This window comes from Mannheimia varigena (assembly GCF_013377235.1).
Taxonomy (GTDB): Bacteria; Pseudomonadota; Gammaproteobacteria; order Enterobacterales; family Pasteurellaceae; genus Mannheimia; species Mannheimia varigena.
In genome coordinates this window covers 2,075,401-2,133,071 of the sequence record NZ_CP016226.1, presented here as the reverse complement: position 1 = coordinate 2,133,071, position 57,671 = coordinate 2,075,401, and the positions used below count along the sequence as shown (strand labels likewise).

Genomic DNA, 57,671 nt, shown 5'->3' with positions numbered 1-57,671 from the left:
ACTGATTTTGCCATTTGCTCTTGTAAATAAAGCAACATCTTCCTGATGTTCAAATTCATTGATCATCATACTTAAAGCGGGCTGAGAAATATAAAGATTTTGTGACGTCCGACTTAAATTAAAGCCGTTTTCTACAATTCCAATAAAATAGCGCAAATGCTTGATATCCATTATTTCTCCTAGCCTATCTCTTATCTACTCACTTTGACAATATATGTCTCATTCATTTAATAGACACTAAAGTTTAACCAAAACCATAAAATTAATTTATAGATAAGTAAAAAAACTGTATTTTAAATTAACAAAACAAGCCACTACACTCTCTATCTAAAAGATAAGGTGAAAGCATTTCAATTTAGGCTTTATGAGCATAATCTGTCAATTTACTGAAGGTTATTGAGCAACTTGCTCTTTTATCTGCAATCAACTTTTAACCTTATATATAAATTTATTTTATCTTATAGGAGAGTGTTATGTCTAAATGTATTTCAATAGATAAGATCCGAAACCATTTCTTTGATGGTATGACCATAATGTCAGGTGGATTTATGGGGTGTGGAGCTCCCGAAATCATCATTAAAGAAATTTTAAATTTAGGAATTAAGGACATTACTCTGATTAGTAGCGATACAGCAATGATCGATACTGGAGTAGGTCCTTTAATTGTTAATGGGAGAGTGAAAAAACTCTACGCTTCACATATCGGTACAAATCCTGAAACAGGTAAACGTATGATTGCAGGTGAGATCGATGTTGAGCTTTGCCCACAAGGTACTCTTGCAGAACGTATTCGTGCAGGTGGTGCAGGCTTAGGTGGTTTCTTAACGCCAACCGGTGTTGGCACAGTGGTGGAAGAAGGCAAACAAAAAATCACTATAGATGGTGTTGAATACTTACTTGAACTGCCACTAAAGGCTGATGTAGCCATTATTAAAGCAGATATAGCCGATGAAAGTGGTAACTTAGTTTTTGCAGGTGCAGCTCGAAACTTCAATCCAATGATGGCGTTAGCTGCAAAAACTGTGATCGTGCAAGCTACAAACATCGTGAGAGTAGGTGAAATTGATCCAAATTTAGTAATGACCCCTGCTGCGGTTGTAGATTACATCGTACAAGGATAATGAAAGGAGAATAACAATGAATGCTAAAGAAATTATTGCCCGCCGTATTGCCCTAGAATTTAAAGACGGAGATATCGTTAATCTTGGTATTGGTTTACCCACTATGGTAGCGAACTATGTTCCAAGTGATATTTCTATCACTCTACAATCTGAAAATGGTTTTTTAGGCTTGGCTGCCTTTGATCCTGAAAATCCTGATGAAAACATCGTCAATGCCGGTGGTCAACCTTGTTCAATCCAAACCGGTGGTATGTTCTTTGATAGTAGTTACTCATTCGCTCTTATCCGTGGTGGTCATGTCGATGCTTGCGTACTTGGTGGTTTAGAAGTCGATCAAGAGGCAAACCTAGCTAATTGGATGGTACCAGGGAAAATGGTTCCTGGAATGGGTGGAGCAATGGATTTAGTGACTGGTTCCCGTCGAGTCATTATTGGAATGGAACATTGTGCTAAAACCGGTACTTCAAAAATCTTGAAAAAATGCACGCTACCTTTAACCGCACGTAATAAAGTCCATCTAGTGGTTACCGAGCTTGCGGTATTTGAATTTATCGACGGTAAATTAACCCTAACTGAAATTGCCGAAGGCTATGATTTAGAGACTGTTAAAGCTAAAACCGAAGCAGAATTTATCGTTTCTCCAAACTTAAAAATAATGCCACTAGCAGGTATGTAATGGGGCTATTATGATCAGTCGTATCTCCCGATTCATGACGACTATCGTCAGTAAATATATGCCAGAACCATTGGTTTTGGCAGTATTACTCAGCATTGTTATTTTCTTCTGGGCATTTAGTGTAACAGAACATAGCGCCAGTTCACTAGTTGAGATGTGGGGTAATGGTTTCTGGAATCTACTCGCATTCTCTATGCAAATGGCAATGGTAGTGGTAACGGGTAATGCTCTTGCTTCCGCACCGCAAATTCGCCGTTTCTTAGGTACAGCAGCTTCTGTAGCAAAAACACCAACTCAAGGGGTAATGCTTGTTACATTTATGAGCTGTGTTGCTTGTACTATCAACTGGGGCTTTGGCTTAGTTGTAGGTGCTATGTTTGCGAAAGAAGTTGCCCGTCGTATTAAAGGTGTAGATTATGCTCTTTTAATCGCTTGTGCTTATATTGGCTTTATGACTTGGGGTGGAGGTTTCTCTGGTTCTATGCCATTACAAGCAGCAACACCAAATAATCCAATCGCACGTTTCATCACAGATAGCAACTATACTGACGGTATCATTCCTGTCACACAGACTCTTCTGACAGGTTATAACATCTTTATCGTTGTAATGTTGATTATCTGCTTACCATTCATCACTCGTATGATGCATCCGAAAGCAGATGAAATCAAAACCATTGATCCTCGTTTATTACAAGAAGATCCGGATTTCAGCAAAAAATTAGATGCTGATGCAACCGTTGCTGAGAAAATTGAAGAAAGTCGTATTCTGGCTTACATCATATCTGGTACAGGTTTTGCCTATTTAGCAATGTATTTTGTAGACAAAGGTTTTAACCTCACTATCAATATTGTGAACTTCATCTTCTTGATAGTTGGTTTAGCATTACATAGTTCACCAGCAGCTTATGTTCGTGCAGTAACCAATGCAGCTCGTAGTACTGCTGGTATTCTGATTCAGTTCCCATTCTATGCAGGTATGCAATTAATGATGGAACATTCAGGCTTAGGTGGCATGATCACTCAGTTCTTCGTGGATATCTCAAATAAAGATACTTTCCCAATCTTAACTTTCTTTAGCTCTGCATTAGTGAACTTTGCGGTTCCATCAGGTGGTGGTCACTGGGTAGTACAAGGTCCATTCGTAATTCCCGCAGCACAAGAATTAGGTGCTGATTTAGGCAAAGCAGTAATGGGGATTGCATACGGCGATATGTGGGCAAATATGGCTCAACCATTCTGGGCATTACCAGCCCTCGGTATTGCAGGGTTAGGTGTACGTGACATTATGGGTTACTGCATGACAGTACTCATCTTTACTACACCAATCTTTGTCATAGGACTCTATTTTCTTTAACTAGTAAAACAAGCGGTTATTTTTAGCAAAAAAATTGCAATATTTAATCGCTTGTTATTGTAAGAGAAGCGAGAGCTTTTCTAATTAACAGAAGGAAAACATTATGAAAAATGTCGTTATTGCAAGTGCGGTACGTACCGCAATCGGTAGTTTTGGCGGTTCTTTATCCGGTGTATCAGCGGTTGAGCTTGGTACAACTGTAATTAAGTCAGCGATTGAAAAATCAGGCATAGATATTGCTGCCGTCGATGAAGTGATTATGGGTAATGTTTTGCAAGCAGGTCTTGGACAAAACCCTGCTCGCCAAGCGTTATTACGTGCGGAAATTGCTCAAGAAGTTCCAGCTTATACTGTCAATAAGGTATGTGGCTCAGGCTTAAAAGCAGTGGCGTTAGCTACACAGGCAATTAAAGCGGGTGATGCCAATATCATTGTCGCAGGTGGTATGGAAAATATGAGCCAGGCTCCATACTTATTAGATTCTAAATCTCGCTGGGGATATCGTTTAGGTGATGCGAAAGTTCAAGATGTGATCTTATCTGATGGCTTAATGTGTGCAGAAAATCACTACCATATGGGTATTACAGCCGAAAATGTAGCGAAAAAATATGGTATCACCCGTGAAATGCAAGATGAATTAGCACTTGCTTCTCAGCAAAAAGCGACAGCGGCAATTCAATCCGGTGCATTTAAAAATGAGATCGTGCCATTAAACATCAAAATCAAACGTAAAGATGTTGTTTTTGATACTGATGAGTTTGTAAAACAAGATTCTACTCTTGATGCGTTAGCAGGTCTTCGCACTGCTTTTGATAAAGAAGGGACAGTGACTGCAGGTAATGCATCAGGTATTAACGATGGTGCGGCAGCATTAGTTATCGTAGAGGAAGAAACTGCAAAATCATTAGGTTTAAATATTCTTGCTCGTATAAGAGGCTACGCAAGTGGTGGAGTTGCTCCGGATATTATGGGTATGGGACCAGTTCCAGCAACTTTAAATGCATTGAAAAAAGCAGGCTTACAATTAAACGATATTGATTTAATTGAAGCAAACGAAGCATTTGCAGCACAATTCTTAGCAGTGGGCAAAGAATTAAACTTTGCTCCTGAAAAAGTAAACGTAAACGGTGGTGCGATTGCACTTGGTCACCCAATAGGTGCAAGTGGCGCTCGTATTTTAGTTACCTTGTTACATGCAATGCATACTCGTGATAAACAATTTGGTTTAGCAACATTATGTATTGGTGGTGGTCAAGGTATCGCATTGATCGTTGAACGTGTTTAATCCATAAATTTTGATGTGAGTTGGTGGGTTTACGCTCACCAACAAATTTAATAAAACAGAAGGAAAATTCTATGTCTAAAAAAACAGCATTAGTAACAGGTGCAGCAAGTGGTATTGGCTTAGCAGTTTGTGAAAGCCTTGCAACTGAAGATTTAAATATTGTCATGGTGGATGTAAACGAAGAAGCGTTAAAAGAGCATTCCGCAAGACTTGGTGCCGCTTTCATTAAAGCAGATCTTTCAAAACGTGAAGGTTGCCAAGCTGCAGTTAAATTTGCTGCTGAGAAATTTGGCGGCGTAGATATCTTAGTAAACGTTGCCGGCATTCAAAATGTTTGCTCAATCGAAGAATTCCCTGAAGATAAATGGGACTTTATGATCAACTTAATGCTTACTGCCCCGTTCTTATTAACCAAATACAGTTGGAAGTATATGAAAGCAAAAAATTGGGGGCGTATCATTAATTTAAATTCAATCCACGGTTTAGTCGCTTCTGATTATAAATCAGCTTATGTTTCAGCCAAACACGGTTTATCAGGTTTAACCAAAACGGCTGCATTAGAAGGTGGCCAGTTTGGTATTACCGTGAACTCTATCTGCCCTGCTTATGTTCGCACCCCATTAGTAGATAAACAAATTGCTGACCAAGCGAAAAACCACGGTATTTCAGAAGAAGAAGTGATTAGCAAGATTATGCTAGCGAACGCTGCAGTGAAACGTCTAATTGAGCCAAAAGAGTTAGGTGAATTTGTGAAATTCTTATGCTCTGATGCTGCAGCATCTATCTCAGGTGCAACCTTGACTATGGACGGCGGTTGGACTGCTCGTTAATCGACAAAATTGAGGAATAATCCTTAAATTTCATGGGTGCATGCTAATGGTAAAGGCACCATTATTAATCAGGGTGCTTTTATACGCACCCTTATATTTCTAGGAGATTTATATGTTAAGTTTAATTGGCATTTTTGTCGGCTTAGTACTATTGATGTATCTTGCATTCCGAGGTTATTCAATCGTTTGGATTGCACCGTTATGTGCTGCTGTGGTTGCCTTTACAGGGGATCTAGACGTACTGGATGCCTATTTAGATAGCTATATGACAGGTTTGGTCGGCTTTGTGAAAGCCTGGTTTCCTGCTTTCTTACTAAGCGCGATTTTTGGTAACTTAATGGACGTGAGCGGAGGAGCTAAATCTATCGCCTCTTGGCTAACTAAAGCATTAGGCACCAAAAGTGCGATTGCATCAATCGTATTAGGCTGTGCATTATTAACTTATGGCGGTGTGAGTTTATTCGTAGTCGTATTTGCAGTATATCCTCTAGCATTAGCAGTATTTAAAGAAGCGAATATTACTCGTCGCCTAATTCCTGGCACTATCGCATTAGGCGCATTTACTTTCACTATGACAGCTTTACCGGGTTCACCACAGATTCAAAACTTAATTCCAACACGCTATTTCCATACCGATGCAATGGCTGCACCATTCATGGGGCTTGTTGCAACCGCATTTTTATTCTTTGGCGGTATTGCCTACCTTGAAATGCGTCGTAAAAAATACGTAGCAAATGGTGAATTTTTTGTAGAACCTACGGAAGGAATAGAAAAAGTAACCGATGAAAAATTACCGAATCCACTTTTAGCCATTTTGCCATTAATTACTGTTATTGTCGTATTAAACTTTGTACCAGAATTAATCGGTTTAAAAAATAGCGACCCTAAAAATATCGTAATTGCCTTACTAGCGGGTATTGCACTAGTTATATTGCTCAGCTTAAACAAACGAGATAAGTTTATTCCTGCAATAGGTAAAGGTGCAAATGGTGCAGTAGGGGCAATTATCAATACGGCAGCGGCAGTAGGTTTTGGTAGCGTAGTTCGTATGGCACCGGGATTTGAACATTTAACTATAATGATCTTAAATATCCCGGGTAGTCCATTAATTTCACTTTCTATTGCGGTTAATATCTTAGCAGGAGCAACGGGCTCTGCTTCAGGCGGTATGGGTATTGCGTTAGAAGCTCTTGGTGAGAAATACCTACAAATTGCCCAACAATTCGGAATTTCACCGGATGCGATGCACCGTGTTTCATCACTTTCATCTGGCGGTTTAGATACTATGCCACATAACGGTGCGGTATTAACCTTATTGAGTAATACTGGAATGACTCATAAAGATTCCTACCTGGAAATCGCGGTAACATCTTTCCTTATGCCAATTCTTGCAACCATATTAGTGATTACATTATATAGTTTATTTGGTATAGCATAATTTAAAAAAATTGGATAATGCTCTACTCCCAAAAGTTAGACTGATTTAATTTAAGGACTGAGTTCTGTATTCCACAGGGCTGAGTCCTTTTAGCTTCACTTGAATACGATCATTGTTGTAGTAATGAATGTAATCGTGAATTATTTATTCACAAGCGGTTTATTTTTATGACTTTTTACACAGATAGCACCTATAAAAAAACCATTTAGTTTTTTATAACTAAATGGTTTTAGTGCTCAAGCATTACAAAAATTATGCCGCAAACGGATCTCTTAGAATCATTGTTTCTACACGGTCTGGACCAGTTGAAAGAATATCTACTGGTACACCGACTAGTTCTTCAATGCGTTTGATGTAATCTAACGCAGCTTGCGGTAGTTCTTCACGTTTAGTTACACGGAAGGTATTTTCAGACCAGCCAGGCATTGTTTCGTAAATTGGTTCAACGCCTTCCCAGTCTTTAGCAGCAAGTGGTGCATATTCCACAATTTTGCCGTTTGGCATTTTATATGCTGTACAGATTTTTAACTCTTTGAAACCGTCTAACACATCAAGTTTGGTCATACAGAAACCTGAAATTGAGTTAATTTGCACGGCACGGCGAACCGCCACAGCATCAAACCAACCACAACGGCGAGGTCGACCAGTTACTGCACCAAATTCGTTACCTTTACGAGCGATTTCCGCACCTACGTCATCGAATAATTCAGTAGTGAATGGGCCACTTCCTACACGAGTACAGTAGGCTTTGATGATACCAAGCACATAATCCAAGTGACGAGGACCATAACCAGAACCTGTCGCTACGCCACCAGCCGTGGTATTTGAGCTAGTTACGAACGGATAAGTACCATGGTCAATGTCTAACATTGTGCCTTGAGCCCCTTCAAAGAGGATATTGTCACCATTTTCACGAGCTTCGTGTAACAATGTTGTTACGTCTGCCACCATTCCGGTGATGACATCGGCAATCGCAAAAACATCATCTAAAGTTTTTTGATAATCTACCGCTTCTACTTTGTAGTAGTTCACTAATTGGAAATTGTAGTAGTCTAAAATATCTTTTAATTTAGCCGCAAAATGTTCTTTATCAAACAAATCGCTTACACGCAAACCACGACGAGCAACTTTATCTTCATAAGCTGGACCGATACCACGCCCGGTTGTACCGATTTTGTTTTTACCAAGTGCCGATTCACGAGCGTGATCCATCGCAACGTGGTAAGGTAAAATTAACGGGCAAGCCTCTGAGATTTTTAAACGCTCACGCACATTAATGCCACGCTCTTCTAATTCGCCCATCTCTTTCATTAACGCTTCCGGCGAAAGCACCACACCGTTACCGATTAAGCAAGTTACGTTATCGCGTAAAATACCAGATGGAATAAGACGAAGGACAGTTTTCTCACCATTAATGATTAGCGTATGCCCTGCGTTATGACCGCCTTGGTAACGCACTACATACTTTACACGATCTGTTAATAAATCAACAATTTTGCCTTTGCCCTCATCGCCCCACTGGGCCCCGAGAATCGCAACACTTTTACCCATAGAAAATGCCTCTTTAAATTAGAATGAACAGTGATAACCTATTATAATGGTATATTGCAAGCGGTCAATTTATCACAAAAAATTACAAAATTTTTATTAAAATTAACCGCTTGTAATCACCTAAATAGGTAAAAAAATCAAAACCCGATACTAGATCGGGTTTTATAGATACAACTATTTTGTAGGAGCTTGCATAAAGCGTAAAAACTCACTATTTGGCTTCAATAACATCATATTATTCTGCCCTTCAGCAAAGCTATCTTCATACGCTTTTAAACTTCGAATAAAGCTATAAAATTCCGGCTCATTACCAAACGCCTCTGAATAGAGTTTTGCTGCTTGAGCATCACCTTCGCCTCGTAATGTTTGAGCCGTTTTATTAGCATTCGCTAAAATTAAAGTAACTTTTTTATCTACCTCAGCACGAATAATTTCTGCCTTTTCATTACCTTGTGAACGGTGTTCGCGAGCAACCGCATCACGCTCTGCACGCATACGTTGATAAATAGAAGCAGAGACCTCGTTCGGTAAGTTGATCTGTTTAACACGTACATCAACGACTTTCATACCTAAACGTTCTGTGCCATCTTCGCCAGTATTCAATGCTTTTTGAGCCCCGGCCATTAATTCACCACGAGATCCTGAAACAATATCTTTAATCGTGCGAGAACCAATTTCAGAACGCAGACGGTCGCTAACTTTACGACGTAATAAATCAGCTGCTTTTTGATAATCGCCACCTGTTGAGGTGTAGAATTGACCAAAATCACTAATTCGCCATTTCACATAGGAATCTACCAAGAGGTCTTTTTTCTCTACCGTTACAAAGCGGTCTTCTTGACCATCTAGCGTTTGAATACGGGCATCTAACACTTTCAAGCTATCAATAAATGGCATTTTGAAATGAATACCCGGTTGGTAAACCACCACTTTTTGATCGCTATCACGATGAACTTTATTAAAACGTAACATAATGCCACGTTCGCCTTCGTTCACAATAGTTACTGATTGCAGTACAACAAATGCTACCACAGCCAGCACAGGTAATAATAATTTACGCATTATTAAAATCTCCCTTTACGAGTTTGGTCTATTTGCTGCTCTGTTGGTTGTGACTGAACCTGAGTTCTTGGTTGAACAACCGGTGGCGATGTAACTTGTGTTTGTGCTGGTGCAACTTTTTGTTGATCAACTTTAGGAGCTGATGAATTATTCATTAACTTATCAAAAGGTAATACGTTTAAATTATTGCCTGATGAATCCATCACGACTTTAGGTGTGTTTTTCATCACTTTTTCCATCGTTTGGATATATAAACGCTCACGAGTCAGCTCTGGCGAAGCCTTGTATTCGGGTAATAATTGGCTTAAACGTTCCACTTCCCCTTTTGCATTTAACACAACAGCTTCTTTATAAGCTTCTGCTTGTTCAATAGTACGCTGTGCTTGACCGCGTGCAATTGGCTCTTCCCCTCTTGCATAAGCTTCAGCTTCACGAATTAAACGTTGCTCATCTTCTTGTGCTTTAATCGCATCATCAAATGCCGCCTTTACATCTTCAGGTGGACGAGCGTATTGGAAGTTCACATCCGTTACCAACAGGCCCATATCATAAGTTTTGATAATATCACGCAACGTACTCCAGGTTCTTTCACGCACCGTTGCACGACCTGTAGTTAGAATTTCGTCCATAGTCATATGACCGATCACATAACGTAACGCACTGTCTGTAGCTTGTTTTAAGCTCTCATCAGGGTTGCTCACGCTAAATAGATATTTGGCAGGATCTTCTACACGATACTGAACCGTCATCTCAACTTGAACCATATTTTCATCTTGAGTAAGCATTGAACCACTCGTATTTAACTCAGAAACACGTTCTATGTTTACTCTAGTTACAGAATCAATAAAGGTTGGTTTCCAGTTCAAACCCGGCATAACGATATTATCAAGTTTACCTAAACGGGTAACTACACCTCGTTCTGCCTCTTGTACAGTATAAAATCCTGAACCAGCCCAAACCACAGCAGTAAGGCCTAAAATAACAGGTAAAAGTTTGCTAAAGCCAGCACTATTTGGATTACGAGAGCCATTATTAGGTGATTTCCCCCCACCCATTTTTTTCATTAAATTGCTGAAAACTTCTTCTAAATCAGGTGGTTGCTGTTCGTTTCGTTGATTATTAGTTGGTCCTTGTTGTGAATCTTGAGCAGGACCTTGCTCTTGATCTTGTTGTTCAGGCTTCGGTTCAGATCTTCTCTGTCCCGGCTTCCCCCAAGGGTCTTGCTGATTACCTGATTCATTCCACGACATAAATATCTCCAAAAATAAAATCCAATCGCACTTTAAAATTTAAAACGCAAGTTAAGAATTGTACCTATTTAGTTATCATTTGACTAGGCTTATCTTATAAAACAAGCGGTCTTTTTTTACTATTTTTTTGCAGATTTACCCTTGTGCAAGCAATATTCAAATCACAAAAAAAGAGGGCGATAAATTCGCCCTATTTCTACTTTAATTTAATTATAACGCTTGTTTAATAAATTCAGCCATTTGTGCGTGTGGCAAAGCACCAACTTGCTGTGCAACAACCTCACCGTTTTTAAATAAAAGTAAAAATGGAATGCTACGTACGCCGAATTGTGCCGCCACATTTGGATTCTCATCTACGTTCATTTTTGCAATTTTTACTTTGCCTTCAAATTGTGGATCAACTGATAACTCGTCAAGCACAGGTCCGATCATGCGGCAAGGACCACACCACGGTGCCCAGAAATCTAATAATACAGGCACATCTGACTTTAAAACGTCTTGTTCAAATGTTGCGTCTGTTGTGTGAATAACATTACTCATAAATTTGTCCTTAATATCTAACTAAAAAAGAAACGCCCTAACTGATTACGAGTTAAGGCGTACAGCTTTCACTAAGATAGTGATTAATCAATAAAATTTCAAGTAAGATTTACCGATTACATCAATCACTATTCATTTTCTAATTCTTTATTTTCATCTTTTGGTAGAATTAAATTCAAAATGAGAGCAAATAGTGAGCCAACAGTAATACCCGAGCCAAATACTTCTTTTACAAAAGAAGGGAGTTTATCTAATAACTCTGGGCGAGTAGTCACCGCTAAGCCACAACCAATTGAAATCGCAATAATTAGCCCGTTACGTTTTGAACGTTCTACCTTGTCTAACATCTGGATACCTGCTGCAATAATCATCGCAAACATCATCAAGCCTGCCCCACCTAAAACCGGGGTTGGAATAGACACAATCAATGCCCCAAACCAAGGGAAAATACCGGCTAATACCAATAAACCGCCCATCACAGTAACAACATAGCGGCTTGCCACACCAGTTAAAGAAATCACACCGATATTTTGGGCGAATGATGAAAACGGTGTGGTAGACATAATTGCCGCAAAGGCTGAGCCTAAACCATCACACAACACGCCACCACGTAAATGTTTACCTGTAATTTCTGTTTGCGTCGCATTTCCTAACGCTAAAAAGTTACCACTTGATTCCACAATTGTGACTAAATAAGCAATACTCATCCCAATAATGCCTGAAATTGGGAAAGCGAGACCAAAATGCAATGGCTGTGGAATTGCTACTACATCGGCTGATTTCACATTATCAAAGTTGATCCAACCTAAGGCCAAAGCCACTACATAGCCTATCATCATACCAATCACAATTGCAGCTGCTGAAAAAATGCCTTTGCCCCATTGTACTAAAATCACAACTAACACCAGTACAAAAGTCGCCATTGCAAGATTTGCAGGATCAGCATAATGGGCATCACCTCTTTGACCGCCTGCAAACCAATCCACTGCCACAGGAATTAAACTCAAACCGATCATCATTACTACTACACCTGTTACTACAGGTGGGAAAAGTTTACGCACATAAGGCATAAAAAAGCTGCCGACAATCATCACAAGAGAACCAACTAATGACGCTCCCATAATCCCTGCGACACCATGTTCACTAAAGCCAATAGCAAGTGCTGCCGCTACAAAGGTAAAACTTGTTCCCATTACACTCGGTAAACGCAAGCCGATAGGGCCAATACCTTGACATTGAATAATCGTTACAATACCCGAAACTAATAACGCTGCATTAACTAAAACAATAATATCTGCGGCAGGTAAATTTAGCACATTACCAATTACTAGCGGCACGGCAATAATGCCACCAAGTGCCGCTAACAAATGTTGTGCTGCAAGAAGGAGCGTTAAACCGAACGGAGGTTTAGAATCAACAGGGTAAAGAATTTTTTGCATAAATGCCTCAAACAAATTAAAAAAATTGGGGCGAATTATACAGTTTAAAAACCACTTAAGCAATCGATTGCGCAATCGATTTATCAAACAAGAGTAATAGCTCTAACAATTATTAATAATATCTAAGATAGTAAATAAAAAATGCACCTTAAAATGACAATTCTAAGGTGCAATTAAATTGAAATTACTGCAATTATACTTACTTTAATAAAGACTTATCACGCACCGCACCTTTATCGGCTGAGGTGGCGAAATGTCCGAACACTTTTAACGCAAAAGAGACTTCACGCTCACGGCTAACCGGTTTCCACGCTTTGTCGCCACGAGCTTCCATTTCTGCACGGCGAGCAGCAAGCTCTTCGTCTGAAATCATCAGATTGATTGAACGGTTTGGAATGTCGATGGAAACCGTATCACCATCGTTAATTAACGCAATCGCACCGCCTGAAGCCGCTTCCGGTGAAGCATGTCCGATGGATAAACCCGATGTACCGCCCGAGAAGCGTCCGTCAGTTAATAAGGCACATTTTTTACCTAATCCCATTGATTTTAAGTAGCTGGTTGGGTAAAGCATCTCTTGCATTCCTGGGCCACCCTTCGGGCCTTCGTAGCGAATGATTACGATATGCCCTTCTTTTACTTTGCCGCCCAAAATGCCTGCAACCGCATCTTCTTGGCTTTCAAATACGATGGCTTCACCGGTGAATTTCCAAATAGATTCATCTACGCCAGCAGTTTTAACGATACAGCCGTCTTCAGCGATATTACCGAACAACACCGCTAAACCGCCCTCTTTGGTGACAGCATTTTCTACGTTGCGAATACAGCCATTTTCACGGTCATCATCAACCGTATCCCAACGGCAATCTTGCGAGAAGGCTTTGGTGGTACGAATACCTGCCGGACCAGCACGGAAGAATTTGTGTAACTCTTCGTCGTTGTTGCGGATAATGTCGTATTGGTTCAGCTGCTCTTCAATCGTCAATCCTAATACGGTTTTAACGTGGCGGTGAATTAAGCCTGCACGATCTAATTCGCCCAATAAGCCCATAATACCACCGGCACGGTGAACGTCTTCCATATGGTATTTGTTGGTGTTTGGAGCAATTTTACTTAAGCACGGCACCACACGAGAAAGACGGTCGATGTCTGCCATTTTGAAATCTACACCCGCTTCTTGAGCTGCCGCCAATAAGTGAAGTACCGTGTTACTTGAACCGCCCATTGCAATGTCTAAGCTCATTGCGTTTTCAAAGGCATCAAAGGTAGCGATAGAACGTGGCAACACGCTGGCATCATCTTCTTGGTAATATTTACGGCAAAGTTCGACAATTTCACGCCCTGCTTTTAAGAATAATTCTTTGCGGTCTGCGTGGGTAGCAAGCATTGAACCGTTGCCCGGCAAACTTAACCCTAAGGCTTCGGTTAAACAGTTCATTGAGTTTGCAGTAAACATTCCTGAACAAGAACCGCAGGTTGGGCAAGCATGTTTTTCAATCGCATCAATACGCTCATCAGACACATTTGGGTCGGCACTTTCGATCATCGCATCAACCAAGTCTAAACGAATTAATTGATCGGAAAGTTTGGTTTTACCGGCTTCCATTGGTCCGCCTGAAACGAAAATAGTCGGAATATTCAAACGCATTGCCGCCATTAACATTCCCGGGGTGATTTTGTCGCAGTTGGAAATACAAACCATCGCATCGGCACAGTGAGCATTCACCATATATTCCACGCTGTCGGCAATCAAATCACGGCTTGGTAAGGAATAAAGCATTCCACCGTGCCCCATTGCGATACCGTCATCCACCGCAATGGTGTTAAATTCTTTCGCCACACCACCGGCTTTTTCGATTTCCGCCGCTACTAATTGCCCCATATCTTTGAGATGAACGTGCCCCGGCACGAACTGGGTAAACGAGTTCACCACCGCAATAATCGGCTTGCCGAAATCCCCTTCTTTCATTCCGGTGGCACGCCATAAAGCACGAGCCCCCGCCATATTACGACCTTGAGTAGAAGTCGCTGAACGTAAAATAGGCATAATCTTCTCCAATTTTTATTAATGTTGTGTTTAAAAAATGCTTCATTCTACTTGAATTTTCAAGCAAGCGGTAATTTTTTTCTGATGTTTTGCAAATACGATTTTGCAAGCAAAATGGGATTATAACGAGAGGAAAAATAGAGAAAATTTGCCGTGACGTTTGCCACGGCAAAAATAGATTTATAGGGAAATATCTAACTTATCATAAGCTCGGCGAGCTTTTTCTAACGCTTTTTCCGTGCTTTCATCTCGGGCTAAAATCACACCCAAACGGCGATGCCCGTTCACTTCGCCTTTACCGAATAAGCGGATATTCGTGCCGATTTCTTCCAACACTTTGTCTAAGCCGCCAAAACGCACGTTATCCGATTTGCCTTCCACCACAATCGCTTTAGAAGCAGCTGGGCTGATACGGTAAATTTCTGGAATTGGCAAGCCGAGAATAGCTCGGGCGTGTAAGGCGAATTGCGACAGTTCTTGCGATGCCATTGTCACCATGCCAGTGTCGTGTGGACGAGGTGAAACTTCGTTGAAAATAATTTCATCACCGCAGACAAAAAGCTCCACGCCGAAAATACCACGACCGCCCAATGCCCCTGTGATTTTCTCCGCCGTTTCTTGAGCTCTTTTCAGGGCAATCTCAGACATCTGTTGTGGCTGCCAAGATTCACGATAATCGCCGTCAATTTGGATATGCCCGATTGGAGCTAAAAATGAAGTGCCGAGAATATGGCGAACCGTGAGCTGGGTGATTTCATAATCAAATTTGATAAAGCCTTCCACAATCACACGCCCGCCGCCGGCACGTCCACCTTGTTGTGAATAATCCCAGGCTGGTTGAATGTCAGCTTCCGATTTGATCACCGACTGACCGTGCCCTGAAGAAGACATAATCGGCTTCACCACACAAGGAATGCCGATTTCGCTAATCGCTTGCTGGAATTGCTCGAAATTATCCACAAAGCGGTATGGCGAGGTTTTTAAACCAAGTTCTTCCGCTGCTAAACGGCGAATGCCCTCACGGTTCATTGTAAGCTGTGCTGCTTTCGCCGTTGGCACAACGTTGTAGCCCTCTTTTTCCAATTCTACCAAAGTTGCAGTGGCAATCGCTTCCACTTCCGGCACGATAAAATCCGGTTTCTCTTTCTCCACCAAAGCTCGTAACGCTTCGCCATCAAGCATTGAAATGGTGTAAGCACGATGAGCAACTTGTTGAGCCGGAGCGTTTTCATAGCGATCCACAGCGATCACTTCCACGCCCAAGCGTTGTAATTCGATCACCACTTCTTTGCCAAGCTCGCCCGAACCGAGCATCATCACTTTAGTTGCATTTGGTCTTAACGGTGTGCCGAGTGTTGTCATTTTCTTTCTCCTTTACATTTAAAGCAAACGATTGCGTATTAATATTATACCTGAAATCCCTCAGTAAGAGCTAGGTTTACAAGCGGTGATATTTTTGAAATTTTTTACAAATAGCTTTTACGTTCAAACAAAAATGCCGAGCTATTGCTCGGCATTTAATTCAAGAAGGGGCTATTTCACACCTTGTTTAATTAATTCATTATAGCCACCGTGATTGACCACGTTGCTATAGCCTAATTTTTTCAGCTCATTAAGAGCCACTTCTGCACACTGACCGGAACGGCAATAAAGATGGATAGGCTGAGTTTTATCAACGGTAACTTGCGAAATCTGTTTAGCAATTTCAGTCTGGCTGATATTTAATGCCCCACTTAAATGACCTTGCTGAAATTCTTCTGCCGAACGCACATCAATCCAAATACCCTCGGCTTTAGCTGCTTGTATTTGGGGTGCAGAAGTTTGTTCTGCACTCAAATTCAGCGGAAAAGCACAAGCTAATCCTAGCATCCAGATCCATTTTTTCATTTCAATCACCTATTTTTGCTGTTCAACCGCCTCTAAAGCTCGTAGCGCATAAGTGTAAGCAGCACCTGCATTTAATGCAATAGCGGTTGCCAATGCACCGGCAATTTCGCTTTCCGTTGCACCGGCTTTTGCCGCTTCTTCTGCGTGTACGCTAATGCAACTCTCGCAACGGGTAGTTACCGCTACCGCCAAGGCAATCAGCTCTCTAGTTTTGTGATCTAAGGCTTCTGCTGCCGCTGCTGTTCCTAATGCTTTATAAGCCTCTAACATTTTAGGGTGTTTCTGCCCTAATTTGCCGAAAGATTGTTTAACGTGAGCAGTATGCTCTGACCAATTTTGAAAAGATGACATAATAATTTCTCCATAATGAACTGTAAAATTCAAAGCTATTTTTGCATTTATTTGATAGAATTTATTATCAAAAAATCTCATCTTATAGTGAAATCATCGCAAGTTTAGGATTGGAAAAATGGACGTTTTAGATAAACTCTTGGCTTTTTCCCAAATTTCAGCAGGGCTCAACGTTAAATGCCAACTACAAGGTAAATGGCAGTTAGATAACCCGTATCAAGATAGACAAGCAGTAGCACATATTGTCAGCCAAGGCTCAGCTTATCTTTACCATAACGGAGAAACCATCCAGCTGAATCAAGGTGATATTGTCTTTTTTCCGAAATCCGCTGATCACGCCTTACGCAGCCAAATTGAGCCAGTTAGTGTAAAAACCGTGATTAACCAAGCCGAACTTGGTGGTTTCACCTTGGTGCAAAGCGGTAATACTCAATCAGAGTGCGATCTGTTTTGTCTCCATTTTCACTATGATAGCCAAGCGGATTTAATGGATAACTTACCTGAAATGCTAATTTTTAAAGCGACCGAAACGCCATTAAACGCGATTCTAAGCCTACTCCGACAAGAAGGCGATGATCCTGGTTTTGCCAGCAAATCAGTGGTAAATTCATTGGCACTCGTGATTTTAACCATGATTTTTCGCCAATATTTAACCCATCACGAGCGGGAAACAGTCGGCGTATTAAAAGCGTGGCAAGATACCCGCTTACGTCCGTTAATGCGTGAAATCTTACTTAATCCCGAGCTTTCGTGGCAAATTGAGGAAATGGCAGCGGTAATTCACATATCCCGTTCGCAGCTTATTCGTTTGTTTAACAAAAATTTGGGCGTTAGCCCCCACGCTTTTGTGCATAAAATGCGGTTACAAAAAGCCGCAATGTTGCTAAAAAGCCAGCCCGATTCGGTATTAAGTATTGCTCTAGCCTGTGGTTTTCAGTCTGAACCGCATTTTATTACCGCCTTTAAAAAAGCTTATGGCGAAACGCCAAGCCAATATCGGCAAAGTAAAATGGGGTAAGGAACTATATTAATCTTTGTTTTAATCACTCCACTAATCATCAAAGTAAAAGAACCATAACAGACTAATAATGTCTATTATGGCATCTTTTGGTAAGATTCTCAAAATTCAAGACAATTACCCGAAATATATGGTTACGATGAATTGACTTCATTAAGTATTACGTTTAAAGGTACGGAGTGTTTGAGCTAGTATTTTTTAAAAATTATCTTAAAAACAGGAAATGCTGCCTGAAAGTTTCAAACAGCATTAGAAACGCGAGGATTTAACATTCTAGATAATAATCTAATAATTCCTTATCAGTATACTCATTTAAGTGATACCTTTGATAAATATCCGATAATGTATTCTTACTATTAACTATTTTACTAAGAATTTCTTTTGATAATTCTAGCCTTAACAACCTATTAAATATTGACAACACCCACACATTTACTTTAAATGCATTACTATATAAAGAATAATCCAATGTTCTTGCTAAAGGTTTTCTTATAATTCTTGTTACTAAATGAATTATATTATCAAATCTAGATAATATCGAAATTTGCTCATCTTTAGGTAACTTAGAAAACAGATAGACAAATTCATCAGAAAATTTTCCCTCTGTTGTAGATTTGAAATAAACATGCCCGTGAATATTTTTAATTTCCATACTCCATACATTCTCTAAATCTTTAAACCAAAAATTCATTATTTGATTATAAGAAATAAGTTTTTGGCTTACCATCTCCTCAAGTACATATTCTAAAATCCAGCAATATCTATGGTATAACTTCCCTACTCTTCCTCTTAAAATACTTAAAAGATCTCCAAGCCGATCATCGCTCATGGTTCCACAAAACTCTATAGCCTTCAATAAAAATATGGTTTTGAATTCTTTGTTTCTAAATACAGATTCTTTTATAATCCATAAAAATATTTTAGCCTTATCTAGAACTGTATTATCGCTAATAATCTGACAAATTTTATATTCATCTATTTTATCTTCGAAAAATAATGAAATTATTTTAGAAACACCTATCCATTGAAGTAAATGATGATTGCTATTTAAAAGCATAACCCATTTATCTAGACATTCAAAATCACCACAAATATATCTTAATGCATCTGTAATTAATGCTCTCTGCCTTACATTTTTATTATCAAAATTAGATAAATGCTGTTCTAGCCAGTCTATAATAGATTTAGGGGAATAACACCACAAAAACTTAATTGCATAAAAATCACCAAATGAAATTTCATTTATTTCATATTGAAATACTCGTTCTGGGTATTCATTACACATTAGCCTATCAAAACTCATTGCTATATAGCTGCTTAGATCTAGCACTGTATTTCGATGCCTGAGTGGTAATGAATTCTTCCTTGTAGGCTCTAGATAAGATAATAATTTATCTGCTAATGTATTTGATATATTGGGATTTACTATTTCGTAATAATATCTATCAACAGGGATATGAGCAAGCAAACACCCAAATGCATCCCATTCTTCTAAAAAATTCTCTGATGAAAATGAATCTCTGAAGAATTCTAATGGAATATCTGTATATTTTTCTCGGTGGGTTTCAAAATCTAACCCTAGAGCATTTAAATGTTCCTTTAATGTATCATTCGATAAATTTGCCAACTCTGGACTTTTCCACCATTTTGATAAGATCAATCCTAATTTAGGGTATTGATAAGGAGATTTTGTATCAAATGATTTTTTTCTTTTTTGGGTTTTAGATTGATAGGCTGTAGAATCAAAAATAGCTGGTTTATTACTTATATTTTGAGCTTGAATTAAGTCATCCATATAATAAAATATAGGGTATAGTATATTTAATGGAATTTCTGTAACTAATAATGGATTATTTTCATTAGCTTTTTGGATAGAGTTAGATAAATGATATCCCGCTAATGGTTTACCATTTTGCTCACGAATTAATATCATTCTATCATGTAACTTATCAAGTCCAATGACTTTTAGTTTCACACTACCGATTGCTTTAGCCCAATTCTCACATTGTCTAATTAAATTCTGAATTCTATTTTTCTTTTGTTCTGTTTCTGATGTAAAAATGATATAATTCCCAGAATAAGATCCTAATCGATTTAATAAGTTTACCCCTACGTTTTCCATGAAAGGATCAAACCAAGCAATTTGAGCATTAGGATGTTTATGTATAATTTTGCTCAACCATTTAACCAATTCTAGCCGACTTTCACCATTTAATGCTAATTTAGGGAAAAAGTGTGAATCAGCTGGATTTGGTAAAACTGTTTTTAGGTATCTGGTAATGTCAATATTAGAATCGAACCATGGATCTTTATTATCTTTACCAATTGAAAATTCAGAACGATGATTATTTAATCTTTCTATAGATGTAAAATTTTTGGCTTTATCTAAAGATGACTTTGGTAAGCCAGTTTCTAACCAAGGATCATTTTCTGTACTTGAGATATTTGATATTATATTACTTTGAAAACTGATTGTACGTACTAGTGTATGTCCTTCTTGGGCTAGTATAGTAACAGTAGAGCCATTTTTCTCAAATAATTCGAATGTGTAAGAGTTAAATAGTTCATTGTAATAATCATCTATATTAAATTCTAATTCAAATGGATATTTACTTACTTGAAACTCTTGTATTGACGTAAATAGCAAACTATCGCTATTAAAAATCTTTAATATGGCAACTAAAGAATATTCAGAGATTTCTTCAAAAATTTCCAATCTATTTTGCTTTTTTAGTTCTAAGTGAAATTTTCTTTTTTCTTGGTTGGTAAGACTCGGAGAGGAAAGAAATTCTATATCTCCAAACCTCCAAGCATCAATACCGTCTATATCTATATTTTCACCCTTTAACTTCTCATTAACCAACTCTAATATTTTTTTGCTTCTTAATACACCTAATATATTCCAATAATTTGTTTTATCTAATAAAGTAATTGCCGCACTATCATAGCTAGCTTCAGAGTTAGGACTAACTTTAGATGTATCCCAAACATAGTTATCTCTCGGAGGTAAATGCATAACAGGTCTAATGGAATATGGAGGTAAAAGCTTTAATGAATCAAAAACCTTTTGTTGTTTTTCACCTATATCAATTAAGATTTTATGGGATGCTTCTAAAAATGAATTTCCTTGAAGCAAGCTGGTAATGAATATGTTTAAATTTTCTGCAGACGTAGTAAGCTGTAAAGAAATAATTCTAGCTTTTAACTCCTCATCAATAGAAACCATTTTATTATGTTTAGATAAATCTGATGCCCACTGATTATTTTGGTAATCATATGCTAGCCCCCTTCCATACAGTAGTTGGTAATCTACTTGCGATTTCTCTTGTAACTCTAATATCCAAAATTGTAAACAAATGGCTTCATTACCATAAAATAAATTATGCATTCTTCTGTCACTAAGAATATGTTCATTAAATTCATTTAACATAATAATTTCCTTCTAATAATCTAATAGAATATCCAACATCATGATGCACAGTTACAGCAAATTTTTCCTTTCAGATATCGTATATTGTAGCAGCATATTTCAGATATTAACCTGTTGATAAATAAAAAGAGCAATGATGCATTTTATCAAGAAATAACAATCGAATGGGATAATATACAAAAACGCCGTTAGATCCCCTCAACGGCGTTTTGCAAATTTCCAGTCAATTTTGACCGCTTGTTAGCATTATTTAACCGCCTAACGCTTTCAAACCCACCGTCATATGCGTGCCATAAAACAAGGTTCTGGCAATCAATTCTCCTGCTACGATAAGCACAAAGCCTAATCCACTTAACAATACGCTCTGTTTTTTCAGGCTGATGAATACGGCTACCACGCCCACGGCAATCAAACCAAAACGAATAATACTATACGTCATATAGCCCGGCACGAGATCAAGGGCTTGGAATATCGCATTTTTGGTTTGGGCAAGGTGTTGGTAGTGGAAGAAAGTAACGACCAACGCAATCACTGCAAAGAGTGCTGCCAGTTTAGCAAATAGGACTTGCCCTGTTTCCACTTTTGCCAGTTGTAACAACACCACTGTTAAGGCTGAACCTGCAAGCAAGGCGGTTAAGCCGAAAGAGAGTGGGGTGAAAATGCTGTTCCACGTTGGCACGGTAGGGATCAGATAGAGTTTAGCCATTGCCCCAACGAACACCACGCCGCTCATTGCTACCACAATTCTACCCAATGTCGCCCAACCTTTCAGGAGCTTGCTTGAAATTAGGGCGATAAGGTTGGCTAAACTACTTACAAGCGGTAGTTTTACGCCATCTTTTTGCAAAAAGGCTGCTGTGGCTAATGCCCAATAACCTGCACCGAGCGCAAAGAAAATTGAGCCAGTGAAAATTTCGTTACTCAAATCAGAACTGCCCACGCGGTTTAAAGCGTTGAAAGCACGCTCAGGCGAACCTAAGTGAGTGGTGGAAGCGATAAAGCCTAATGCCATAAGCACCCATAAAATCACCATCACATAGTGTAAGCGGTTTTCTGCGATTTTGCCGTTTTGGGTGGCAAGCACAAAGCTTAATGCGATAAAACAGCCGATCACCGCCTGAGCAAAAACGGTGAAGAAAACCAGCGGTAATTCGTGTAATCCTGCACCCATTTTAGACCTCCTTCGGATTAGCTAAGAAACCGCCTTCAAAATCGGTCGGTTTGGCGTTGGTATTTAAGCGTAATGCCATATTCGGGTTGGTGTAGTGCGATGGTGGTAATGATGCAACATCTTTGATTTCGCCATACTTCTCACGCAGTTCATCCACCGGCAACAGATCTAACGCACGCAGTGGGCAAGATTCTACACATATGGGTTTTAAGCCCTGCTCTACACGCTCGAAACAGCCGTCACATTTGGTCATACGCCCTGTGCGTTGGTTGAATTGCGGCGCACCGTACGGGCAAGCCATTGAGCAGTATTGGCAGCCAATACAAACGTCTTGATTGACCACTACAAAGCCGTCTTCACGTTTGTGCATTGCTCCACTCGGGCAAACGCTGGCACAAGCCGGGTTGTCGCAGTGGTTGCAAGAGATGGAGAGATAGTAAGAGAACACATCTTGCGTCCACGCCTCACCTTCTTGTTTCCAGCCACCACCGCAGTATTCGTAAATACGGCGGAAACTGACATCAGGGGTTAAATCTTTGTAATCTTTACAGGCTAATTCGCAGGTTTTACACCCTGTGCAACGCTGTGAATCAATATAAAAGCCGTACTGTTTTTTACTCATTTTCTACCCCCTTACCCTTGTACTCGTTCAATTTGCACCAAGTTGGTGTGCTGCGGATTACCTTTTGACAGCGGTGATGGTCGTTGGGTGGTCAGCACATTAAAGCTACCGTTGTGATCGACCTTGTTGCCGTCCGGCATATACCACGCCCCTTCGCCCATTGCGGTGACACCCGGCATAATGCGTGGAGTCACGTTTGCCATCACACGGGTTTCGCCACGATCGTTGAAAATCCGTACCATATCGCCGTTTTTAATGCCACGTTTTTCAGCATCTAGTGGGTTGATCCACACCGACTGGCGAGAAGCCTGCTCTAACACATCCACGTTGGCATAAGTGGAATGCACACGAGATTTATAGTGGAAACCGACTAATTGCAGCGGGAACTGTTCACGTTTCGGGTCGTCCCAACCTTCAAATTGGCGAGCGTAAATCGGCAGTGGGCTAATCACATCACCTTCCGGTAATTCCCACGTTTCGGCAATTTTTGCCAAGCGTTCAGAGTAGATCTCAATTTTGCCTGACGGCGTTTCAAGCGGATTTGCCACCGGGTCTTGGCGGAATTTTTTGAACGCCACCATATGACCGGCAGGATCTTTCTGCTTGATAATGCCCCGTTCACGGAACTGTTCAAAGGTAATTTCTTTGAAAAATGGATTTTTCTCTTGGGTTTGCGCATAGAGATGGCGTAACCACTCTTCTTGGGTTCTACCTTCGGTGAAAATGTCTTTCACCCCCATTTTCTCCGCAATGCCCGACAGAATTTCATACACCGGTTTGCATTCAAACTGCGGTTCAATCGCTTTATCGGCAAAAATCACATAGCCCATATTACCTGCCGAGCCGTCCATACAGAAGTCTGCTTGCTCAGACGTGGTGCAGTCCGGCAGTAAAATATCCGCATATTTGGCGGTTGAAGTCATATGGTTATCAATCACCACCAACATTTCGAGTTTGCTTTCATCTTGCAGAATCTCGTGAGTGCGGTTGATGTCCGAGTGTTGGTTGATGATACAGTTGCCTGCGTAGTTCAAAATGAATTTAACGTTTTGATTGAGCTTTTCCGCTCCTTTCAAGCCGTCTTTGAGAGCCGTCATTTCTGCACCACGGGTAACTGCGTCTGTCCACATAAAGATTGGAATTTTCGCCGCAATCGGGTTTTTACCCACCGGCAAACGCACGAACGGCATTGTGTAGAACCCCTCACGGGAGCCGCTGTTCCCGCCGTTAATCCCCACATTCCCCGTCAAGCAAGCCAACATAGCAATCGCACGAGAGGCTTGTTCACCATTGGCGTGGCGTTGTGGACCCCAACCTTGGCAGATGTAAGCCGGTTTGGTCGTCCCAATTTCACGAGCTAATTCAATGATTTTATTTTTCGGAATGCCAGTAATTTTCTCCGCCCACTCAGGGGTTTTGGCTGTTTTATCATCGCCTTCACCTAAAATATAGGCTTTGTAGTGTCCGTTTGGTTTGGCTGATGCCGGCAAGGTTTTCTCGTCATAGCCGACACAATAGGTATCAAGGAAGGCTTGATCGACTAAGTTTTCGGTAATCATCACATATGCCATACCTTCGACTAACGCCGCATCTGTACCCGGACGAATCGGCACCCACTCGCCACGCCCTGCGATAGTGTCGTTATAACGTGGGTCGATCATAATAGTTTTGGCTTGTGAGCGTTCTTGGGCCTGTTGGTAGAGATAAGTTACCCCACCGCCGCTCATACGGGTTTCCGCCGGGTTGTTACCGAAATAGACCACCAATTTAGAGTTCTCAATATCGGTCGGGCTGTTAGCGGCGTTGCTGCCGTACATATACGGAATGGCTTCAAAAATTTGCGAATAGCTGTAAGTGCCGTGATGCCCGAGGCAACCGCCGATGCTGTTCATAAAACGGCTGGAAATGCTGCGTGGCGGCGGATAACTGGCGGCAACAGTTGCCCCAAGCGTGCCGGTCGCAAATGGAAGATACAAGGCTTCATTGCCGTATTGGGCAATAATGCGTTTTAAGTTTGCCGCAATCTCTTCAAACGCCTCGTCCCACGAAATGCGTTTAAATTTACCCTCGCCCCGTTTGCCGACCCGCTTCATCGGGTATTTCAAACGGTCAGGGTTATACACACGGCGACGCATTGACCGCCCCCTTGCACAGGCACGCACTTGGTGAAAATCGCCATAGACATCATCGCCCAAGTTGTCGGTTTCCACATATTTGATCACGCCGTCTTGAACGTGCATTCTGAGCGGACAACGGCTATGGCAATTGACTGTACACGCACTCCACACCAACTTCTCTTCACTCGGCTTGGCGGCTGGTTTGGTTTCGGCTTTGGCAATCGGAATTTGCACGCTGCTTGCCGCCAGTGCCATACCACCCACTGCCGCAGAGCCTTTGAGAAACTCCCGTCTGTTCACAGAAAGTGGTTGTTCTAATTTTTTCTGCATAGTTTCCCCCACAAAGAAAAAAGAATAAAAAATTATCAATACTATGCAGGTTTTGCTTTGGGTGGGCTTTGACAATGGTCAAATTTAGAGGGTAATGGAACTTTAAGGAAATAAGTTGAGACTTTTTGGTAGGAGTTAATATAGCAAGCGGTTAATTTCTTGCAAAATTTTGCAAAAAACAACCGCTTAATCGCTTATCTTCCATATAAATTAGAGTGTTAAGCTGATGTAATTATGCGGGCAAGCCGTTTTACATTCACCACAGCCATTACATTTTTCATTATCTAGCTGCATTTTTCGTGTTGTGGAATTAAACGAAAGAGCATTCGGTTTACAGGCAGTTTCGCAAAATAGGCATGATTGGTTGTGTTGTCGCACGCAAGAAAAATCAATGCTTGGGTGTAATGCAGTATCCGGCGGTACATTCAATGCTAATGCCTCCGTGGAACAGACATCAGCACATTTACCGCACAAATCACAGGCAGAAAAATTAATTTCAAGGCTAGCTTTACCTTCTTTAAGCCAAATTAAACCGTAGGGACAAGATGAAACGCAATCGCCACAGCCGTTGCACCGTTTTAAAAACAGTGGTTCGGCGACAGCAAAAGGTGGGCGAGCCGCGGCTCGTTTTAGCAACTCCGCCGTACTTTCTGCTTGTGCTTTTTTTCCTCCGCTGAATAATGAGCGAAATAAACCGCGGCGTGAAATGCGGTTATGCTCAAGATAGGCAGCATAATAGCGTTCGTCTTTCATTCAGTTTCTAGCTAATTTAACGATAAAGTTGCAATACAAGCGGTTGAATTTCCAAATTTTTTTGCCATTCTCTTAATAAACTCTCGGTTAATTTGCCTAAACCTTGATAGAACGGGTAGCTTTCAGCATTAAATAACTCAAAAAAGCGATACGCCCAAGGCAACAGATGCTCGGCAAAAAACGGTTTCAACAAATTCGGGTTGGCTTCAGCAAGGTAAGCAGCAAGCATTAACATTAATCCAATATGATCTTCCGGCTCATTTTGGTTGAGTGAAAAGGCAATTTGATTGTCACTCAAAAAGGTGCGTAAATGTAATAAACTGTCACCAAAAAGTACCGATTCTTTATCCAAATATACCGAGCCCCAAGGCGCAGCAGGCAACGCATTTGGCCCAATAAACAGGGCTAGATAAGCCTCATTCAACTGTTTTGAGGTAGCATTTTGCAAATTTTTCTGAATTTCTGACCGCTTGTTTTCACTTAAAAACAGGCATTCTGCCTGCCATTCGCCATTTTGCAATAATGCTACTAACAGCTGGTTTTGTTCAGTATTCGGCTCCGCATAAAATAACGAGCCTAAAATCCGTCCGAATTGGGCAATTTGCGTATATGAACTTTGCATTTATCTTCCCTACTTTAATTCTAAGATATTGGATTATTTTAATGCTTATTTAAACTTATTTTCTAGTTAAAGCTTACAACCAAGATCTTATTGTGTTGAAAATATTCCAAATACATCTTAGCGAGATTAAGGAGCCATTCTTACTGTTTTTCTTAAAAAATCATAATAAAATCGGAAATATCTAGTCAATTTGCTGCAAAAAAGCTATACTTTGCCGCCCTAAATTTTAGGTAACACGGCGTTTAGCCACATCAAACAGCTGCAATTTGGCAGCATCAACAACAAAATAGAGGTTTTCAATGTCAGCTCCAAATTCCGGAACTAACCCGGCACCGCTTGGCTTATGCGGTTTTGCCTTAACTACATTTTTATTAAGCTTAATCAACAACGGCACATTCAGTGGCGAGAACGTAGGCTTAGTGCTTGCAATGGGCTTCGCTTTCGGCGGTACGGCTCAGATGATCGCAGGTATGTTCGAGTTTGCTAAAGGCAACACTTTCGGCTTCACTGCATTCACCAGCTACGGTGCGTTCTGGTGGTCATTTGCATTATTCAAAGTATTCTTCGCAGAAACCGTTTCAGCAGATTTCATCGGCTGGTACTTAGTGGCGTGGGGAACATTCACTTTAATGATGTTCATCGGCACTTTAACCAAACCACGTGCGTTACAAGCAATTTTCTTAAGCTTAACCATTACGTTCTACTTATTAGCTGCAGGCGATTTCACTCACAACAGTGCAATCACTCACATTGGTGGTAACTTCGGTTTATTAACTGCATTCTTAGCGTTCTACTTAGCGGCGGCAGACATCATCAACGAAAGCTTCGGCAGAACCGTATTACCAATCGGCGAACCGAAATAATTTTACATTTTTACCAATAGAAAAGGCTGAATGTTTATCGCATTCAGCCTTTTATTTTGCAAAAAACCAGAGAAAATCAACCGCTTGTTAGCTTTCTTTCTTTACTTTTTCACTTTCAATTTTTTCTACATCAACTTTTGCCATCGCTCCTTGAATGGTTTGTTGTATTTCAATAGAAATCAAGCTTCTTAGTAGTGCTTCGGTTTCTTGCACTTTTCTGATAACCAAGTTATCTTCAGTATCAAAGTAGCCTTGCTCTTTCAAACTGTTAGTGAATGTTGAAAAAATCGCTTTATCAAAGAACTCTGGTGCATTAATACCATGTAATACCGATAAACGTTGTGCAACAGAACTACTCTCTTTTTCTAAAGCTCCACGGCTAATGCTAGGCTGTTCTAGTAATACGCTCAAACTGATGTAGTAGCGTTGCAGAATTTCACGAATGCCCGCCGAATGTAATTGTAATGTACGGATGTGTGGTCGATTGATCATTAGCATATCACTTTCATTTTTGATCACACTTTGGCGAGTAAATTCAGAGATGATCTCCTCAACCTGCCTTACAACCTCTTCTGGTTTAAAATGTAAAAAGAGTTCTGCTTGTAAGAATGGGTAAATACGATTAACGGCTTGAATAACCAAATCTTTTGAAATTGCTTCATGATGTAACACAACACTTGCCACCAATGAAGGCAATACAAATAAGTGCTGTACATTATTACGATAATAAGTCATTAATACTGCCGATTCACGTTCTAGGCGAATTAACTCCCCAAAATTATCTTTCTCTACCACAACGCCGGAACGAGGTAATTGGATCACATGGTTGAGCATTTCTTCCGCACATTCAGTTGGCAAAGTCATATCTTTAGAATAAGGCACATTACTAAATAATTGTACATAACTTTCAATTTGCTCAATAAGTTGCTCACGACTTAATGCACGCTGACGAGAAGCCAATAACGCCGAACCGACTAAGTTTTTCGCATTCACCGCTGCCGCTTTGTTAATGTTCACCATTACTTGATTAGCAATATTATCCACCGCCTCATTTAACCATTTAGGACGATTATCTTCGACTGGTTCTTTCCATTCCGGGAAATGCTGATTTAGGTAGTTATTGACTTGAATCGGCTCACCAAAGTTAACATAGCCTTGACCTAAATTTTTCAGTTTTTTCAGCACACGCAAGACCAAACCAGCGTTTTCTTTCTCTTTCGCTGCTCCACGCAGCTCTTTGGCATAGGTGTCCACTTCCAAAACGTGCTCATAGCCGATATAAACCGGCACAATGCTTAATGGGCGGTTTAAACCACGTTGTAGAGCTTGCAAGGTCATCGACATCATTCCCGTTTTCGGCTCAAGTAAGCGACCGGTACGAGAACGTCCGCCCTCAATGAAATATTCCACTGAATAGCCACGGTAGAACAGCTCCGCTAAATATTCACGGAAAATGGTGGAATATAAGCGATTGCCTTTGAAAGTACGGCGAATAAAAAACGCTCCCCAGCTGCGGAAAATCGGGCCAGCCGGCCAGAAGTTGAGGTTGATCCCTGCGGCAATATGTGGCGGTACTAAGCCTTGGTGATAAAGCAAATAAGAAAGCAATAAATAGTCCATATGACTACGGTGGCACGGTACATAGACAATTTCGTGTCCTTCTAAAGCGAGTTTTCTCACACGATCTGCATTTTGTACATTAATGCCTTGATACAGCTTATTCCAAAGCCAGCTTAGTACACGATCAGCAACACGCAAACTATCGTGTTTTACATCAGCCGCAATCTCATGAATGATTTTCTCTGCTTCTTTGCGTGCTTTTTCAGGAGAAGATTTTTTCGCTTCTTCTGCAATTGCGGCTTGGATTACCTCTGAATTGAGAATTTTATTAAACATTGCTTCGCGATTAGGTAAACGAGGTCCCATTGCAGAATAACGTAATTTAGCAAAGTGCATTTTTGCCACACGGGCAATTTTTTGTGCAATTTTTTCATCTGCACCGTACTCAGTTACCATATAACGTAACGATACAGCTGGAGAGAAGCGGACAAAATTATCACGCCCAAACCAAACCATTGACATAAAACGCTGAAACGAGGTTAAAACTTGCAAATGGCGAGCATCTTCTTTGCCTGGTGCCCGTCCCCACAATACAGAAACAGGTAATAATTGCACATCTAAATCGGCATTCTCACGATGTAAATCTAAATAATGGTAGAAAAGTGATTCAGTTTCTATTTTCGCCCCTTTTGATTTGAAAAAACGTCTCCCTTCATCTAAAAACACATAACGAGGCAATGATTGTCCAGCAATCACATTTTCTTGAAGCGGATCAGGTAAATTCAAGGCTAAACAGTTCTTTTGTAAAATCAATAAGTCAGTTTGGGATGTATAAGGTAGGACATAAACAATAGGTTGTTCAAGGTTAAGTTCTAACTCACTGACTGGATGGGTGGGAATTGCTCTTGACTTCACTAAAAGTGAAAGCGGCAAATTTAAAAAAGAACGATAAAAATTTAATAAGCCAGACATATTAATATCCTTATAATGATTATTTTTGGAGGTCTAATCTCTAACCCATCGCATTCTACCACAATTTTTTACAGATTTTAGTGAAATTATTAGTTACAAAATGAAAAATACTGTATACAATATCAATATTTTATGTATATAAAGACAGTGAGGATAGATTAAATGCGTAAACACTTAACCGCCCGCCAACAAGAAATTTTTGATTTTGTTAAAAACCATATTGAAACAACTGGTATGCCACCAACCCGTGTAGAAATTGCACGAGAAATTGGGTTTAAATCCCCCAATGCAGCTGAAGAACATTTAAAAGCCTTAGCCCGTAAAGGTTATATTGAAATGCTTTCTGGTACTTCTCGTGGTATTCGTATTTTAGTTGAGGATGAAAACAAAGCTGCTAATGATGATGAAGGATTACCATTAATCGGCAAAGTAGCTGCGGGAACCCCAATCTTAGCGGTTGAACACGTTGAGAATCACTACCCTGTGAATGGTGGAATGTTTAACCCATCAGCGGATTATTTACTCAAAGTAAACGGCAATTCTATGGAAAAAATCGGCATTTTAGATGGTGATTTATTAGCAGTACATAAAACCAATACCGCTCGCAATGGTCAAGTAGTTGTAGCTCGTGTGAATGATGAAGTAACCGTAAAACGTTTAGAGAAAAAAGGTGACTTAATTTACTTACACCCTGAAAATGATGAGTTAAAGCCAATTGTGGTTAATCCAAGCCAAGAATATATTGAGATTGAAGGCATTGCTGTTGGCGTTATTCGTAGCAATGCGTGGATGTAACGTTGCAAAGTAGATTCTTCAGACTACCCAATAATACTAATTGCAAAAAGTCATTAAAAAACGACCGCTTGTCTATTAAATTCTCTATGAGCGATTATTCTCTTACCTGCATTCCTCAAACTGAACAGGAACTGTTAACCAAAGCACAATGGTTAGCAGGTTTTACCTTAGGCGAGATTGCAGAAATGCTGAATATTCCTGTTCCACCCGATCTCAAACGAGACAAAGGCTGGGTAGGAACACTAATTGAAACTGCACTTGGAGCAAAGGCGGGAAGCAAACCCGAGCAAGATTTTTCACATTTCGGTATTGAGCTTAAAACTATCCCCATTAATCAAAAAGGCTTACCGCTAGAAACCACTTTCGTAAGCCTTGCACCACTCACCCAAAATAATGGCATTACTTGGGAAAGCTCACACGTTAAACATAAACTTTCTCGTGTATTATGGATTCCTATTGAAGGCGAACGGACTATTCCACTTTATCAACGCCATATCGGGCAAGCGATTTTATGGTCGCCTACATTTGAACAAGAATTCCAATTAAAACGTGATTGGGAAGAGTTGATGGAAATGATTGTGTTAGGCAAACTTCACACAATTAATGCTAAACACGGCGAAGTCTTACAACTTAGACCCAAAGGTAGAAATAATCGCTCTGTAACCTCTGCCATCAATGCAGATGGCGAACGAGTTCAATCACTGCCTTTAGGCTTTTATTTACGCAAACAATTCACAGCGGAAATTTTACAAAACTTTTTACATTCCCCTCTTTAATTTCGCTTCCATTCTCTATAAGATGTCACCTTTCTTTGTATAGAAAAAAAGCAATTCCCTATTTTTAAAAGGACATTTTATGTTTGATTGGATTACAAATCCTGAAGCTTGGATAGCACTCGTTACGCTAACTGGGCTTGAAATTGTGCTCGGTATCGATAATATTATTGTTATCAGTATTTTAGTTTCTCGCCTGCCGATTGAACAACGTCAATCTGCACGAATTATCGGCTTAGTTTTAGCAATGGGAACACGTATTTTATTGCTTCTTTCACTTGCGTGGATGATGAAATTAGTCACCCCACTTTTATATATTGCGAATAATGCAATCTCAGGCAGAGATTTAATTTTACTTATCGGTGGGCTTTTCCTGATTGTAAAAAGTTTGATGGAATTAAAAGAATCTATTTCAGCTCACTCGCATGAAGCAGAAACAACCTCACTCAAAAAAGCCAGCTTTTTGATAGTACTAACACAAATTGCTATTTTTGATGTAATTTTCTCACTTGATTCAGTCATTACTGCTGTTGCAATGGCTGATGATATTCCTGTGATGGTGATTGCCATTATGATTGCCGTTGGGGTAATGATGTTAGCAGCAAAAGTCATTGGCGACTTTGTAGATAACAACCCAACGATTAAAAATCTTGCCTTAGCATTCTTGATTTTAATTGGTGTGGTACTCGTTGGCGAAGCCTTTGATATTCATATTCCAAAAGCAGCAGTTTACACCGCAATGGGCTTCTCGGTTGTGGTTGAAATGCTCAATATCAAAATGCGTCGTAACCAAATAAAAGTGCAACAAATATAATTACTGAGCAATTCGTTAGCCCTTGATGAAAATCAAGGGCTTTTTAATGTACAATACAAGCGGTTTTATTTATCCGAATCTATCCGATTTTTTACAAATTATGCTACTTATTGATATTAAAGACAAAGAACTCCCTCAAGAAGAAGTAGAAATGCTAGAGCACCCATTGGTTTCTGGCTTAATTCTCTTCACTCGTAATTTTTATGATAAAGAACAAATTCAAGCTCTCGTAAAAGATATTCGCCAACGTGTGAAAAAGCCTTTATTGATCACCGTCGATCAAGAAGGCGGGCGTGTGCAACGTTTCCGTGAAGGTTTTACCAAGCTGCCTGCGATGCAATCTTTCAGCCAACTGGCAACTACTCAAGAAGAAGCAATGCAGCTTGCCAAAGAGAGTGGCTGGCTAATGGCAGCGGAAATGTTTGCACTAGACATTGATTTAAGTTTTGCCCCTGTTTTAGATTTAGGTCACGACTGCAAAGCAATTGGTGACCGTTCATTCGGACAAGAGCCGCAACACATTTTGCCGGTAGCCGAAGCCTTTATTGACGGAATGTTGGAGATGGGAATGGCAACTACGGGCAAGCATTTTCCTGGTCACGGGCACGTTTTAGCCGATTCACATTTAGAAACGCCATTTGATGATCGTCCGAAAGCCGAGATTTTCAGCCACGATATTCTGCCGTTTAAACAGCTTATTGCCAAAGGTAAACTTTCTGCGATTATGCCTGCTCACGTGGTTTACACCCAATGCGACAGCCAACCTGCTAGCGGTTCAAGCTACTGGCTCAAAGAGGTTTTACGCAAACAGCTTAATTTTAACGGCGTGATTTTCTCAGACGATCTTGGCATGAAAGGCGCTGGCTTTATGGGGAATTTTGTGGAACGTTCTGAAAAAGCGATTCAAGCCGGCTGCGATTTATTACTCCTTTGTAACGAGCCTGACGGCGTGGTGCAAGTGTTAGACGGGCTAAAATATCAACCCACTCAAGCTCAAAAAGAGCGTCATTTATCGTTGATGAAACGCAAGACAATGAGCTGGCGAGAACTGGAAAACAGCCCTCGCTATCAACAGGCTCAACGTGAACTTACTGCCTTGCAAAATAATTGGTTAGAGTGGAAAGCGGCGAATGTCTAATTTGTTGCATTGTTCGTATTTTGAGAATGGAGATTGCACCTCTTGCCAATGGATTGAGCAGCCGTATTCAAGCCAATTAGAAGAAAAAGAAAGTCATCTCAAGCGGTTAATTTCGCCTTTTATTTTGCAAAATAAAACCGAAATCTTACCGCTTGTTCGCTCGCCGATTTCACAGTTTCGCAATAAAGCGAAAATGGTGGTATCGGGGAGCGTGGAACGCCCGATCCTTGGCATTTTAAAAGATCAAAATGATGCTCAAAGCGGTATTGATTTAACGGGCTGCTTACTCTACCCGACTTCATTTTCGGCACTCTTCCCTATTCTCAAAGATTTTATCGCTCGAGCGGGCTTAGTTCCGTATAACATTGCCAAGAAAAAAGGTGAGCTGAAATATATTTTGATTACCGAAAGTCAATATAATCAATCATTGATGTTGCGTTTTGTGGTCAGAAGTGAAAGCAAACGCCCTTTGGTTGAACGAGAACTACCTGCTCTTTTAGAAAAATTGCCACCAAATTCTGTCGTCAGCCTCAATATTCAGCCGCAACACGCCGCCGTTTTAGAAGGAGAAACAGAGATTTTCTTAACAGATCAGAAAGTAATTGAAGAAGATTTTAACGGCGTTCCGCTATTTATTCGCCCGCAAGGCTTTTTCCAAACGAATCCTGAAGTTGCTAAGCAACTTTATAAAACCGCTCAAAGTTGGGTGGAAGATTTACCGATTGAGAAATTTTGGGATCTGTTCTGTGGTGTCGGCGGATTTGGTTTACATTGTGCAAAAGCATTGCGTGAGAAAAATCCAAATATGGAATTAACCGGCATTGAAATTTCAGTCTCTGCGATTGAAAGCGCAACCAAATCAGCAAATGCACTTGGCTTAAAAAATGTCAAATTTGCCTCACTCGATTCAGCACAATTTGCTTTAAACGAAACTGGTACGATTCCTGACTTGATCATCGTCAATCCACCCCGCCGAGGTATTGGCAAAGCACTTGCGGAATTTTTAAATCAACTTGGCTCGCCTTATTTGATTTATTCAAGTTGTAATGCGGTTTCAATGGCAGCAGATTTTGAATTGCTTACCGATTATGAATTACACAAAGTGCAACTTTTTGATATGTTTCCGCATACTTCACACTACGAAACACTGGCGTTTTTAGTCAAAAAATAGCCATTACAAGCGGGCAAATTTTTGCCGTTTTTTACAAAAATTGCTATAATCGCCAATAAAAATCGTCTTAGATCAAATTCGTGATAAATTCTTTGTCACAAGCGTGTTTTTTAAAAGACAAAAGCAGAAAATCGCTTTAATATATACCTATTCTTTTTTCTATTAACTCTCACATTAGAGGATATCAACAATGGCAAAAATTGTTAAAGTAATCGGTCGTGAAATCATCGACTCTCGTGGTAACCCAACTGTTGAAGCTGAAGTTCACTTAGAAGGTGGCTTTGTTGGTTTAGCAGCTGCTCCATCAGGTGCATCAACAGGTTCACGCGAAGCGTTAGAATTACGTGATGGCGATAAAGGTCGTTTCTTAGGTAAAGGCGTATTAAAAGCGGTTTCAGCAGTAAACAACGAAATTGCAAACGCACTTGTTGGAAAAGAAGGTACAGCACAAGCTGAAATCGACCAAATTATGATCGATTTAGACGGAACAGAAAACAAATCTAAATTCGGTGCAAACGCAATCTTAGCGGTATCTTTAGCAGCAGCGAAAGCAGCAGCAGCATCTAAAGGTTTACCACTTTACGCTTACATCGCAGAATTAAACGGTACTCCGGGCGTTTACTCTATGCCGTTACCAATGATGAACATCATCAACGGTGGTGAGCACGCAGACAACAACGTTGATATTCAAGAATTTATGATTCAACCGGTGGGTGCTTCAACATTAAAAGAAGCATTACGCATTGGTGCTGAAGTATTCCACAACTTAGCGAAAGTATTAAAAGCGAAAGGCTTAAATACAGCGGTGGGTGATGAAGGTGGTTTCGCACCAAACCTAGCTTCTAACGCTGATGCATTAGCGTGTATCAAAGAAGCAGTTGAGAAAGCAGGCTACGTTTTAGGTAAAGACGTCACTTTAGCGATGGACTGTGCATCTTCTGAGTTCTACGACAAAGAACGTAACGTGTACGATATGAAAGGCGAAGGTAAAACCTTCACTTCACAAGAGTTCACTCACTACTTAGAAGGCTTATGCAAAGAGTACCCAATCGTGTCTATCGAAGATGGTCAAGACGAGTCTGACTGGGAAGGTTTCGCATACCAAACTAAAGTATTAGGCGACAAAGTACAATTAGTAGGTGACGACTTATTCGTAACCAACACCAAAATCTTAGCGCGTGGTATCGAAAACGGTATCGCAAACTCTATCTTAATCAAATTCAACCAAATCGGTTCATTAACTGAAACGTTAGCAGCGATTAAGATGGCGAAAGATGCAGGTTACACCGCAGTAATCTCTCACCGTTCAGGCGAAACTGAAGATGCAACTATCGCTGATTTAGCAGTGGGTACAGCAGCAGGTCAAATCAAAACTGGTTCTATGAGCCGTTCTGACCGTGTAGCGAAATACAACCAATTAATCCGTATCGAAGAAGCATTAGAGCGTGCTGGTACACCGGCTCCGTTCAATGGTCGTAAAGAGATCAAAGGTCAAGCGTAATCGCTGATTAAATGTTGAAATGCCACTGAGAAATCGGTGGCATTTTGCTTATAAGGATAACTCAATGCTCTATTCTGTTTTAACCGATCATATTCTACTTAACGAGCCTTACCGCAACGGGGCTCATTCTACTCAGCACGAACATCTGGTCGTGATGTTTGAAATTGATGAAGAAACCGGCTATTTCTACGCAATGGATTTACATCAAACCGAGCAGCCTGTGGTGGACAGCCTTTTCGTTTTCCGCATTAGCGACATCGAACAAAACTCGCTACACGAGCCACGCGATTGGAAATCTGTTGGAGTGAGGACGGCTATCAAGCCTTTTTGCTGATTAACGGCTACCCTCACGCCGTTTTCGACTTCCGCCAATTTGTCGGCTACAACCACACCAAATTCCCCCATCCGGAACTCGGCAGTATGTGGGTACACAAAGAAACCACCAATGAGTTGGTGGAGAAATGGTTGGGTTAAACCCACATTTAATTCGGGCGTGCAACGCACGCCCAACTATTCATTATTCAGATAGGATCTCTTCAAACACCTCAATCCCTTTTATCCCTAAGGCGGTGGCTAAACCGACAAAATCTGCCCCAGCGGCTTTCATTCGTTCAAAGCCGGCTTTGTCGTTGACGCCACCAACACCAATCAGCTGTAGAGATTTCAGTGCAGGTTCTTGGTCTAACATTTGGCGTAGCGTATAAACATTCCCCAGCGAAAGGGCATGAATTGACGTGCCTGCCATACCGCCAACGCCGGTGCCAGCTTCGGAATTGAGTACCGCTTTATCGCCTTGCATTAACAGCGATGAGCCTAACGTGTTGGTGGAAGTAATAAAGCAAATTGGTAAATTTTTGCCATTTTCGACCGCTTGTAATAAGCCTTTAATCAGCTCATCATATTGGTTTTGGTAGGTAAATGGCGGAATTTTAATCCCAATCGGTAACGCATTTTCGCCTTGGTTCAGCTTTTCAAGGGTGGCTTGTAGAGCGTTTAAATAGGGTAACAGTTCTTCTGCAGAATATGCCGGTGAAATTTTCCCCGGAATGTTCGGGCAAGAGATGTTGATCTCCATCGCCAGTGGCATTTTCACCTCAGTTTGCAAGGCACAAATCTGCTCGTAGCATTCCCCCACTTCTTCCGGTGAGCCAAACACTGAAATAATGAATGGTTTATTGCTTTTTTCCCGTAATTCATCTGAAATGGTGCGAACAAAGCCTTTAGTTACCGCTAAGTTATTCGGGCTCAGTCCGATGGTATTGAGGCTGGAGGTTTGCTGTTGTGTGGCATTTCTTTCATTGACGCCAGCAACTTGTTGAGCCGTTGCATCAAACAGCACATATTGATTTTTCGCCCAATCATGTGGATATGGCTCTAACATAGAGGTGCGAGTCGTCACGGCTCCGGTATATTCACAAGCGTAAAGCTCACGCAGATTTTCTAATTCAGAACACCAAGGGCAAGGCGTATTGAGAAGCGGTGGGTTAAATTGTAATTTTTGCATCGTTTATTCCTTATATATCAATATAAACTCTTTGAGCGGTAGCGATTAATGGCTAGGCTCTTCCAATTTTTCTTTTGGCAACACGATATTCAGTACAATCGCCACAATCGCACACAAGCTGATTCCTTTGATTGAGAACTCGCCGATGTTGATCAACATACCACCGATCCCGAACGTCATTACCACCGAAGCAATGCAAAGATTGCGAGGCACGCTTAAATCCACTTTAGATTTCGTCAGTGTATTGATTCCCACCACGGCAACCGCACCGAATAGCAACATCATAATGCCACCCATTACAAAAGTTGGGATCGTTAAGAGAAATGCCCCAATTTTGCCGCAGAATGAGAACGCAATCGCCCAGCAAGCCGCCCAAGTCATAATTTTAGGGTTAAAGTTTTTGGTTAGCATTACCGCACCGGTTACTTCTGAATAGGTTGTATTTGGTGGGCCTCCTAATGCCGCTGCGGCAGAAGTTGCTAAACCATCACCTAATAACGTACGGTGTAGCCCTGGTTTTTTCATAAAATCTTTACCGGCAACCTGGCTGATTGCCATCACATCGCCCAAGTGTTCAACGGCTGGGGCAAGAGCAATCGGCAGTAGGTAGAAAATCGCCTCTAACTGAAATTCAGGGGCAGACACATTCGGCAAACTAAACCAAGCTGCCTCTGTCACTTTGGTGAAATCCACCAAGCCCATTGAGACCGATAAGAGATAGCCCACTGTAAGCCCTGCTAAAATCGGCACAAGTTTTAATAAACCTTTGGCAAATACCGCCACAATCAGGGTTGTGGCTAAGGTAATCATTGAAATCATCATTGCAGTATTAGGCTCAACATTCGGGGCTGATTTGCCAAGAGCCATATCCACCGCAACCGGAGCTAGTCCCAAGCCAATCACCATAATCACCGGCCCAATCACAATCGGAGGGAAGTATTTATGTAAAATACCAACACCTTTAAATTTCACTAGCGTAGATAGAGCAAAGTAAATAATACCAGTGCAAAGCAAAGCCCCCATTGTGACGGGGATTCCCCATTTTTGGACACCGAATTGAATAGGGGCAATGAAAGCGAAAGAAGAGGCGAGGAAAACAGGAACTTGGTGTTTGGTACATAATTGGAAAATGAGGGTGCCGACACCGGCAGAAAGAAGGGCTACATTGGGGTCAAGTCCGGTAATCAACGGAACTAACACTAACGCCCCAAATGCCACAAACAGCATTTGCAATCCTATAAACGCCTGCTTTGGCGAACTGATATTTTCTGTAGTCATTTGTTACTCTCTTTTTATGATCTGATACGCTACAACCATTGCGGTTACGCACTAAAAAGCCTACTTATTGCACAAGAGCAAACGTTTGCTGCAATCGTTTGCGAATTTTAGGCAAAATTTTTTTGCCGTTTGAGCGGCAAATCAAAATTTCAAGGGCTTTCATAAAAAGGAAAAGCCTTGAATTTTCATTCAAGACTTGGAATCGTATGCTTTAAATCGGCGGAATAATACCCATACTTCAAAAAGATGTCAAATAAAAATTTGCATTTTTTGTAACTTATTTTGCTGGTTCATTACCACCCCAACGCCCGATGAGTGACAACATCTCTCGCCATTTTACTATGTGACACGGCGAACAGCCCGAAATTTCTCAGCAACTGAAGCGGCAGCATTTCGCAAGAAAAAATCGAAATCAGACCGCTTGTAGCTTTCATCATTTGGTCTTGATCTTGCGAACGTTGACGTTCAAATTCGGCTAGCAGTGAAAATTCGCCAATATCCTTGCCCTGATTAAAGGCTTGAGCCACAAGCTCTGCTAGCGTGTACAAATCTCGCAAGCCGAGGTTAAAGCCTTGCCCTGCAACGGGGTGGAGCATTTGAGCAGCGTTGCCGACAATCGCCAAGCGGTGGTGAATATGGCTTTCGGCTTTTTGCAAAATTAGCGGATAAACAAACCGCTTGCTCACTCGCAAAAACTGCCCCAATTTCCAGCCAAATTGCTGCTGCAAGCGAGCCAAAAATTCGCTGTCCGGCAGCTGCATTAGCTCAGAGGCTTGCTCAGTACACCACACCAGCGACATCATCTTTCCGCTCAATGGCAACAAGGCAAAAGGGCCTTGCTCGGTGAAATATTCAAAGGCTTGGTTCTGGTGCGGCTCGTTCAGTTCCACATTAGCGATCACCGCAGACTGCCCATAATCTCGCACCGAGAGCGTTTCCACGCCGCACTGTTTGGCGACTTTAGATTGAATGCCGTCAGCGGCAACCAGCAAGGCACAACGCAGCCGCTCACCATTTTTTAACGTCAGCTCACAAGCTTCAAGCGAACGTTGAATTTCAACCACTTCGTTCGGGCAGAAGAGTTGAATATTGGCGTGTTTTTCAAGGCAAGCGGTTAATTTTTTGCCTAATTTTGCCAATTCCACCACCGCCCCAAGTTGCGGCAAATTCTGCTCGCTGGCTTTTAACGTGGCCTTGCCAAAATGCCCTTTATCCGCCACCTGAATTTGCTTGATTGACGTGGCAATTTCCTCAATTTCCGCCCCTAAATTGTTGCCCACAAGCGGTCTGATTTTCTGCATTTTTTGCAAACTGCCAAAAGCTAACGCAATGCTACGAGCATCAAAGCCGCCTTGTTGTTCATAATCCGGTAAGGATCTTTCGATAATCGCAATCGACATTTTGTGTTGGCTAAAACTGCTCAACGCCAACGCCAGCACCGAGCCGGTGACGGCTCCGCCGACAATCACCACATCAAATTGCTGCATTGTTTGCCTCACTTTGCTTCCACTCAAACGCATTCAGCAGAGAAAGCGGATAACGCTCGCCGCTTAAATAGTCTTTCAGCGATTGCACCACCAGCGGACTGCGTTCGCACTGCCCCTCTTGCTGAATATAGTGCTGAAATTCCGCCTCGCTCAACCAAAGGGCTTGGGTAATGTCCGCATCTTGCGGATTGGGATCAAGCCATTCCTCAAGCTCCACCGCAAATAGAAAACGGAGATATTCGATTTGGGTTCTTGGGGCTTGCCATTGGTAAATTTTTACCAGACTTGCCATTTCTGCCCGAATGCCGGTTTCCTCAAACAGTTCACGGCTCGCCCCTTCCAACAAGGTTTCCCCTTGCTCCAAATGCCCAGCCGGTTGGTTCAGCGTGCGTTTGCCGTACTCAATTTCTTCCACAAACAGAAATTTGCCCTTGCAATGCACCACGCATGCCATTGTTACGTTTGGTTTAAACATCAGATAACCTCAATCAGCGGTCTGTTTTCGTCCATTTCAAGCAATCGCCCAACATGGAAAAGCGACACATTCGCTGCTTTTGCAAGATCTTTCAATTTTTCGACCGCTTGTGGCTGAACCGCCACCAGCAATCCGCCCGAAGTTTGCGGATCGCACAAAATCGCTTTTTGTTCGTCCGTCATTGCTGAAATCAGATGACCGTAGCTATCAAAATTGCGAGTGGTTCCGCCCGGCACCGCCCCCAACGCAATGTATTCTTTCGTGCCGTCTAGGGTTTGAATATCGGCAAAATGCACTTCCGCCCGCAAATTCGAGCCTTGGCACACTTCGCTCAAATGCCCTAACAACCCGAAGCCCGTCACATCTGTCATTGCCGTCACTTCAGGTAGCTCGGAGAATTTCGCTCCAATCAAATTGATTTGGCACATCACCTCGCTTGCCAAATTTTGATGCTCAGGCTTCAGCAAGCCTTTTTTCTCAGCAGTGGTTAAAATGCCGATGCCGAGTGGCTTGGTGAGAAACAGCTCGCAACCGGCCACCGCAGACGCATTACGTTTCACACGTTCAGTCGGCACAATGCCGGTGACCGCCAAACCAAAAATCGGCTCGGGCGAATCAATCGAATGCCCGCCTGCCAAGGCAATGCCTGCCTGCTGGCAAGCAAAACGACCGCCATCCACAATTTGCTGAGCAACTTCCGCTGGCAATTTATTCACCGGGAAGCCCAAAATCGCAATCGCCATCAGCGGCTTGCCACCCATCGCATAAATATCGCTAATCGCATTGGCAGAGGCGATCCGCCCGAAATCGAAAGGATCGTCCACAATCGGCATAAAGAAATCCGTGGTGCTGATGATCGCCTGACCGTTGCCAAGATCATACACCGCCGCATCGTCCGCTGTTTCGTTGCCAACCAACAAATTCGGATCAACAAATTTCTCAAGTTGCGTTTGTAAAATTGTCCCTAACACCTTAGGAGAAATCTTACAACCTCAACCCGCCCCGTGGCTGAACTGGGTTAATCTAATCGGTTCAGACATTCCGCCTCCATAATGAATCAAAATTGTGCTTATTATAGGCTAACAAGCGGCAAAATTACGCCTAATTTTTGCAAAAAATTCCGCAAATTTGACCGCTTGCGGTATAATTACCTCAATTTATATAGGGCGAGCCATTGTGTTCGCCCGTTAAACTTATTAAAAGGAATAAAATAATGTTTGAATTAAACCCAATCAAAACCCAATTAGCGGACTTGGCAGAACGTACTAAAGTTATCAGGGGGTATCTTTGACTTTGATAACAAAGTCGAGCGTTTAGAAGAAGTGAATGCCGAGTTGGAACAGCCGGATGTGTGGAATAAGCCGGAAAAAGCTCAATCTCTCGGTAAAGAAAGAGCAATGTTGGAGCAGATCGTCAATACCATTCGCCAATTAGAACAAGGCATTGAAGATGTGGAAGGTTTGATTGAATTAGCTGTGGAAGCCGAAGATCAGGACACTTTCAACGAAGCCCAAGCAGAGGCCGATGAATTAGAGAAGAAACTGGCGGATTTGGAATTTAAGCGTATGTTCAGCGGCCCGCACGACAGTGCCGATTGCTATTTGGACTTGCAAGCGGGATCGGGCGGTACGGAAGCCCAAGACTGGACGGAAATGTTGCTGCGAATGTACCTGCGTTGGGCGGAATCCAAAGGCTTTAAAGCGGAGCTGATGGAAGCCTCCGACGGCGATGTGGCAGGGATCAAATCGGCGACCGTGAAAATTTCCGGCGACTACGCCTACGGTTGGTTTAGAACCGAAACCGGCATTCACCGCTTGGTGCGTAAAAGCCCGTTTGATGCGAACAACGGTCGTCACACCTCGTTCTCGGCGGCATTTGTCTATCCCGAAGTCGATGACGATATCGACATTGACATCAACCCAGCCGATCTCCGCATTGATGTGTATCGTGCCTCGGGGGCGGGCGGTCAGCACGTCAATAAAACCGAATCGGCGGTACGAATTACCCATATGCCGAGCGGCATTGTGGTGCAGTGTCAGAATGGTCGTTCGCAACATCAAAACAAAGATCAAGCAATGAAACAGCTTAAAGCGAAACTTTATGAGCTGGAAATGAGCAAGAAAAATGCCGAGAAACAGGCAATGGAAGATAACAAATCCGACATCGGCTGGGGTAGCCAAATCCGCTCTTATGTGTTGGACGACTCTCGCATTAAAGACCACCGTACCGGTGTGGAACACCGCACCACACAGCAAGTGTTAGACGGCGATTTGGATAAATTTGTCGAGGCGAGTTTGAAAGCAGGGCTTTAATTTACAAACTTTCGAGTAAAAATAACCGCTTATATTCCTCCTATTTAAGGAGGAATATCATCTTAGTTAATCAAATGAATATTTTCGACTCTCTTCAATTTAGCATTAGCGTAACATTACCCACCATTTTATTAATGTTATTCGGGATTTTTCTACGCAAGCGAAAATTCATTGATGATGCCTTTTGCAATATGGCATCAAAGGTAGTGTTTAACTTTACGCTACCGCCAATGATTTTCTTCAATATGCTAAAAAGCCCGTTGGATTTCTCAAGCCAAATTAGCTTAATTTCCACCGGTGTGGGAGGGTCGATATTAATTTATTTATGGGCGGAATGGTGGGCGGCACGCCACATTGAAAACAGGCGTTATCGCTGTATTTTCACGCAAGGGACATTTCGTACAAATGCCGCAATTTTAGGCATTGCTTTAATCCTCAATGCCTATGGTGATAAAGCCTTAGCGGCTGCTTCGGTCTATATTTCCTGCTTAGTGATTACCTTTAATGTGCTGGCGGTGATTACGCTAACTTCATCATTGAGCGAGAAAAAAATCAATGTGGGTAGATTGCTCCTTTCGATTTTGAAAAATCCATTGATTTTAGCCGTAATTGCAGGCTTAATTTTTAACTATTTTGAATTAGCTGCTTCAATTCCCAAACCGCTTGAATCCGCTGGCAAATTAATGGCAAGCTTAACACTCCCACTCGCTTTAATTTGTACAGGAGCAAGCATTAATTTCAAACAGTTGAAGCAATTTAATCAAGGAGCAGAAAGTACCATTAATAAAATCGTGCTGTTTTCCGCTTCCATTCGGTTAATTTTCGCCCCAATTTTCTTTCTCCTGCTCGGTAAATTTGTGTTTAAACTGCCACCAATGGAACTTGGCATTGTTTTTGTTGCAGCCTCAGCTCCTGTAGCAGCAGCTACTTATGCAATGACGAGAAGCTACGGTGGAGATGGTGAAGCCGCAGCAAATTTAATTGGCATCACCACTCTTGGCTCAATGTTCAGTGCCAGCATCGGGCTATTTTTATTAAGACAACTAGGCTGGGTTTAACCTCTCATTTAAGGAATACTCTTGGAATATCGTTACTACATCACCACCGCCATTGTGGTTGTGGTACTACAACTCTTTTTATACAGCTTTGCAAAAACAATCGGCTGGTTGTTTAATTTGTCGGCAAGAAGCCAAAAAATCACTCACCTCATTACATTTTTAGCCATTAACACAATGGTTATTTTGCACGTTACTCGCACATTTACCCTATTTCGGGTAATGGCATTTGTATTGGTACTTTTGCTATTTGCATTTTTTGTGAGTTTTTTGACCGCTTTCATTTACAAACTAACCAAAGGAAATCCTTCCGTTAATCGTAGCTTGAAAGTCATCTACCCTTTTGCCTTCTTGGGCTTAATCGGGCTTGGCTTTTACAATGCTTATGTGCCAACGGTAGTTCATTATTCCATTAAAATAGATAAACCGTTAGACAAACTACTCCGTATTGGTATGGCAAGCGATCTCCATTTAGGAAAATTATTTGGGGCTAAACAACTTGACCAACTGGCAGAAATTTTTAATCAAGAAAAAGTCGATTTGATTTTGCTACCCGGCGATATTATGGACGATAACCTCGAATTTTATCGCTCAGAAAATATGCAAGACTCATTTTCTAAACTCAAAGCACCATTAGGCGTTTATGCCACACTAGGCAACCACGATTTCTTTGGGGCTCAGGAAAGTATTGCACAGGCTATTCGTAACGCCGGCATTACTGTTTTATGGGATCAAGCGGTCGAAATTAATGGAAAATTTGCAATTGTTGGGCGTAATGATGATTTAGTAAAAAATCGCCCTTCTGCCGAGCAATTATTACAATCAGTAAATACCAAATTGCCTGTGTTCTTGCTCGACCACCGCCCAACTGAAATTGAAAAACACGCCAAATTACCGATTGATATTCAAGTTTCAGGGCACGCTCACAAAGGGCAAGTTTTCCCTGCCAGTATTATCACCAAAATAATATATAGACTACATTACGGCTATGAAAAAATCGGGCTGGGGCATTATTTTGTAACCTCAGGCTACGGTTTCTGGGGTGTCCCGATGCGGTTAGGCTCGCAATCTGAAGTGATGATTATTGATGTGGAAGGGAAAGATTTTTAATCATAGGGTGAAACTTGCTCGCTATTGCGATATAAATTGAAATAATTAGTAGGGCAAGCCACTAACATCAACAAACATCACCACAAAAACAAGCTGACAAAAATGGAGAACTGCTTGCAAAATTTTCCGCAAATCTGACCGCTTGACATCATTATTTTGTGATCTATATCACAGTCATTTTTCCTCACTTTCGCTATACTTTTCATATAGTTAATTTCGAGGAGTTTTATATGAGCGAGTTTGTCCTCAACGATCATCCACACCGCCGTTTTAATCCGCTGAAAAATCAGTGGATTTTAGTTTCTCCGCATCGGGCTAAACGTCCGTGGCAAGGGCAGCAAGAGGAAATTGTGCAAGATGAAAAGCCGAGTTATGACCCAACTTGCTATCTCTGCCCCGGCAATAAACGCATCACCGGTGAACAAAACCCGAATTACACCAAGCCGTTTGTGTTTAAAAATGACTTCTCTGCTCTGTTGCCTGACACTCCAGCTCCAGAGGCGAATGATGATCCACTGTTCCAAATTTCCCACACTCAAGGCGAAAGCCGTGTGATCTGCTTCTCGCCCGATCATAGCAAAACCTTGCCACAGCTTTCGGTTGATGAAATTACCGATGTGGTTACGGTTTGGCAGGAACAGGCGAATGAGCTGAAAGAGTGTTATCAGTGGGTGCAGATCTTTGAAAATAAAGGCTCGATGATGGGCTGCTCTAACCCTCACCCACACGGGCAAATTTGGGCGAGTAATTTTCTGCCGAATGAAATCACCATTGAAGATGAATGCCAAGCCGATTATTTTGCAAAATATAGCTCACCACTTTTATTAGATTACGCTAAGCGTGAATTAGATAAAAAAGAGCGAATTGTAGTAGAAACGGAAGATTGGCTTGCCGTTGTGCCTTACTGGGCGAGCTGGCCGTTTGAAACATTGTTACTACCGAAAGCGAAGCAATTTAAGTCGATTACCGATCTGAACGAAGCGGAAAAAGCTGATTTAGCCTTAGCATTGAAAAAGCTCACGACTCGCTACGATAACTTATTTAACATTAGTTTCCCTTATTCAATGGGCTTCCACTTTGCTCCGTTTAACGGCAAAGAAAATGCACATTGGCAACTGCACGCCCATTTTTATCCGCCGTTGTTGCGTTCTGCTACCGTACGTAAATTTATGGTCGGCTATGAAATGATGGCAGAAACTCAGCGTGATTTAACCCCGGAACAAGCGGCAGAACGTTTAAATGCGGTAAGTGATACTAAACACTATAAAGATAAGAAACCACAAATCGAAAAATAAGGAATTTGAATGAAACCACAAGAAATTGCTGTTCAAAAATTTGAAGAACATTTTGGTTATAAAGCAGAACGTACGGTATTTGCTCCGGGCAGAGTGAATATTATTGGCGAACACACTGATTATAACGACGGATTTGTTATGCCTTGTGCGATTAATTACGGCACGGCGGTAAGCTTTGCTAAACGTGATGATAACAAATGGCGAGTGTTCGCCCTTGATATTAACGAACAAGATGAATTTGACCTAAGCCAACCAATTGAGCCAAGTGAACACAAATGGGCGAACTATGTGCGTGGTGTGGTGAAATTTGTGCAAGTAAAATGCCCTGATTTCAAACAAGGGGCTGATTTAGTGATTACCAGCGATGTACCGATGTCGTCGGGACTAAGTTCTTCCGCAGCTCTTGAGGTATCAATTGGTAAAACAGCTCAATTGTTGGGAGATTTGCCGCTTTCTCATACTCAAATTGCATTAATTGGACAAGAAGCAGAGAATAAATTTGTCGGCTGTAATTGCGGAAATATGGATCAACTCACCTCTGCTTTAGGACAAAAAGATCATTTTTTAATGATCGATTGCCGTAGCCTTGAGATTAGTCCAACGCCTGAACCACAAGGTTATTCAATCGCCATTATTAACTCCAATGTGAAGCACGACTTAGTAACGGGTGAATACAACAGCCGCCGTGAACAGTGCGAATTTGCCGCTCACTTCTTCGGTAAAGCAAAATTGCGTGATGTAAGTGCAGAGCAATTTATTGAACGAGCCGCAGAACTGCGTGATGCTAATGAACTTGCCTATAAACGTGCAAAACATATCATCAGCGAAAATCAGCGTGTGTTAGAAGCTGCAGAAGCCCTAAAAGCGAATAATATGGCTAAATTGGGCGAATTAATGGCAGCTTCGCACGACTCTATGCGTGATGATTTTGAGATTACCTGCCCTGAAGTCGATAGCTTGGCTGAAATCGCCCAACAAGCAATCGGTAAAAATGGCGGAGCAAGAATGACAGGCGGTGGCTTTGGAGGCTGTGTAGTATGCTTAGTGCCAAATGATAAAGTGGAAGATCTTCGCCAAGCCGTTGCTGAAAATTATGAAAAGCAAACAGGCATTAAAGAAACCTTCCATTTATGCACAGCTTGCGATGGTGTGCACGAGGTTGTATAACTCCATAAACATCAGAGCGGATGCTATCCGCCCGCATCTACAATTTATAGGCAATAATCTATGCAATTATTTACCCTTGAAAATTCCTTTTTAAAAATTACTTTGTCAGACTTTGGAGCATCTTGGCTCTCTTGTGTGGTAAAGCTACCGAATGAAGAGCGTGAAGTATTAATAACCACTTCTGCAAAAGATTGGCAAAAACAGACCGCTTTCTTTGGGGCAACCATTGGGCGTTACGCCAACCGCATTGCCAATGCGGAATTTTCGCTTAACGGCAAAACCTATCGGCTTGCCAAAAACAATGGCAATCATAATTTGCACGGCGGCACGCTCGGCGGTGATAAAGTAGTTTGGAAGGTGGAAAGCCAGAGCGAACAAGCGGTCAAATTTAGTTATATTTTTGCAGATAATGAGGAAGGCTTTGGTGGTGAAGTGAAAGCCTTTGTAGAATATCGTTTAACCGATAATGAACTGCAAATCAGCTTTGATGCAACAACAAATCAAGATACACCACTTTGTTTAACCAACCACGCTTATTTTAATCTGCAAGGTTCAGAAAATATCTTAGCTCACAAGTTGATGATTAATGCTGAGGCGTATTTGCCGGTGGATTCAAGCGGTATTCCGAATGCTCCGCTTAAAAAGGTGGAAGGCACAGGTTTTGACTTCCGCACGGCTAAAAAAATCGGGCAAGACTTATTGGCTGATGACGACCAAAAAGCAGTAAAAGGTTACGATCACGCCTTTCATCTTGCAAAAAATAGTGAAAATCTGACCGCTTGTTTAACTGTGGAAGATTTAAAAATGGAACTCCGCACCTCAATGCCTGCCTTGCAGGTTTATACTGGCAACTGGCTAAAAGGGCAACCGAATTTGACTAATGGCGAATATGGAGATTATGCAGGCGTGGCGTTAGAGCCAGAGTTTTTCCCGAACTCGGTTAATCAAACTGAATTGTTGGAATTTGGTGGCATTACCAAGGCAGGGGAAAATTATCACCACACGATCAGTTATCGGTTTGTGATTTGAGAAAAAATAGGCAGGTAACACCTGCCTATAATTATTACTGCATTAATGTTTTAACCAAGCTCATCACTTCTTCAATCTGTTTTGACGAAAGAGCACCTTCCGTTGCAAATTTGACTTTGCCTGATTTATCCAACACCGCAATAAAACTCTCTTTTTCTTTTAGATTCCACGCTTTTTTAACATTGCCTTGTTGATCTAGCACGACTTGGCTACGTGGATTTTCTAATTTACCGTCTTCAACATTATTTTTCACAAAAAGCCCGGTCCCCACAATCGCATCGTCCGCATTTACAATGGTTAATGTTTGATATTTTGTAGGATCAAAAGCTGCATTTTTGAGTGTATTAATTAAGGCTGCATTTTTACTCTTTACTGAACTTCTTGCTGCAAAATGAAGCACTACTCGTACTTTTCCGGCAACGGCTGATGAATTCCAACTTTTATAAGCAATTTTGCCTGATTGAATCACTAATTCGCCATCTTTTGCCACCGAAACGGCTGGCAAAGATTGATTTAATTTTACATTATGAGCAAAACTCATATTTGCAAAAAATAGTCCAAAAATAACCGCTAGTTTTCCAACTTTTCTCATTTTTTCTCCTCGTTGTTATAAAAACCGATATAACTTTGTAAACAAAAGAAATGATTTTACTCAAATTTTTGTTTAAAAGAAAAGCATTCGATGAATTTTTCTACTCGTTAATTCATTGAATTTGTGGTATTTTAGCAGGCGTTTTTATAACATCAATTTTTTATACCACTTAACACAATTTAAGGAGTTTTTATGCAACAAGGTGGCGGAATGGAAATGATCTTTATTCTGATTGTTTTCGGTGCAATTTTCTATTTTATGATTTATCGCCCACAAGCAAAACGTCAAAAACAACAACGTGAATTACTTGCAAGCTTAGCAAAAGGCGAAGAGGTATTAACCAGTGGTGGTTTAATCGGTAAAATTACAAAAGTAACCGCAGATAATGATAACATCGTTATCGCATTAAACGACACAACTGAAGTAACCATTAAGCGTGATTTCGTGGTTGCTGTATTACCTAAAGGCTCATTAAGATCTCTTTAATGCCTCTAATCAAACCTTAACATTTGGGGATTTATTGTGTTAAACCGTTTCCCTCTATGGAAGAATTTAATGGTGATCTTCGTGATCGCCATTGGTGCTTTATATGCCCTTCCAAATTTATATGGCGATGATCCATCTGTACAAATTTCCGGTACTCGTGGACAACAAGCCACACCAGAAACCCTTACTCAAGTTCAATCTACGCTTTCATTAATGAACATTCAGCCAAAATCAGCCGTGTTAGAAAATGGTTCGATCTTGGTTCGTTTAGAAAGTACTGAACAACAACTTCCAGCCAAAGAAAAAATCTCTGAAGCATTGGGTAATAACTATTCTGTTGCATTAAACCTTGCACCGGCAACACCAAAATGGCTCTCAGATATTGGCGGAAGCCCGATGAAACGAGGCTTAGACTTGCTTGGTGGTGTTCGTTTCTTAATGGAAGTGGATATGAACACCGCTCTTGCTAAACAGCAAGATACCTTACAAGACAGCTTGCGTAATGATTTCCGCAAAGAAAAATTGCAATATAAAGCGGTCAAAAAAGCCGAAAATTTTGCAACTGAGATTGAATTTATTGATAACGAGACAGCTGAAAATGCGGTTCGTTTAATTCGTCGCTCTCACCCAACACTTGATATTTTAGTTAAAGATAATAACGTAACTTTAACGCCATCAGAGCAAGCTCTTTCTGATTCTCGCAGCATGGCAATTGAGCAGAATCTTTCAATTTTGCGTAAACGTGTAGAAGAATTAGGCGTTTCAGAGCCAACTATTCAGCGTCAAGGTGCTGACCGCATTGTTGTGGAATTACCGGGCGTGCAGGATACCGCTCGTGCAAAAGAGCTTTTAGGAGCAACAGCAACACTTGAATTCCGTTTGGTGAATACAGAAGCAAATTTAGCCTCTGCAGCTAAAGGGATTGTACCCGCAGATTCTGAGGTACAGAACACTCGTGATGGCGAAACCGTCGTGTTACGCCGTAAGCCTTCTTTAGGTGGTGAGCATATTATTGATGCAACTGCTGGTAAAGATGAGCGTGGTTTGCCACAAGTAAGTATCAAATTAGATGCTGAAGGTGGTGATATGATGGGCGAAATCACTAAAATGGCAATTAAAAAGCCAATGGCAACCCTTTATACCGAATTTAAAGATTCAGGTCATAAAGATGCAAACGGCAAAGTCATTCTTGAAAAACACCAAGAAGTAATTAACGTAGCAACTATCCAAACCCGTTTAGGCAACCAATTCCAAATCACAGGTATTAACTCACCGGCTGAAGCTCAAAATCTTGCTGTTTTACTACGTTCAGGTGCATTAATTGCTCCAATCGTGATTGTGGAAGAACGTACTATCGGGGCATCACTTGGTGCAGATAATGTGAAACAAGGTATGGAAGCAAGTATGTTAGGCTTAGGCTTAACCATTTTATTCTGTTTAGCATTTTATAAAATGTTTGGGATATTTGCTTCACTTGCCCTTATTGCCAATATGATTTTAACCATCGGCTTAATGTCATTAATTGGGGCAACACTTACAATGCCGGGTATTGCGGGTATTGTACTGGCAGTGGGTATGTCGGTAGATGCGAACGTGTTGATCTATGAGCGTATTAAAGAAGAAATTCGTAATGGTCGCTCTATTCAACAAGCTATTCACGAAGGCTATAGTGGTGCATTCTCAAGTATTTTTGACTCGAACCTCACCACCATTTTAACCTCTCTTGTGCTATATGCTGTAGGTACAGGTCCTGTAAAAGGCTTTGCGGTAACGCTTGCTTTAGGGGTAATTATTTCTATGTTTACCGCAATTACAGGTACCCGCATGCTTGTAAACTGGGTATATGGCGGTAAACGCGTGAAGAAACTTTGGATTTAAGGTGGAATAAATGGCTATTGAAAATGTAAAACAAGATGTAGCAGACATCAAACTGCCTTATAAGTTAATTCCGTTTATGAAATACCGTTACTTCGGTTTCATCTTTTCTATTATTATCTCTGCATTATGTATTTTCATTATTGCAACGAAAGGATTTAACTGGGGCTTAGATTTCACAGGCGGTACGGTAATTGAAACTCAGTTTTCTCAACCGGCAGATTTACCAAAGCTACGTAGCGAACTTGAAAATAGTGGCTATGGTAGTGCATTAGTACAGACCACTGGCAGCCAAAAAGATTTAATGATCCGCTTGTCTGCCAATGCTGGCGATATGGGCGTTGGAAATAAAGTGATAGATATAATCCATCAAAAATTAGATCCAAATGCAACTATTAAAAGTATTGAGTTTGTAGGCCCTAATGTAGGGGAAGAGCTTACACAAGGCGCAATTTATGCCACCCTTGCTACTCTTGCAATGCTACTCATTTATGTGGGAACACGATTTGAATGGCGTTTAGCTGTAGGCGGTATTACAGCCTTATTCCACGACGTTTTGGTTACGCTTGGAGTATTCTCTTTCTTACAGATCGAGCTAGATCTCACATTTGTGGCGGCAATTTTATCGGTAGTGGGTTACTCACTAAACGACTCCATCGTTGTGTTCGACCGTGTGCGAGAAAACTTCTCAAAAATTCGTCGTTTAAGTTCAACTGAAGTAGTGGATATTTCATTGAGTCAAACCCTTTCTCGTACCTTAATGACCTCTGTTACTACACTCTTTGTAGTATTAGCCCTATTCTATTTAGGTGGCCCAACGCTTCATAGCTTCTCGCTTGCATTATTAATTGGTATTGGTTTTGGTACTTATTCATCAATTTATATTGCGATCGGTGTGGCTCTACAACTTGGTTTGAAACGTGAACATATGGTTCAGACTAAGGTTGAAAAAGAAGGGGCAGATCAAGAAGCCTTTATTGATTACTAATTAACGATAAGATAAAAGCAGGATTATTTCCTGCTTTTCTTTTACTTCTCACGCAAACGTTTGCCAATTAATTTAAATTTCTGTAGAATTCGCCCACAAAATTTTCCTTTCTATTTATCTTTTTTCTTTGAGGTTTTTATGTCCTTGTTTAAATTTGAAGAACGTGGTTCAAACGTTCGTCAAGAAGTGATCGCAGGTTTAACCACTTTTCTCGCAATGGTGTATTCCGTTATTGTCGTGCCGGGAATGTTAAGCCAAGCAGGTTTCCCTGCTGAATCCGTATTTATTGCTACCTGTTTAGTTTCGGGTTTAGGTTCAATTTTAATTGGCTTATGGGCAAACGCACCAATGGCGATTGGTTGTGCAATTTCTCTAACTGCTTTTACCGCCTTTAGCTTAGTGCTGGGGCAACAAGTTTCTGTTCCTGTTGCTCTAGGGGCAATTTTCTTAATGGGCGTAGTGTTTACCATTATTTCTGCAACAGGTATCCGCACTTGGATTTTGCGTAATTTACCAAGCAGCATTGCACACGGTGCCGGTATCGGTATCGGTTTATTCCTACTCATTATTGCAGCAACCAACGTAAAATTAGTCGTAAACAGCGGTATGGATATCCCGGTAAAATTAGGCGATTTTACCTCATTCCCCGTATTAATGTCTTTAATTGGTTTAGCTGCTATTATCGGATTAGAAAAGCTGAAAATAAAAGGCAGTATTTTATGGGTAATCATTGCAATTACCATTGTTGGGCTAATTTTTGATCCGAACGTAAAATACGCAGGCTTTTTCAAAATGCCAAGCTTTGGAGAAAATTCACTGTTTTTAAGTCTTGATATTATGGGGGCATTAAATACCGCCATTTTACCTGTCGTATTTGCGTTAGTGATGACCGCAATTTTTGATGCCACAGGCACAATTCGTGCTGTAGCAGGTCAGGCTAATTTATTAGATAAAGACGGGCAAATCATCAACGGTGATAAAGCCTTAACTTCTGACTCTTTTGGGTCAATTTTATCAGGCTTATTCGGTACAGCCCCAGCAGCGGTTTATATTGAATCAGCAGCAGGTACAGCGGTTGGCGGTAAAACAGGTTTAACAGCAGTAGTTGTTGGTATAGGCTTCTTATTCATGTTGTTCTTCCAACCCCTTGCATTCTTAGTACCAAGTTATGCTACTGCTCCAGCGTTAATGTATGTTGGTTTATTAATGTTGAGCAATGTTTCAAGATTAGATTTTAGCGATTTCGTTGGTGCAATGGCCGGTCTTGTATGTGCGGTATTTATCGTACTAACCGCAAACATCGTCACAGGTATTATGCTAGGTTTTGCAACACTCGTTATCGGTCGATTAATTTCAGGCGAAGTAAAAAAACTAAACCTCGGTACCGTAATTATTGCGATTATTCTACTCGCATTTTATGCGTTTGATTTAGCCATCTAATTTGTGAAAAAATAGTAAAAAAAGACCGCTTGCAATTATCAGTTACAAGCGGTTTTGTTTTCTCAAAAATCTGTACTTAACTTAAAAACGACAAAAACAGATTCACACCTAAAATCCCTAATATCACACTTAAAAAAGTGTTCTTTAGCCAAATATAGCTACCTATTACACAAATCAACGCAAAAAGCTGAGCAAATAATAGATTGAACCCTTCTCCACTTTTCGGAAATGTCAGACTTGTAAAAAGTAGCAAAAGCATAATCACAAGCGGTAGCATTTTATTTAATTTTTGCAAAATGGGAGAAGATAGCACCTTTTGGGGAAGAAATTCGGGTAAAAAACGACAAAGCTGCGTGCCAAGAACAAGGGCAACAAACATAATTAAAATATCATTGGTGTTCATTCTCTGCTCCTTTGTGCTCTGTTTTTGTAAAAGATTTCGGTAAAAAAGTAACAATCACTATCGCAATTAAAATAGCCACTAATAACACGCTAGTTTCAGTGATTTGGAGAGCGAGTAGGAAGCCAATCAAAGCGATCACAACAGGCTTCCACTGTTTTTGATTTTTATACTGCTCATAGGCAAGAATTGCAAATAAGCAAGGTAATGCAAAATCTAAATGAGGAATGTAATTTGCCACCGAATCCCCCAATAACACACCTACAATTGTTGAGAAAGTCCAATAAGTAACACACAACACTGCCACTTTAAAGATAAATGACTCACGCTGCTCTTTTGATAAAGTTGATAAAACCGCAAACCCTTCGTCAGTTAAACCAGCAATTGAAACAAGCCCTTTGAAACGTGATTTAGGCTTATGTTCTATCATATTGAGGGTATAAAAGCTAAAGCGCAAGCTCATTAAAAGCGTACTGAGAAAAACAGAAATTGCTCCCGCCCCTGAAACAAAAAAGGGAATCGCAGCATATTGCGCTGTACCTGAAATCACGGTGAAACTCATCACAATCGTAAACCAAGCAGGCATGCCTGCATTAGTTGCCAGCATTCCGTAAGCAACACCAGCAGCAAAGTATCCCATAAAGATGGGGGTAGTCAATTTAAGCGCTTCCTTCCAACTATTTTTCATAACTAAAATTTAACATTTAAAACAATACATTTATTATTCCTCTTTTTTATAAAATAGCAAGTAATCACAAGTGATTATATTTCTTTAAAAATTTACAGATAGCGGAGGGTCATTGAAATAATAGATTAAATCAGCAGGTTTAATCGTGATTAATTACTTTCAAGCATTCCTCTGAAATGCTAGACTTCCCTCTCCATAATTTTTCCTATTAGCGTTTTTTTGAAGGAATTGAAAGTGACAAAATTATTAATCTCTAGCTTATTATTTGCAACGAGCTTATTTACTACAACAGATGCAAAAGCAGAAGGGCGTTTAACTATTTACTGCACAGTACAAAACAATGTTTGTGAAGATATGACTAAACAGTTTTCACAAAAATACAATGTAGATGCCCAATTTATTCACGGTGGTACAGGCACAATTTTAGGAAAATTAAAAGCAGAATCTTCCAACCCACAAGCGGATATTTGGTATGGTGGAACAATTGAGCCCCACTTCCAAGCGGGCGATTTAGGCTTATTAGAGGCATACCGCTCTCCATTGCAAGCTGAAATTTTACCGCAATTTAAATCATTAGTAGAAAGCGAACCGGGCAAATTTACCTCTATCGCTTATATGCTAGTGCTGGGTTTAGGAATAAATACAGAAAAGCTAGCCAAACTAGGCATTGAGGCACCCCAAAAATGGGAAGATTTATTAGATCCTCGTTTAAAAAGTGAAGTGCAAATACCAGATCCTCGTAGTTCAGGTACAACTTATACATTTATCACTACGCTTTCTACTCTTTGGGGGGAAGACAAAACCTTTGATTACTTGAAAAAGCTAGATAACAATATTTCACAATATGTGAAAAGCACGTTGGTAACCTCAAATCTCTCTCGCGGTGAAAGTGCAGTTACTGTTGGTTTTGTCCACGGCTATGCAACCGAGAAAGAAAAAGGTGCGCCTGTTGAGGCAATAATCCCAGAAGGTAAAGTAGGCTATGCACTCGGTGGGGTAAGCATTATCAAAAATGCCCGTAACCTAGACAATGCAAAGCTCTTTATGGATTGGGTACTTTCTAAAGAAACCCAAGAAATTCCTTGGAAAAAACACGGTGTTTACCAAACCCCAACTAATGTAAACGCAGAAGTTGCACCACAATCGATCAAAGCTAATACACTTGAATTTGTAGAAATTGATTACAAAAAGGCTGGCTCAAGCGAAGAAGGTAAACGTTTAATTGATAAGTGGTTAGCAGAAATTAAACTAGCAAAATAAACATTGCAAAATACAAGTTAAAAACGACCGCTTGTAATTCAAGAGAAAAATCCGCAAAATGATGCGGATTTTTACGATTAATGTAATTTCATAATTGGTCGCAGGAATCGGTTAATCTGACCGACTAATAAAATTAACCCTGTTTTCACATAACCATGTAATGCAACTTGATGCATTCGATAAAGCGAAAGATAAGCAAGTCGTGCAATTTTACCTTCAATAAACATGTCACCACTCATCAAATTCCCCATTAAATTCCCCACCGTGCCAAACTTAGAGAAAGAAAGTAATGAGCCTTTATCATTAAATTTAAATGGCTTCATCTCTTTACCATGAATTAAAGCAACAATATTCTTACCACATTGTGTTGCCATTTGATGAGCTGCTTGTGCTCGAGGAGGAATTGGTTTTCCATCTTGTATTAATGCTGCACAATCCCCAATTACAAAAACAGAATCATCCACGGTTGTCTGTAAAGTATCTTTAATTTCAATTTGGTTTAAACGATTTGTTTCAAAGCCAAATTCATTCGTCATTTCAGGTGCTTTTACACCCGCAGCCCACACCATAATATCAGCTTCAATTTTCTCCCCTAAACGGGTCATTAAACCATCTTCACGGGCTTCAACAATTTGTGTGCCTAAACGCACATCTACGCCTGCTTTTTTCAATTCATGGAAAGCAGAAATAGAAATTTTTTCTGGCAAAGCAGGAATTAAACGAGGACCTGCTTCAATTAAAGTAACTTT

51 protein-coding genes and 2 pseudogenes (2 of these 53 only partly in view) are annotated in these 57,671 nt (G+C 40.9%); 26 read left to right on the top strand and 27 right to left on the bottom strand.

The genetic code is table 11. The annotated features are described in order from the left end of the window. Positions 1–171 carry the 5' end (the start) of a LysR family transcriptional regulator gene (locus A6B40_RS10045; protein ID WP_025216968.1) on the bottom strand. The gene continues 729 nt to the left of window position 1, outside the view, so the window shows 171 of its 900 coding nt (coding positions 1–171); its start codon is at positions 169–171; the stop codon falls past the left edge of the window. A 302-nt stretch (positions 172–473) separates the two neighbouring features. Here A6B40_RS10045 and atoD point away from each other — a divergent pair, with 302 nt between their 5' ends. The 6 genes from atoD (at position 474) to A6B40_RS10015 (ending at position 6,704) form a co-directional block, all read left to right on the top strand. After that, positions 474–1,121 carry an acetate CoA-transferase subunit alpha gene (gene atoD, locus A6B40_RS10040; protein ID WP_025216967.1) on the top strand — a complete coding sequence of 216 codons (648 nt, stop codon included), beginning with the start codon at positions 474–476 and terminating at the stop codon, positions 1,119–1,121. Between the two features lie 16 nt (positions 1,122–1,137). Beyond that, entirely contained in the window at positions 1,138–1,797 is a 660-nt protein-coding gene (locus A6B40_RS10035) for a 3-oxoacid CoA-transferase subunit B (RefSeq protein ID WP_176672290.1), read from the top strand. A gap of 10 nt (positions 1,798–1,807) precedes the next feature. Further along, positions 1,808–3,151 carry a TIGR00366 family protein gene (locus A6B40_RS10030; RefSeq protein WP_025342784.1) on the top strand — a complete coding sequence of 448 codons (1,344 nt, stop codon included), beginning with the start codon at positions 1,808–1,810 and terminating at the stop codon, positions 3,149–3,151. 103 nt (positions 3,152–3,254) lie between these two features. Then, the gene (locus A6B40_RS10025) at positions 3,255–4,436 is read left to right on the top strand and encodes an acetyl-CoA C-acetyltransferase (RefSeq protein WP_025216964.1); all 1,182 of its coding nucleotides are present in this window, start codon (positions 3,255–3,257) and stop codon (positions 4,434–4,436) included. 71 nt (positions 4,437–4,507) lie between these two features. Further along, positions 4,508–5,266 carry a 3-hydroxybutyrate dehydrogenase gene (locus tag A6B40_RS10020; protein WP_025216963.1) on the top strand — a complete coding sequence of 253 codons (759 nt, stop codon included), beginning with the start codon at positions 4,508–4,510 and terminating at the stop codon, positions 5,264–5,266. A gap of 112 nt (positions 5,267–5,378) precedes the next feature. Then, positions 5,379–6,704 (top strand): GntP family permease, encoded by a 1,326-nt coding sequence (locus A6B40_RS10015; RefSeq protein ID WP_025216962.1) that lies wholly within the window; start codon positions 5,379–5,381, stop codon positions 6,702–6,704. 45 nt (positions 6,705–6,749) lie between these two features. On the opposite strand, the pseudogene A6B40_RS10010 reads toward A6B40_RS10015, so the two are convergent. The 10 genes and pseudogenes from A6B40_RS10010 to A6B40_RS09965 form a co-directional block, all read right to left on the bottom strand. Beyond that, positions 6,750–6,845 (bottom strand): annotated as a pseudogene (locus tag A6B40_RS10010) (IS3 family transposase); the annotation flags it as partial. 111 nt (positions 6,846–6,956) lie between these two features. Continuing rightward, positions 6,957–8,255 (bottom strand): adenylosuccinate synthase, encoded by a 1,299-nt coding sequence (gene purA / locus A6B40_RS10005; protein ID WP_025216961.1) that lies wholly within the window; start codon positions 8,253–8,255, stop codon positions 6,957–6,959. 174 nt (positions 8,256–8,429) lie between these two features. Beyond that, the gene (hflC, locus tag A6B40_RS10000) at positions 8,430–9,317 is read right to left on the bottom strand and encodes a protease modulator HflC (protein WP_025216960.1); all 888 of its coding nucleotides are present in this window, start codon (positions 9,315–9,317) and stop codon (positions 8,430–8,432) included. A 2-nt stretch (positions 9,318–9,319) separates the two neighbouring features. Further along, positions 9,320–10,567, bottom strand: a complete 1,248-nt coding sequence (gene hflK / locus A6B40_RS09995) for an FtsH protease activity modulator HflK (protein ID WP_176672289.1) — start codon at positions 10,565–10,567, stop codon at positions 9,320–9,322. 210 nt (positions 10,568–10,777) lie between these two features. Next, positions 10,778–11,107 carry a thioredoxin gene (gene trxA / locus A6B40_RS09990; RefSeq protein ID WP_025247495.1) on the bottom strand — a complete coding sequence of 110 codons (330 nt, stop codon included), beginning with the start codon at positions 11,105–11,107 and terminating at the stop codon, positions 10,778–10,780. Between the two features lie 128 nt (positions 11,108–11,235). Continuing rightward, positions 11,236–12,546, bottom strand: a complete 1,311-nt coding sequence (locus A6B40_RS09985; protein WP_112110748.1) for a nucleobase:cation symporter-2 family protein — start codon at positions 12,544–12,546, stop codon at positions 11,236–11,238. Between the two features lie 199 nt (positions 12,547–12,745). Beyond that, positions 12,746–14,593 carry a dihydroxy-acid dehydratase gene (ilvD, locus tag A6B40_RS09980; protein WP_176672288.1) on the bottom strand — a complete coding sequence of 616 codons (1,848 nt, stop codon included), beginning with the start codon at positions 14,591–14,593 and terminating at the stop codon, positions 12,746–12,748. A 180-nt stretch (positions 14,594–14,773) separates the two neighbouring features. After that, positions 14,774–15,955 (bottom strand): formate-dependent phosphoribosylglycinamide formyltransferase, encoded by a 1,182-nt coding sequence (gene purT / locus A6B40_RS09975; RefSeq protein WP_176672287.1) that lies wholly within the window; start codon positions 15,953–15,955, stop codon positions 14,774–14,776. 171 nt (positions 15,956–16,126) lie between these two features. Beyond that, positions 16,127–16,480, bottom strand: a complete 354-nt coding sequence (locus tag A6B40_RS09970) for a rhodanese-like domain-containing protein (RefSeq protein ID WP_176672286.1) — start codon at positions 16,478–16,480, stop codon at positions 16,127–16,129. 9 nt (positions 16,481–16,489) lie between these two features. After that, positions 16,490–16,831: a carboxymuconolactone decarboxylase family protein gene (locus A6B40_RS09965; RefSeq protein WP_025216953.1), complete on the bottom strand. Its 342-nt coding sequence runs from the start codon at positions 16,829–16,831 to the stop codon at positions 16,490–16,492. Between the two features lie 118 nt (positions 16,832–16,949). Here A6B40_RS09965 and A6B40_RS09960 point away from each other — a divergent pair, with 118 nt between their 5' ends. Further along, positions 16,950–17,849 (top strand): helix-turn-helix domain-containing protein, encoded by a 900-nt coding sequence (locus tag A6B40_RS09960; RefSeq protein ID WP_025216952.1) that lies wholly within the window; start codon positions 16,950–16,952, stop codon positions 17,847–17,849. A gap of 265 nt (positions 17,850–18,114) precedes the next feature. Here A6B40_RS09960 and A6B40_RS09955 read toward each other — a convergent pair whose 3' ends face one another. The 6 genes from A6B40_RS09955 to dmsD all read right to left on the bottom strand — a co-directional run bounded on the left by A6B40_RS09955 (position 18,115) and on the right by dmsD (position 26,894). Further along, entirely contained in the window at positions 18,115–21,279 is a 3,165-nt protein-coding gene (locus A6B40_RS09955; RefSeq protein ID WP_176672285.1) for a VPA1262 family protein, read from the bottom strand. A 250-nt stretch (positions 21,280–21,529) separates the two neighbouring features. Next, a complete protein-coding gene (locus A6B40_RS09950) occupies positions 21,530–22,450 on the bottom strand; it encodes a DmsC/YnfH family molybdoenzyme membrane anchor subunit (RefSeq protein ID WP_025216950.1) in 921 nt (306 codons plus the stop codon). A gap of 1 nt (position 22,451) precedes the next feature. After that, the gene (locus A6B40_RS09945; RefSeq protein WP_176672284.1) at positions 22,452–23,072 is read right to left on the bottom strand and encodes a DMSO/selenate family reductase complex B subunit; all 621 of its coding nucleotides are present in this window, start codon (positions 23,070–23,072) and stop codon (positions 22,452–22,454) included. Between the two features lie 11 nt (positions 23,073–23,083). Further along, on the bottom strand, positions 23,084–25,519 hold the full coding sequence (locus A6B40_RS09940; protein WP_176672283.1) for a DmsA/YnfE/YnfF family dimethyl sulfoxide reductase: 2,436 nt from the start codon (positions 25,517–25,519) through the stop codon (positions 23,084–23,086). A gap of 210 nt (positions 25,520–25,729) precedes the next feature. Then, a complete protein-coding gene (gene napF / locus A6B40_RS09935) occupies positions 25,730–26,272 on the bottom strand; it encodes a ferredoxin-type protein NapF (RefSeq protein WP_176672282.1) in 543 nt (180 codons plus the stop codon). Between the two features lie 16 nt (positions 26,273–26,288). Further along, positions 26,289–26,894, bottom strand: a complete 606-nt coding sequence (gene dmsD, locus A6B40_RS09930; protein WP_176672281.1) for a Tat proofreading chaperone DmsD — start codon at positions 26,892–26,894, stop codon at positions 26,289–26,291. A 299-nt stretch (positions 26,895–27,193) separates the two neighbouring features. Between dmsD and A6B40_RS09925 the strand changes: the two genes are divergently transcribed. After that, entirely contained in the window at positions 27,194–27,757 is a 564-nt protein-coding gene (locus A6B40_RS09925) for an acetate uptake transporter (RefSeq protein ID WP_025216945.1), read from the top strand. Between the two features lie 87 nt (positions 27,758–27,844). On the opposite strand, the gene plsB is transcribed toward A6B40_RS09925, so the two are convergent. Then, a complete protein-coding gene (gene plsB / locus A6B40_RS09920) occupies positions 27,845–30,289 on the bottom strand; it encodes a glycerol-3-phosphate 1-O-acyltransferase PlsB (RefSeq protein WP_176672280.1) in 2,445 nt (814 codons plus the stop codon). 162 nt (positions 30,290–30,451) lie between these two features. Between plsB and lexA the strand changes: the two genes are divergently transcribed. The 7 genes and pseudogenes from lexA to A6B40_RS09885 all read left to right on the top strand — a co-directional run bounded on the left by lexA (position 30,452) and on the right by A6B40_RS09885 (position 36,955). Continuing rightward, positions 30,452–31,084: a transcriptional repressor LexA gene (gene lexA / locus A6B40_RS09915; RefSeq protein ID WP_025216943.1), complete on the top strand. Its 633-nt coding sequence runs from the start codon at positions 30,452–30,454 to the stop codon at positions 31,082–31,084. Between the two features lie 86 nt (positions 31,085–31,170). Continuing rightward, the gene (mutH, locus tag A6B40_RS09910; protein WP_025216942.1) at positions 31,171–31,860 is read left to right on the top strand and encodes a DNA mismatch repair endonuclease MutH; all 690 of its coding nucleotides are present in this window, start codon (positions 31,171–31,173) and stop codon (positions 31,858–31,860) included. A 79-nt stretch (positions 31,861–31,939) separates the two neighbouring features. Next, on the top strand, positions 31,940–32,671 hold the full coding sequence (locus A6B40_RS09905; RefSeq protein ID WP_176672279.1) for a TerC family protein: 732 nt from the start codon (positions 31,940–31,942) through the stop codon (positions 32,669–32,671). A 100-nt stretch (positions 32,672–32,771) separates the two neighbouring features. Further along, positions 32,772–33,809 (top strand): beta-N-acetylhexosaminidase, encoded by a 1,038-nt coding sequence (nagZ, locus tag A6B40_RS09900; RefSeq protein WP_176672349.1) that lies wholly within the window; start codon positions 32,772–32,774, stop codon positions 33,807–33,809. Then, entirely contained in the window at positions 33,802–34,980 is a 1,179-nt protein-coding gene (gene rlmC / locus A6B40_RS09895; RefSeq protein ID WP_176672278.1) for a 23S rRNA (uracil(747)-C(5))-methyltransferase RlmC, read from the top strand. The genes nagZ and rlmC overlap by 8 nt, the downstream gene beginning before the upstream one ends. Before the next feature lie 190 nt (positions 34,981–35,170). Further along, the gene (eno, locus tag A6B40_RS09890; protein WP_176672277.1) at positions 35,171–36,481 is read left to right on the top strand and encodes a phosphopyruvate hydratase; all 1,311 of its coding nucleotides are present in this window, start codon (positions 35,171–35,173) and stop codon (positions 36,479–36,481) included. Between the two features lie 64 nt (positions 36,482–36,545). Further along, positions 36,546–36,955: pseudogene (locus A6B40_RS09885) on the top strand (DUF2251 domain-containing protein). Positions 36,956–36,998: 43 nt separating this feature from the next. Here A6B40_RS09885 and A6B40_RS09880 read toward each other — a convergent pair. The 5 genes from A6B40_RS09880 to selD form a co-directional block, all read right to left on the bottom strand. Continuing rightward, the gene (locus A6B40_RS09880) at positions 36,999–37,985 is read right to left on the bottom strand and encodes a dihydroorotate dehydrogenase (RefSeq protein ID WP_176672276.1); all 987 of its coding nucleotides are present in this window, start codon (positions 37,983–37,985) and stop codon (positions 36,999–37,001) included. Between the two features lie 45 nt (positions 37,986–38,030). After that, the gene (locus A6B40_RS09875) at positions 38,031–39,263 is read right to left on the bottom strand and encodes a uracil-xanthine permease family protein (protein WP_176672275.1); all 1,233 of its coding nucleotides are present in this window, start codon (positions 39,261–39,263) and stop codon (positions 38,031–38,033) included. Between the two features lie 293 nt (positions 39,264–39,556). Continuing rightward, positions 39,557–40,750 carry a 2-octaprenyl-6-methoxyphenyl hydroxylase gene (ubiH, locus tag A6B40_RS09870; RefSeq protein WP_236966870.1) on the bottom strand — a complete coding sequence of 398 codons (1,194 nt, stop codon included), beginning with the start codon at positions 40,748–40,750 and terminating at the stop codon, positions 39,557–39,559. After that, positions 40,737–41,225, bottom strand: coding sequence for an NUDIX hydrolase (locus A6B40_RS09865; protein WP_176672273.1), 489 nt, complete (start codon positions 41,223–41,225; stop codon positions 40,737–40,739). The genes ubiH and A6B40_RS09865 overlap by 14 nt, the downstream gene beginning before the upstream one ends. Continuing rightward, positions 41,225–42,265, bottom strand: a complete 1,041-nt coding sequence (selD, locus tag A6B40_RS09860; protein ID WP_176672272.1) for a selenide, water dikinase SelD — start codon at positions 42,263–42,265, stop codon at positions 41,225–41,227. The genes A6B40_RS09865 and selD overlap by 1 nt, the downstream gene beginning before the upstream one ends. A 173-nt stretch (positions 42,266–42,438) precedes the next feature. Here selD and prfB point away from each other — a divergent pair. The 6 genes from prfB to A6B40_RS09830 all read left to right on the top strand — a co-directional run bounded on the left by prfB (position 42,439) and on the right by A6B40_RS09830 (position 49,193). Next, positions 42,439–43,537, top strand: a protein-coding gene (prfB, locus tag A6B40_RS09855; RefSeq protein WP_176672271.1) for a peptide chain release factor 2 whose coding sequence is annotated in 2 segments (ribosomal slippage) — positions 42,439–42,513 and positions 42,515–43,537 — 1,098 coding nt in all. Because the reading frame shifts where the segments join, the coding sequence is not laid out codon by codon here. Between the two features lie 74 nt (positions 43,538–43,611). Beyond that, the gene (locus A6B40_RS09850) at positions 43,612–44,595 is read left to right on the top strand and encodes an AEC family transporter (protein WP_176672270.1); all 984 of its coding nucleotides are present in this window, start codon (positions 43,612–43,614) and stop codon (positions 44,593–44,595) included. Between the two features lie 21 nt (positions 44,596–44,616). Then, the gene (locus tag A6B40_RS09845) at positions 44,617–45,702 is read left to right on the top strand and encodes a metallophosphoesterase (RefSeq protein ID WP_176672269.1); all 1,086 of its coding nucleotides are present in this window, start codon (positions 44,617–44,619) and stop codon (positions 45,700–45,702) included. Positions 45,703–45,932: 230 nt separating this feature from the next. After that, a complete protein-coding gene (galT, locus tag A6B40_RS09840; RefSeq protein WP_176672268.1) occupies positions 45,933–46,997 on the top strand; it encodes a galactose-1-phosphate uridylyltransferase in 1,065 nt (354 codons plus the stop codon). 9 nt (positions 46,998–47,006) lie between these two features. After that, a complete protein-coding gene (gene galK, locus A6B40_RS09835; RefSeq protein WP_176672267.1) occupies positions 47,007–48,164 on the top strand; it encodes a galactokinase in 1,158 nt (385 codons plus the stop codon). 60 nt (positions 48,165–48,224) lie between these two features. Further along, entirely contained in the window at positions 48,225–49,193 is a 969-nt protein-coding gene (locus A6B40_RS09830) for a galactose-1-epimerase (RefSeq protein WP_176672266.1), read from the top strand. Between the two features lie 34 nt (positions 49,194–49,227). Here the strand turns inward: A6B40_RS09830 and A6B40_RS09825 are convergent, their stop codons facing one another. After that, complete coding sequence (locus A6B40_RS09825) at positions 49,228–49,785, bottom strand: YtfJ family protein (protein WP_176672265.1); 558 nt, start codon at positions 49,783–49,785, stop codon at positions 49,228–49,230. Between the two features lie 192 nt (positions 49,786–49,977). Between A6B40_RS09825 and yajC the strand changes: the two genes are divergently transcribed. From yajC to A6B40_RS09805, 4 genes are all read left to right on the top strand, one after another. After that, entirely contained in the window at positions 49,978–50,271 is a 294-nt protein-coding gene (gene yajC, locus A6B40_RS09820; protein ID WP_025236401.1) for a preprotein translocase subunit YajC, read from the top strand. A 36-nt stretch (positions 50,272–50,307) separates the two neighbouring features. After that, complete coding sequence (gene secD, locus A6B40_RS09815) at positions 50,308–52,149, top strand: protein translocase subunit SecD (protein WP_176672264.1); 1,842 nt, start codon at positions 50,308–50,310, stop codon at positions 52,147–52,149. A 10-nt stretch (positions 52,150–52,159) separates the two neighbouring features. After that, positions 52,160–53,134 (top strand): protein translocase subunit SecF, encoded by a 975-nt coding sequence (gene secF, locus A6B40_RS09810; RefSeq protein ID WP_176672263.1) that lies wholly within the window; start codon positions 52,160–52,162, stop codon positions 53,132–53,134. 138 nt (positions 53,135–53,272) lie between these two features. Further along, entirely contained in the window at positions 53,273–54,574 is a 1,302-nt protein-coding gene (locus A6B40_RS09805) for an NCS2 family permease (protein ID WP_176672262.1), read from the top strand. A gap of 76 nt (positions 54,575–54,650) precedes the next feature. On the opposite strand, the gene A6B40_RS09800 is transcribed toward A6B40_RS09805, so the two are convergent. Together A6B40_RS09800 and A6B40_RS09795 are read right to left on the bottom strand one after the other, a co-directional pair. Beyond that, a complete protein-coding gene (locus A6B40_RS09800) occupies positions 54,651–54,977 on the bottom strand; it encodes an AzlD domain-containing protein (RefSeq protein WP_171023786.1) in 327 nt (108 codons plus the stop codon). After that, positions 54,964–55,662 (bottom strand): AzlC family ABC transporter permease, encoded by a 699-nt coding sequence (locus A6B40_RS09795; RefSeq protein WP_138317615.1) that lies wholly within the window; start codon positions 55,660–55,662, stop codon positions 54,964–54,966. Before A6B40_RS09795 ends, A6B40_RS09800 begins: the two co-directional genes overlap by 14 nt. A 219-nt stretch (positions 55,663–55,881) precedes the next feature. Here A6B40_RS09795 and A6B40_RS09790 point away from each other — a divergent pair, with 219 nt between their 5' ends. Next, positions 55,882–56,922 carry an ABC transporter substrate-binding protein gene (locus tag A6B40_RS09790; RefSeq protein WP_418887711.1) on the top strand — a complete coding sequence of 347 codons (1,041 nt, stop codon included), beginning with the start codon at positions 55,882–55,884 and terminating at the stop codon, positions 56,920–56,922. A 77-nt stretch (positions 56,923–56,999) separates the two neighbouring features. Here the strand turns inward: A6B40_RS09790 and A6B40_RS09785 are convergent, their stop codons facing one another. After that, on the bottom strand, positions 57,000–57,671 hold the 3' portion of the coding sequence (locus A6B40_RS09785; protein ID WP_025216917.1) for an NAD(P)/FAD-dependent oxidoreductase. The gene runs 609 nt beyond the window's last position; 672 of the gene's 1,281 nt are visible here — the last part of the coding sequence; the start codon falls outside the window, past its right edge — the gene reads right to left on this strand; its stop codon occupies positions 57,000–57,002.

Coding starts and splice junctions, on each gene's coding strand:
- mutH (WP_025216942.1), top strand. CDS start 31,171: ATGAGCGATTATTCTCTTACCTGCATTCCTCAAACTGAACAGGAACTG.
- A6B40_RS09925 (WP_025216945.1), top strand. CDS start 27,194: ATGTCAGCTCCAAATTCCGGAACTAACCCGGCACCGCTTGGCTTATGC.
- A6B40_RS09875 (WP_176672275.1), bottom strand. CDS start 39,263: ATGACTACAGAAAATATCAGTTCGCCAAAGCAGGCGTTTATAGGATTG.
- plsB (WP_176672280.1), bottom strand. CDS start 30,289: ATGTCTGGCTTATTAAATTTTTATCGTTCTTTTTTAAATTTGCCGCTT.
- nagZ (WP_176672349.1), top strand. CDS start 32,772: ATGCTACTTATTGATATTAAAGACAAAGAACTCCCTCAAGAAGAAGTA.
- A6B40_RS09950 (WP_025216950.1), bottom strand. CDS start 22,450: ATGGGTGCAGGATTACACGAATTACCGCTGGTTTTCTTCACCGTTTTT.
- rlmC (WP_176672278.1), top strand. CDS start 33,802: ATGTCTAATTTGTTGCATTGTTCGTATTTTGAGAATGGAGATTGCACC.
- A6B40_RS09805 (WP_176672262.1), top strand. CDS start 53,273: ATGTCCTTGTTTAAATTTGAAGAACGTGGTTCAAACGTTCGTCAAGAA.
- A6B40_RS09865 (WP_176672273.1), bottom strand. CDS start 41,225: ATGTTTAAACCAAACGTAACAATGGCATGCGTGGTGCATTGCAAGGGC.
- A6B40_RS09955 (WP_176672285.1), bottom strand. CDS start 21,279: ATGTTAAATGAATTTAATGAACATATTCTTAGTGACAGAAGAATGCAT.
- A6B40_RS09850 (WP_176672270.1), top strand. CDS start 43,612: ATGAATATTTTCGACTCTCTTCAATTTAGCATTAGCGTAACATTACCC.
- secF (WP_176672263.1), top strand. CDS start 52,160: ATGGCTATTGAAAATGTAAAACAAGATGTAGCAGACATCAAACTGCCT.
- purA (WP_025216961.1), bottom strand. CDS start 8,255: ATGGGTAAAAGTGTTGCGATTCTCGGGGCCCAGTGGGGCGATGAGGGC.
- A6B40_RS09965 (WP_025216953.1), bottom strand. CDS start 16,831: ATGTCATCTTTTCAAAATTGGTCAGAGCATACTGCTCACGTTAAACAA.
- A6B40_RS10020 (WP_025216963.1), top strand. CDS start 4,508: ATGTCTAAAAAAACAGCATTAGTAACAGGTGCAGCAAGTGGTATTGGC.
- A6B40_RS09880 (WP_176672276.1), bottom strand. CDS start 37,985: ATGCAAAAATTACAATTTAACCCACCGCTTCTCAATACGCCTTGCCCT.
- galT (WP_176672268.1), top strand. CDS start 45,933: ATGAGCGAGTTTGTCCTCAACGATCATCCACACCGCCGTTTTAATCCG.
- A6B40_RS09960 (WP_025216952.1), top strand. CDS start 16,950: ATGGACGTTTTAGATAAACTCTTGGCTTTTTCCCAAATTTCAGCAGGG.
- A6B40_RS09970 (WP_176672286.1), bottom strand. CDS start 16,480: ATGAAAAAATGGATCTGGATGCTAGGATTAGCTTGTGCTTTTCCGCTG.
- ubiH (WP_236966870.1), bottom strand. CDS start 40,750: ATGCAGCAATTTGATGTGGTGATTGTCGGCGGAGCCGTCACCGGCTCG.
- A6B40_RS09905 (WP_176672279.1), top strand. CDS start 31,940: ATGTTTGATTGGATTACAAATCCTGAAGCTTGGATAGCACTCGTTACG.
- purT (WP_176672287.1), bottom strand. CDS start 15,955: ATGACAACACTCGGCACACCGTTAAGACCAAATGCAACTAAAGTGATG.
- A6B40_RS09825 (WP_176672265.1), bottom strand. CDS start 49,785: ATGAGAAAAGTTGGAAAACTAGCGGTTATTTTTGGACTATTTTTTGCA.
- A6B40_RS09940 (WP_176672283.1), bottom strand. CDS start 25,519: ATGCAGAAAAAATTAGAACAACCACTTTCTGTGAACAGACGGGAGTTT.
- A6B40_RS10025 (WP_025216964.1), top strand. CDS start 3,255: ATGAAAAATGTCGTTATTGCAAGTGCGGTACGTACCGCAATCGGTAGT.
- A6B40_RS10015 (WP_025216962.1), top strand. CDS start 5,379: ATGTTAAGTTTAATTGGCATTTTTGTCGGCTTAGTACTATTGATGTAT.
- A6B40_RS09800 (WP_171023786.1), bottom strand. CDS start 54,977: ATGAACACCAATGATATTTTAATTATGTTTGTTGCCCTTGTTCTTGGC.
- yajC (WP_025236401.1), top strand. CDS start 49,978: ATGCAACAAGGTGGCGGAATGGAAATGATCTTTATTCTGATTGTTTTC.
- A6B40_RS09830 (WP_176672266.1), top strand. CDS start 48,225: ATGCAATTATTTACCCTTGAAAATTCCTTTTTAAAAATTACTTTGTCA.
- A6B40_RS10030 (WP_025342784.1), top strand. CDS start 1,808: ATGATCAGTCGTATCTCCCGATTCATGACGACTATCGTCAGTAAATAT.
- napF (WP_176672282.1), bottom strand. CDS start 26,272: ATGAAAGACGAACGCTATTATGCTGCCTATCTTGAGCATAACCGCATT.
- atoD (WP_025216967.1), top strand. CDS start 474: ATGTCTAAATGTATTTCAATAGATAAGATCCGAAACCATTTCTTTGAT.
- lexA (WP_025216943.1), top strand. CDS start 30,452: ATGCGTAAACACTTAACCGCCCGCCAACAAGAAATTTTTGATTTTGTT.
- ilvD (WP_176672288.1), bottom strand. CDS start 14,593: ATGCCTATTTTACGTTCAGCGACTTCTACTCAAGGTCGTAATATGGCG.
- A6B40_RS09795 (WP_138317615.1), bottom strand. CDS start 55,662: ATGAAAAATAGTTGGAAGGAAGCGCTTAAATTGACTACCCCCATCTTT.
- trxA (WP_025247495.1), bottom strand. CDS start 11,107: ATGAGTAATGTTATTCACACAACAGACGCAACATTTGAACAAGACGTT.
- hflC (WP_025216960.1), bottom strand. CDS start 9,317: ATGCGTAAATTATTATTACCTGTGCTGGCTGTGGTAGCATTTGTTGTA.
- galK (WP_176672267.1), top strand. CDS start 47,007: ATGAAACCACAAGAAATTGCTGTTCAAAAATTTGAAGAACATTTTGGT.
- A6B40_RS09985 (WP_112110748.1), bottom strand. CDS start 12,546: ATGCAAAAAATTCTTTACCCTGTTGATTCTAAACCTCCGTTCGGTTTA.
- eno (WP_176672277.1), top strand. CDS start 35,171: ATGGCAAAAATTGTTAAAGTAATCGGTCGTGAAATCATCGACTCTCGT.
- A6B40_RS09945 (WP_176672284.1), bottom strand. CDS start 23,072: ATGAGTAAAAAACAGTACGGCTTTTATATTGATTCACAGCGTTGCACA.
- dmsD (WP_176672281.1), bottom strand. CDS start 26,894: ATGCAAAGTTCATATACGCAAATTGCCCAATTCGGACGGATTTTAGGC.
- hflK (WP_176672289.1), bottom strand. CDS start 10,567: ATGTCGTGGAATGAATCAGGTAATCAGCAAGACCCTTGGGGGAAGCCG.
- A6B40_RS10035 (WP_176672290.1), top strand. CDS start 1,138: ATGAATGCTAAAGAAATTATTGCCCGCCGTATTGCCCTAGAATTTAAA.